Annotated in this window: 60 protein-coding genes (2 of these 60 cut by a window edge); 36 read left to right on the forward strand and 24 right to left on the reverse strand. The window is 69.6% G+C overall.

Annotated features, from left to right (window positions below):
- The 8 genes from LJB74_RS13960 to LJB74_RS13995 form a co-directional block, all read left to right on the forward strand.
- Positions 1-95, forward strand: partial view of an alpha-amylase family glycosyl hydrolase gene (locus LJB74_RS13960; protein WP_259309107.1) — the end only. The gene continues 829 nt to the left of window position 1, outside the view; 95 of the gene's 924 nt are visible here — the last part of the coding sequence; the start codon falls outside the window, past its left edge; it ends in the stop codon at positions 93-95.
- On the forward strand, positions 61-1032 hold the full coding sequence (locus tag LJB74_RS13965; RefSeq protein WP_259309108.1) for an alpha-amylase family glycosyl hydrolase: 972 nt from the start codon (positions 61-63) through the stop codon (positions 1030-1032). The genes LJB74_RS13960 and LJB74_RS13965 overlap by 35 nt, the downstream gene beginning before the upstream one ends.
- Positions 1033-1144: 112 nt before the next feature.
- Complete coding sequence (locus tag LJB74_RS13970) at positions 1145-2785, forward strand: glycoside hydrolase family 13 protein (protein WP_259309109.1); 1641 nt, start codon at positions 1145-1147, stop codon at positions 2783-2785.
- The gene (locus LJB74_RS13975) at positions 2785-4071 is read left to right on the forward strand and encodes an ABC transporter substrate-binding protein (protein ID WP_259309110.1); all 1287 of its coding nucleotides are present in this window, start codon (positions 2785-2787) and stop codon (positions 4069-4071) included. Before LJB74_RS13970 ends, LJB74_RS13975 begins: the two co-directional genes overlap by 1 nt.
- Positions 4071-5018, forward strand: a complete 948-nt coding sequence (locus tag LJB74_RS13980) for a carbohydrate ABC transporter permease (protein ID WP_259309111.1) — start codon at positions 4071-4073, stop codon at positions 5016-5018. Before LJB74_RS13975 ends, LJB74_RS13980 begins: the two co-directional genes overlap by 1 nt.
- Complete coding sequence (locus LJB74_RS13985; protein WP_259309112.1) at positions 5015-5857, forward strand: carbohydrate ABC transporter permease; 843 nt, start codon at positions 5015-5017, stop codon at positions 5855-5857. Before LJB74_RS13980 ends, LJB74_RS13985 begins: the two co-directional genes overlap by 4 nt.
- Before the next feature lie 11 nt (positions 5858-5868).
- A complete protein-coding gene (locus tag LJB74_RS13990; RefSeq protein ID WP_259309113.1) occupies positions 5869-7272 on the forward strand; it encodes a glycoside hydrolase family 13 protein in 1404 nt (467 codons plus the stop codon).
- Positions 7269-8315, forward strand: coding sequence for a LacI family DNA-binding transcriptional regulator (locus LJB74_RS13995; protein ID WP_259309114.1), 1047 nt, complete (start codon positions 7269-7271; stop codon positions 8313-8315). Before LJB74_RS13990 ends, LJB74_RS13995 begins: the two co-directional genes overlap by 4 nt.
- A gap of 90 nt (positions 8316-8405) precedes the next feature.
- Here LJB74_RS13995 and LJB74_RS14000 read toward each other — a convergent pair whose 3' ends face one another.
- Entirely contained in the window at positions 8406-9506 is a 1101-nt protein-coding gene (locus LJB74_RS14000) for an SIS domain-containing protein (protein ID WP_259309115.1), read from the reverse strand.
- Between the two features lie 107 nt (positions 9507-9613).
- On the opposite strand from LJB74_RS14000, the gene LJB74_RS14005 reads away from it, so the two are divergent.
- The 7 genes from LJB74_RS14005 to LJB74_RS14035 are packed head-to-tail and all read left to right on the forward strand — an operon-like array spanning position 9614 to position 16392.
- Positions 9614-10963, forward strand: coding sequence for an ABC transporter substrate-binding protein (locus tag LJB74_RS14005; protein WP_259309116.1), 1350 nt, complete (start codon positions 9614-9616; stop codon positions 10961-10963).
- A gap of 10 nt (positions 10964-10973) precedes the next feature.
- Positions 10974-11915, forward strand: a complete 942-nt coding sequence (locus LJB74_RS14010; protein ID WP_259309117.1) for a carbohydrate ABC transporter permease — start codon at positions 10974-10976, stop codon at positions 11913-11915.
- Complete coding sequence (locus LJB74_RS14015; protein WP_259309118.1) at positions 11912-12781, forward strand: carbohydrate ABC transporter permease; 870 nt, start codon at positions 11912-11914, stop codon at positions 12779-12781. Before LJB74_RS14010 ends, LJB74_RS14015 begins: the two co-directional genes overlap by 4 nt.
- Positions 12781-13662 carry an ROK family protein gene (locus tag LJB74_RS14020; RefSeq protein ID WP_259309119.1) on the forward strand — a complete coding sequence of 294 codons (882 nt, stop codon included), beginning with the start codon at positions 12781-12783 and terminating at the stop codon, positions 13660-13662. The genes LJB74_RS14015 and LJB74_RS14020 overlap by 1 nt, the downstream gene beginning before the upstream one ends.
- On the forward strand, positions 13659-14411 hold the full coding sequence (locus tag LJB74_RS14025) for a GntR family transcriptional regulator (protein WP_259309120.1): 753 nt from the start codon (positions 13659-13661) through the stop codon (positions 14409-14411). Before LJB74_RS14020 ends, LJB74_RS14025 begins: the two co-directional genes overlap by 4 nt.
- Before the next feature lie 20 nt (positions 14412-14431).
- Complete coding sequence (locus tag LJB74_RS14030; protein ID WP_259309121.1) at positions 14432-15205, forward strand: sugar isomerase domain-containing protein; 774 nt, start codon at positions 14432-14434, stop codon at positions 15203-15205.
- Entirely contained in the window at positions 15205-16392 is a 1188-nt protein-coding gene (locus LJB74_RS14035) for an N-acetylglucosamine-6-phosphate deacetylase (RefSeq protein ID WP_259309122.1), read from the forward strand. The genes LJB74_RS14030 and LJB74_RS14035 overlap by 1 nt, the downstream gene beginning before the upstream one ends.
- A 256-nt stretch (positions 16393-16648) precedes the next feature.
- On the opposite strand, the gene LJB74_RS14040 is transcribed toward LJB74_RS14035, so the two are convergent.
- On the reverse strand, positions 16649-17095 hold the full coding sequence (locus LJB74_RS14040; protein ID WP_259309123.1) for an ATP-binding protein: 447 nt from the start codon (positions 17093-17095) through the stop codon (positions 16649-16651).
- 302 nt (positions 17096-17397) lie between these two features.
- On the opposite strand from LJB74_RS14040, the gene LJB74_RS14045 reads away from it, so the two are divergent.
- The gene (locus tag LJB74_RS14045; protein ID WP_259309124.1) at positions 17398-18375 is read left to right on the forward strand and encodes a hypothetical protein; all 978 of its coding nucleotides are present in this window, start codon (positions 17398-17400) and stop codon (positions 18373-18375) included.
- A gap of 194 nt (positions 18376-18569) precedes the next feature.
- Here the strand turns inward: LJB74_RS14045 and LJB74_RS14050 are convergent, their stop codons facing one another.
- A complete protein-coding gene (locus tag LJB74_RS14050; RefSeq protein ID WP_259309125.1) occupies positions 18570-19193 on the reverse strand; it encodes a D-alanyl-D-alanine carboxypeptidase family protein in 624 nt (207 codons plus the stop codon).
- A 207-nt stretch (positions 19194-19400) separates the two neighbouring features.
- Between LJB74_RS14050 and LJB74_RS14055 the strand changes: the two genes are divergently transcribed.
- Genes LJB74_RS14055 through LJB74_RS14065 form a run of 3 tightly spaced genes read left to right on the forward strand, consistent with a single transcriptional unit; the run spans position 19401 to position 21380 of the window.
- Positions 19401-20216 (forward strand): sensor histidine kinase, encoded by an 816-nt coding sequence (locus LJB74_RS14055; protein WP_259309126.1) that lies wholly within the window; start codon positions 19401-19403, stop codon positions 20214-20216.
- On the forward strand, positions 20213-20659 hold the full coding sequence (locus LJB74_RS14060; RefSeq protein WP_259309127.1) for a sensor histidine kinase: 447 nt from the start codon (positions 20213-20215) through the stop codon (positions 20657-20659). The genes LJB74_RS14055 and LJB74_RS14060 overlap by 4 nt, the downstream gene beginning before the upstream one ends.
- A 10-nt stretch (positions 20660-20669) precedes the next feature.
- Positions 20670-21380 carry a response regulator transcription factor gene (locus tag LJB74_RS14065; protein WP_259309128.1) on the forward strand — a complete coding sequence of 237 codons (711 nt, stop codon included), beginning with the start codon at positions 20670-20672 and terminating at the stop codon, positions 21378-21380.
- Between the two features lie 337 nt (positions 21381-21717).
- On the opposite strand, the gene LJB74_RS14070 is transcribed toward LJB74_RS14065, so the two are convergent.
- Positions 21718-22227, reverse strand: coding sequence for a formylglycine-generating enzyme family protein (locus LJB74_RS14070; protein ID WP_259309129.1), 510 nt, complete (start codon positions 22225-22227; stop codon positions 21718-21720).
- Entirely contained in the window at positions 22145-22651 is a 507-nt protein-coding gene (locus LJB74_RS14075; protein WP_259309130.1) for a MarR family winged helix-turn-helix transcriptional regulator, read from the reverse strand. Before LJB74_RS14075 ends, LJB74_RS14070 begins: the two co-directional genes overlap by 83 nt.
- A 135-nt stretch (positions 22652-22786) precedes the next feature.
- Between LJB74_RS14075 and LJB74_RS14080 the strand changes: the two genes are divergently transcribed.
- Positions 22787-23578 (forward strand): SDR family NAD(P)-dependent oxidoreductase, encoded by a 792-nt coding sequence (locus LJB74_RS14080; protein ID WP_259309131.1) that lies wholly within the window; start codon positions 22787-22789, stop codon positions 23576-23578.
- Between the two features lie 134 nt (positions 23579-23712).
- On the opposite strand, the gene LJB74_RS14085 is transcribed toward LJB74_RS14080, so the two are convergent.
- Complete coding sequence (locus tag LJB74_RS14085) at positions 23713-24744, reverse strand: YafY family protein (RefSeq protein ID WP_259309132.1); 1032 nt, start codon at positions 24742-24744, stop codon at positions 23713-23715.
- 62 nt (positions 24745-24806) lie between these two features.
- On the opposite strand from LJB74_RS14085, the gene LJB74_RS14090 reads away from it, so the two are divergent.
- A complete protein-coding gene (locus tag LJB74_RS14090) occupies positions 24807-25238 on the forward strand; it encodes a VOC family protein (protein ID WP_259309133.1) in 432 nt (143 codons plus the stop codon).
- A gap of 93 nt (positions 25239-25331) precedes the next feature.
- On the opposite strand, the gene LJB74_RS14095 is transcribed toward LJB74_RS14090, so the two are convergent.
- The 4 genes from LJB74_RS14095 to LJB74_RS14110 form a co-directional block, all read right to left on the reverse strand.
- On the reverse strand, positions 25332-25622 hold the full coding sequence (locus LJB74_RS14095; RefSeq protein WP_259309134.1) for a hypothetical protein: 291 nt from the start codon (positions 25620-25622) through the stop codon (positions 25332-25334).
- Positions 25619-26251, reverse strand: coding sequence for a DUF2306 domain-containing protein (locus LJB74_RS14100; RefSeq protein WP_259309135.1), 633 nt, complete (start codon positions 26249-26251; stop codon positions 25619-25621). Before LJB74_RS14100 ends, LJB74_RS14095 begins: the two co-directional genes overlap by 4 nt.
- 50 nt (positions 26252-26301) lie before the next feature.
- Entirely contained in the window at positions 26302-26994 is a 693-nt protein-coding gene (locus LJB74_RS14105; RefSeq protein WP_259309136.1) for a hypothetical protein, read from the reverse strand.
- A 128-nt stretch (positions 26995-27122) separates the two neighbouring features.
- Positions 27123-29351, reverse strand: a complete 2229-nt coding sequence (locus LJB74_RS14110; protein WP_259309137.1) for a LuxR C-terminal-related transcriptional regulator — start codon at positions 29349-29351, stop codon at positions 27123-27125.
- A gap of 922 nt (positions 29352-30273) precedes the next feature.
- Between LJB74_RS14110 and LJB74_RS14115 the strand changes: the two genes are divergently transcribed.
- The 3 genes from LJB74_RS14115 to LJB74_RS14125 all read left to right on the forward strand — a co-directional run bounded on the left by LJB74_RS14115 (position 30274) and on the right by LJB74_RS14125 (position 33095).
- Entirely contained in the window at positions 30274-32325 is a 2052-nt protein-coding gene (locus LJB74_RS14115) for a bifunctional diguanylate cyclase/phosphodiesterase (protein WP_259309138.1), read from the forward strand.
- A 2-nt stretch (positions 32326-32327) separates the two neighbouring features.
- Positions 32328-32849 (forward strand): DUF5317 domain-containing protein, encoded by a 522-nt coding sequence (locus LJB74_RS14120; protein WP_259309139.1) that lies wholly within the window; start codon positions 32328-32330, stop codon positions 32847-32849.
- 96 nt (positions 32850-32945) lie between these two features.
- Positions 32946-33095, forward strand: a complete 150-nt coding sequence (locus LJB74_RS14125; protein ID WP_259309140.1) for a hypothetical protein — start codon at positions 32946-32948, stop codon at positions 33093-33095.
- Between the two features lie 105 nt (positions 33096-33200).
- Here the strand turns inward: LJB74_RS14125 and LJB74_RS14130 are convergent, their stop codons facing one another.
- Both LJB74_RS14130 and LJB74_RS14135 read right to left on the reverse strand, forming a co-directional pair.
- A complete protein-coding gene (locus tag LJB74_RS14130; RefSeq protein ID WP_259309141.1) occupies positions 33201-33689 on the reverse strand; it encodes a nuclear transport factor 2 family protein in 489 nt (162 codons plus the stop codon).
- 242 nt (positions 33690-33931) lie between these two features.
- Positions 33932-34342: a VOC family protein gene (locus LJB74_RS14135; protein WP_259309142.1), complete on the reverse strand. Its 411-nt coding sequence runs from the start codon at positions 34340-34342 to the stop codon at positions 33932-33934.
- Positions 34343-34977: 635 nt separating this feature from the next.
- On the opposite strand from LJB74_RS14135, the gene LJB74_RS14140 reads away from it, so the two are divergent.
- The 7 genes from LJB74_RS14140 to rbsD all read left to right on the forward strand — a co-directional run bounded on the left by LJB74_RS14140 (position 34978) and on the right by rbsD (position 41413).
- A complete protein-coding gene (locus LJB74_RS14140; protein ID WP_259309143.1) occupies positions 34978-35304 on the forward strand; it encodes a hypothetical protein in 327 nt (108 codons plus the stop codon).
- Between the two features lie 115 nt (positions 35305-35419).
- A complete protein-coding gene (locus LJB74_RS14145; RefSeq protein WP_259309144.1) occupies positions 35420-36430 on the forward strand; it encodes a LacI family DNA-binding transcriptional regulator in 1011 nt (336 codons plus the stop codon).
- A complete protein-coding gene (locus tag LJB74_RS14150; protein WP_259309145.1) occupies positions 36427-37956 on the forward strand; it encodes a sugar ABC transporter ATP-binding protein in 1530 nt (509 codons plus the stop codon). Before LJB74_RS14145 ends, LJB74_RS14150 begins: the two co-directional genes overlap by 4 nt.
- The gene (locus tag LJB74_RS14155; protein WP_259309146.1) at positions 37946-38935 is read left to right on the forward strand and encodes an ABC transporter permease; all 990 of its coding nucleotides are present in this window, start codon (positions 37946-37948) and stop codon (positions 38933-38935) included. Before LJB74_RS14150 ends, LJB74_RS14155 begins: the two co-directional genes overlap by 11 nt.
- 76 nt (positions 38936-39011) lie before the next feature.
- Positions 39012-39968 (forward strand): substrate-binding domain-containing protein, encoded by a 957-nt coding sequence (locus LJB74_RS14160; RefSeq protein WP_259309147.1) that lies wholly within the window; start codon positions 39012-39014, stop codon positions 39966-39968.
- 96 nt (positions 39969-40064) lie between these two features.
- Positions 40065-41027: a ribokinase gene (locus tag LJB74_RS14165; protein ID WP_259309148.1), complete on the forward strand. Its 963-nt coding sequence runs from the start codon at positions 40065-40067 to the stop codon at positions 41025-41027.
- Complete coding sequence (rbsD, locus tag LJB74_RS14170; RefSeq protein WP_259309149.1) at positions 41024-41413, forward strand: D-ribose pyranase; 390 nt, start codon at positions 41024-41026, stop codon at positions 41411-41413. The genes LJB74_RS14165 and rbsD overlap by 4 nt, the downstream gene beginning before the upstream one ends.
- 156 nt (positions 41414-41569) lie before the next feature.
- On the opposite strand, the gene LJB74_RS14175 is transcribed toward rbsD, so the two are convergent.
- Positions 41570-42757, reverse strand: coding sequence for an endo-1,4-beta-xylanase (locus LJB74_RS14175; RefSeq protein ID WP_259309150.1), 1188 nt, complete (start codon positions 42755-42757; stop codon positions 41570-41572).
- Between the two features lie 236 nt (positions 42758-42993).
- Between LJB74_RS14175 and LJB74_RS14180 the strand changes: the two genes are divergently transcribed.
- Positions 42994-43380 (forward strand): YciI family protein, encoded by a 387-nt coding sequence (locus LJB74_RS14180; protein WP_259309151.1) that lies wholly within the window; start codon positions 42994-42996, stop codon positions 43378-43380.
- Entirely contained in the window at positions 43353-44420 is a 1068-nt protein-coding gene (locus tag LJB74_RS14185; protein ID WP_259309152.1) for an RNA polymerase sigma factor, read from the forward strand. Before LJB74_RS14180 ends, LJB74_RS14185 begins: the two co-directional genes overlap by 28 nt.
- On the opposite strand, the gene LJB74_RS14190 is transcribed toward LJB74_RS14185, so the two are convergent.
- From LJB74_RS14190 to LJB74_RS14205, 4 genes are read right to left on the reverse strand one after another with little or no spacing between them, the layout of a single operon-like run.
- Positions 44413-45177: an ABC transporter permease gene (locus LJB74_RS14190; protein ID WP_259309153.1), complete on the reverse strand. Its 765-nt coding sequence runs from the start codon at positions 45175-45177 to the stop codon at positions 44413-44415. The two genes, LJB74_RS14185 and LJB74_RS14190, sit on opposite strands and share 8 nt — an antisense overlap.
- Positions 45174-45995: an ABC transporter ATP-binding protein gene (locus LJB74_RS14195; protein ID WP_259309154.1), complete on the reverse strand. Its 822-nt coding sequence runs from the start codon at positions 45993-45995 to the stop codon at positions 45174-45176. The genes LJB74_RS14190 and LJB74_RS14195 overlap by 4 nt, the downstream gene beginning before the upstream one ends.
- Positions 45996-46415 carry a DUF1048 domain-containing protein gene (locus LJB74_RS14200; RefSeq protein ID WP_259309155.1) on the reverse strand — a complete coding sequence of 140 codons (420 nt, stop codon included), beginning with the start codon at positions 46413-46415 and terminating at the stop codon, positions 45996-45998.
- A 2-nt stretch (positions 46416-46417) separates the two neighbouring features.
- Positions 46418-46768, reverse strand: a complete 351-nt coding sequence (locus LJB74_RS14205) for a PadR family transcriptional regulator (protein WP_259309156.1) — start codon at positions 46766-46768, stop codon at positions 46418-46420.
- Between the two features lie 174 nt (positions 46769-46942).
- Between LJB74_RS14205 and LJB74_RS14210 the strand changes: the two genes are divergently transcribed.
- Positions 46943-47647, forward strand: a complete 705-nt coding sequence (locus tag LJB74_RS14210) for an alpha/beta fold hydrolase (protein ID WP_259309157.1) — start codon at positions 46943-46945, stop codon at positions 47645-47647.
- A gap of 180 nt (positions 47648-47827) precedes the next feature.
- On the opposite strand, the gene LJB74_RS14215 is transcribed toward LJB74_RS14210, so the two are convergent.
- The 6 genes from LJB74_RS14215 to LJB74_RS14240 form a co-directional block, all read right to left on the reverse strand.
- Positions 47828-48151: a DUF2277 domain-containing protein gene (locus tag LJB74_RS14215; protein ID WP_259309158.1), complete on the reverse strand. Its 324-nt coding sequence runs from the start codon at positions 48149-48151 to the stop codon at positions 47828-47830.
- Positions 48152-48460: 309 nt separating this feature from the next.
- Complete coding sequence (locus LJB74_RS14220) at positions 48461-48856, reverse strand: SRPBCC family protein (RefSeq protein ID WP_259309159.1); 396 nt, start codon at positions 48854-48856, stop codon at positions 48461-48463.
- 121 nt (positions 48857-48977) lie between these two features.
- On the reverse strand, positions 48978-49769 hold the full coding sequence (locus LJB74_RS14225; protein ID WP_259309160.1) for an ABC transporter permease: 792 nt from the start codon (positions 49767-49769) through the stop codon (positions 48978-48980).
- A 1-nt stretch (position 49770) separates the two neighbouring features.
- Complete coding sequence (locus LJB74_RS14230; protein WP_259309161.1) at positions 49771-50619, reverse strand: hypothetical protein; 849 nt, start codon at positions 50617-50619, stop codon at positions 49771-49773.
- Positions 50616-51665 (reverse strand): ATP-binding cassette domain-containing protein, encoded by a 1050-nt coding sequence (locus LJB74_RS14235; protein ID WP_259309162.1) that lies wholly within the window; start codon positions 51663-51665, stop codon positions 50616-50618. The genes LJB74_RS14230 and LJB74_RS14235 overlap by 4 nt, the downstream gene beginning before the upstream one ends.
- Positions 51666-51804: 139 nt before the next feature.
- Entirely contained in the window at positions 51805-52302 is a 498-nt protein-coding gene (locus tag LJB74_RS14240) for a GNAT family N-acetyltransferase (RefSeq protein ID WP_259309163.1), read from the reverse strand.
- Between the two features lie 75 nt (positions 52303-52377).
- On the opposite strand from LJB74_RS14240, the gene LJB74_RS14245 reads away from it, so the two are divergent.
- Positions 52378-53229, forward strand: a complete 852-nt coding sequence (locus tag LJB74_RS14245; protein WP_259309164.1) for an alpha/beta hydrolase — start codon at positions 52378-52380, stop codon at positions 53227-53229.
- Between the two features lie 149 nt (positions 53230-53378).
- On the opposite strand, the gene map is transcribed toward LJB74_RS14245, so the two are convergent.
- Entirely contained in the window at positions 53379-54155 is a 777-nt protein-coding gene (gene map, locus LJB74_RS14250; RefSeq protein ID WP_259309165.1) for a type I methionyl aminopeptidase, read from the reverse strand.
- Positions 54156-54221: 66 nt separating this feature from the next.
- Here map and LJB74_RS14255 point away from each other — a divergent pair, with 66 nt between their 5' ends.
- Positions 54222-54266: the beginning of a helix-turn-helix transcriptional regulator gene (locus tag LJB74_RS14255; protein WP_259309166.1), read on the forward strand. Its footprint extends 258 nt past the window's final position; 45 of the gene's 303 nt are visible here — the first part of the coding sequence; the start codon lies at positions 54222-54224; the stop codon falls past the right edge of the window.

Below are 54266 nucleotides of genomic sequence, written 5' to 3' on the forward strand. Positions count from 1 at the left end.
GGGAAGTGTTCGACGGCAACATCGACTACGTCTCCTCGTACCAGAACTACGAGTGGGGGGGTGCTCGACTTCCCGTACTTCTTCACGGCGCGTGATGCTCTGGCCGGTGACGGGGACCTCAACAACCTGTCCACGCTGTTCTCCCAGGACTACAAGTACGCCAACGCCAACCGCCTGGAAACCTTCCTGGACAACCACGATCGGGCCCGGTTCCTCGCCCGTGCCGGTGACAACTTCCAGAGGCTGCGCGAAGGGCTCACGTTCCTGATGACCAGCCGCGGGGTCCCCGTGATCTACTACGGGACCGAGCAGGCCGACAACGGGAACATGAACGCCAACGAGGTGCCGATCGCGAACAAGGACAACCGGAAGGACCTGTCCAGCTTCAGTGAGTCGGGCACCATCTACGTGCACATCAAGCGGCTCAACGAGATCAAGAAGGCGTACCCGAGCCTTCGCGTCGGAACGCAGCGCGAGATGTGGAAGGACACGAGCGTGTACGCGTTCTCACGTCGTGTGGACACCACCGGAGCCGAGACCATCTCGGCGATCAGCGACAGCTGGAGCGCCCAGACGCGTACCATCCCGCTCCGGGCCGAGTCCACCATCCCTGTGGGGACGGTGCTGACCAACCTCATGAACACCAGTGAGTCCGTCACCGTGCAGTCGGGCGGCGTCACCGGCAAGCAGATCACGGTGACGCTCGGCGAGCACGACGCCAAGGTCTTCGCTCCGGGTGCGCCGGTGAGCGCCTACAGCCCGCCTGCTCGCACGCTGACGACGGTCCGCGTCCACTACAACGTCGGGTACGGCAACACCCTGAGCATCCGGGGCGACACCAACCCGTTCTCCTGGACGCAAGGGATCGCGGCGCGCAACACCTCCACGGACGTGTGGGAGTTCCAGCTCGAGCGGATCCCCGTCGGTCAGTCGTTCCAGTTCAAGCCGCTGATCAACGACACGACCTGGTCGGCCGGCAACAACTACACGGGAACTGGCGGACAGACGGTGGACATCTACCCGACGTTCTGAGAGCAGGCCGCGGGGCGGGGCCCTCGCCCCGCGGCCGCCCTTGGACTGACCTCCGACAGGACCGGGGCGTCCCGGACCGATCAGCGACTGCACAAACGATGGAGCGTGAGCTGTGAGCTGGATCGACAACGCGGTGGTGTACCAGGTCTACCTCCGCTCGTTCGCCGACGGGAACGGGGACGGCGTGGGGGACCTCGCCGGCCTGACCGCCCACCTGGACCACCTCGCGTCCCTCGACATCGACGCGATCTGGCTGAGCCCGTGCTTCAGGTCGCCGCAGGCGGACCACGGGTACGACGTGTCGGACTACACGCAGATCGATCCGCTGTTCGGGACGATCGCCGACCTGGAAGCCTTCGTGGCGGCGGCGCACGGCCGCGGGTTGCGGGTGATGCTCGATCTGGTCCCGAACCACTGCTCGGTCGAGCACGCATGGTTCCGCGAGGCGGTCGCAGCCGGGGCAGGCTCGCCGGCGCGATCGAGGTTCCACTTCGCCGACGGGAGCGGGCCGGACGGGGCTCTCCCGCCGAACAACTGGGGCAGCGTGTTCGGTGGCCCGGCGTGGACGCGGCTGCCTGACGGGCAGTGGTACCTGCACTCGTTCGACGCCACCCAGCCTGACTTCAACTGGGGCAGCGACGAGGTGCTCGAGATGATGGACGACGTCCTGCGGTTCTGGTTCGACAGGGGCGTGGACGGCTTCCGGGTGGACGTGGCCCACGGCCTCGTGAAGCGTGACGGGCTTCCGGACTGGACGGGCGCGCCGGGGTCGAGCAACGAGTTCATGTGGAACCAGCCTGGCGTGCACGACGTCTACCGGCGTTGGCGCAAGCTGGCGGACGAGTACGGCGCGTGCTTCGTCGGCGAGGTGTGGGTGGCGTCCGTCGCGGACCTGCTGGCGTACGCGTCGCCGGACGAGCTGGGGCAGGCGTTCGACTTCCACCTCTTGGTCCAGCCGTGGCACGCACCGTCGATCCGCGATGCCGTCGAGCACGGGCTCCGGCCCGGCACGGCGTGGACGCTGGCCAACCACGACGTGCACCGGCCCGCGACCCGCTACGGGCAGGAGCAGGTGATCCAGGCGCCCGATCCGGCGGACATGCTGCTCTCTGCCAGGCGTCGCGGACCGGTCGACCTCCCGCTCGGTCGCCGGCGTGCGGTGGCCGCCTCCATGCTGATGCTGGCGCTGCCGGGTGCTGCCTACCTGTACCAGGGCGACGAGCTGGCGCTCCCGGAGGTTCTCGACCTGCCGGACCACGTGCGGCAGGACCCGATCTGGGTGCGGTCCGGCGGGTCCGAGCTCGGCCGTGACGGTTGCCGCGTCCCCATGCCGTGGAACGCGGAACCAACGACGTTCGGGTTCACGGACGCGCCGCAGGCCTGGCTGCCGCAGCCCGAGCTGTTCGGCCAGCTCAGCGTCGAGGTCCAGGAGTCGGACGCGGAGTCCGCTCTCGGGGTGATCCGCCACGCACTGCGCGCGCGCAGAGTGATGTTCGGCGGCGAGGACCTGACGTGGCTCGAAGCCGGGGACGACGTCGTCGCCTTCCGAAGCGGCGACGGCATCTGCGTGCTCAACACCTCGGCGCGCGAGCTGGACCTTCCCGACGCCTGGGGCACCGTTCGGGTGTCCAGCGCGCCGATCGACGGCAGGATTCTCCCCACGGATGCCTGCGCATGGTTGTCCGTCGCCGACGGCGACGGCGTCTCACCTTCACCCAGGTCGGCAACCGCCGGCACGACAAAGGAGTCGTGATGCTCCGCAAGACTGCACTGACATCAAGTATCGCCATCGGTCTGCTGACCGTGGCGGCGTGTGCCCCCGGATCCACGACGACGAGTGCCGCAACGACAAGCGAAGCGGCCAAGCCCGTCACCGTGACGGTCTGGCACTACTGGGACGGCGCCAACGCCGACACCTTCCAGGCCATGGCCGACGAGTACTCCACGAGCCATCCTGGTGTGACGGTCAAGGCGGTGAACTTCCCCAGCTCCGACCTGATCACCAAGATCCAGACGTCCGCCACGACCAACACGCTGCCGTCGATGGCGATCATGGACCTGGTCTCGGTTCCGCAGATCGCCCAGACCGGCAAGCTCGTCGATCTCAAGCCTCTGATGGACCCGGCGACGATGAGCGACATCTACCCGGCGCTGCTGGACTTCGGCAAGGACGGCGACAAGCAGTACGCGGTGCCGGTGTCCACGAACAACCTGGGCTACATGTACAACAAGGACCTGTACAAGCAGGCCGGGCTCAATCCGGACAACCCGCCGAAGACCTGGGAGGAGCTGGAGTCTCAGGCGCAGCAGATCAAGGACAAGACCGGCAAGCCTGGCGTCGAGCTGTACACGCAGGCAGGGGACTCGGGGGAGGGTCTGACCTGGAACTTCCAGGTGAGCCTGTGGCAGGCCGGAGGTGAGTTCCTCAGCCCGGACAACAAGAAGGCCGCGTTCAACACGGCGGCAGGCAAGAAGGCGCTGCAGTTCTGGGTCGACCTGCTGAACAAGGGGCTGGCCCCGCGAACCCAGTGGGGGTCGTTCGAGAAGGGCAACGCCGGCGGCGCGCAGGAGGGTTCGTGGATGGTCGGCATCTGGCAGTCCGACCCGCCGTTCGACTTCGGTACGGCAACCGTCCCGTACCCCGCGGACGGCCAGCCTGCGACGAACATGGGCGGCGAGCGTGCCGTGGTCTTCACCACGGACCAGGCCCAGCAGAGGGCCTCGGCGGACTTCCTGGACTGGTTCCTCGCCCCCGCCCAGGTCACCTCGTGGAGCGAGAAGACCGGCATGCTGCCCGTCCGCAAGGCCGTCGGTGACTCGGACGGGTACAAGCAGTGGGTGGCCACGACTCAGCCCCGGCTCCAGCCGTTCGTCGACCAGCTGGCGACCGCCAAGTCGAGGCCCAACACGCCGCTCTACCCGAAGGTGTCGCTCGCCTTCGCCAAGCAGATCGAGAAGGCGCTGGCCGGTCAGGTGTCCGTGGACGACGGTCTGAAGGCCGCCGAGACGGACGTCAACGCGGTCCTCGCGGCGGGCTGATGACCATCGCGTCCACCACCGCACCGACCGTCGGGAGCTCACTCGAGCCCACCCGACGGTCGGTGCGGGACCGCTACAGCAAGCGCGAGCTGCTCACCGCAGTGGGGTTCCTCATCCCGGCGCTGGTCATCCTCGGCGCCTTCGTGATCTACCCGATCGTGTCGGGCGGGTTCCTCAGCCTGACGTCGTGGAACGGCTTCGGCACCGTGCAGACGTTCGTCGGGCTCGAGAACTACCAGCGGATGCTCGCAGACTCCGAGTTCTGGAACTCCCTGGTCGTCACGGTGCTCTACGCCGGCGGCGTCAGCATCCTGTCGGTGGCGTCCGGCCTGGGCATCGCTCTCCTGCTGGACGCACCGCTCCGCGGTCTGTCGATCTACCGCGGCATCTACTTCCTGCCGGTCGTCACGTCCTCGGTAGCGGCAGCGATCGTCTGGCGGTACATGCTCGACCCGGACGGTGTCGTCAACCAGGTTCTCGGCTGGATCGGCGTGCCGACTGTCGACTGGCTCAACCAGCGCTGGACCGCACTCGGCGCCCTGACGTTGCTCACGGTCTGGAAGAACCTCGGGTTCAACGCGATCTTGTACCTGACCGCACTTCAGGCCCTGCCGGTCTCGTTGACCGAGGCAGCGCAGCTGGACGGAGCCAGCCTCTGGCAGCGGATCCGCTGGATGACCGTGCCGCTGCTGCGTCCGATGACGTTCTTCGTGGTCGTGCAGGCACTCATCACCAGCTTCCAGTCCTTCGACCTCGTCTACGTGCTGACCGGAGGCGGACCAACCGGAGGGACCGAGGTGCTGGGGATGCTCATGTACCGCTACGCCTTCAAGCTCGGCGAGTTCGGCTACGGGGCGGCGATCGCCTTCGCGACCCTCGCGTTGATGCTCGGCGTGACCCTGGTGCAGTGGAAGGCCACCGGCTCGGGGGAGTCTGATCTGGCATGAGCACCACCCCGACCACCCGACGTCCCGGGCACTCCCGCCGGGGTACCGCTGCCCGTCATGTGCTGCTCAGCCTTGGTGGCGCGACCGTCGTCGTGCCGTTCGTGTGGATGTTCCTCACCTCCGTGAAGAAGCGGTCGGAGGTGTTCACCCGGATCTGGCCCACCGAGTGGCACTGGGAGAACTACGTCCATGCCTGGCAGGCGGCCCCGTTCAGCCACTACTACCTCAACAGCATCGTCATGACCGTCGGCATCGTCGTCGGGCACCTCGTGCTGGACTCGTTGGCGGCCTACGCCTTCGCCCGCCTGCGTTTCCCGGCGAAGAACCCGATCTTCCTGCTGCTGCTGGCCACGATGATGGTGCCGCAGTTCGTGACGATCATTCCGGCGTTCGCCCTGATCGTGCAGTTCCACTGGACCGACACCTTCTGGGCGTTGATCGTCCCGAGGCTGGCCGACGTGTTCGGCATCGTCCTGCTGCGCCAGTACTTCTCGACCATTCCTCGGGAGATCGAGGAGGCCGCGCGGCTGGACGGCTGCGGACGAGTGCGCACCTTCCTCCAGGTGATCGTCCCGCTGTCCACGGCGTCGCTCGCGACGTTGGCGATCTTCGCGATGCTCTTCGCCTGGAACGACTTCCTGTGGCCCTTGCTCGTCACCAATGGTGACGACATGCGTACGATCCAGATCGGGCTCGCCGCTTTCCAGGGCCGTTACGCCACGTCGTGGAACTATCTGATGGCGGGAACCCTGACGTCCGCCATCCCGACAATCGTCATGTTCTTGATCTTCCAGCGGGCACTGATCCGCGGGGTCGCCGGTACCGGCGTGAAGGGATGAGGCCGCACATCATGACCGACTCGATCGCCGCCGTCGGAACGGCACCCGCATGGGTGAAGGACGCCGTCTTCTATCAGATCTTCCCTGAGAGGTTCGCCAACGCCGACCCCAGCCGCGACCCTCTCGACGTGCACCCCTGGGACTCGGCCCCGGCCCGGGACGGATTCCTCGGTGGTGACCTGGCCGGCATCGTCGAGCATCTGGACCACGTTGTCGACCTCGGCGCGAACGCCCTGTATCTGACCCCGATCTTCGCAGCCGGCACCAACCACCGCTACGACGCGAACGACTACTTCACCATCGATCCGATGCTCGGCGACCTCGGCGCGTTCCGCGAGCTCGTCCAGGAGGCCCACTCGCGGGGGGTGCGCCTCGTGCTCGACGCCGTGCTGAACCACTGCGGCGTCGGGCACTCGGCCTTCCAGGACGTCGTCGCCCACGGTGCCCAGTCCCCGTACGTCAACTGGTTCTACGTCGAGGACCTGCCGGTGGTGCAGCGACCGGTACCCAACTACCGGACCTGCTCCGGGTGCTGGTACCTGCCCAAGTGGAACCTGCACAACCCCGAGGTCCGCGAGCACCACCTGAAGGTGGCCCGGTACTGGCTCGAGCAGGGGATCGACGGCTGGCGCCTCGACGTGCCGTACTTCGTTCCCATGGCCTTCTGGCGCCAGTTCCGCCGCGTCGTCAAGGACATCAACCCTGACGCGTACATCGTCGCGGAGGAGTGGCGTTCACCCACTCAGTGGCTGGCAGGCGACACCGCCGACGGGACCATGAACTACACGTTGCGTGACCTGGTACTTGGCTTCACCGCCGACGGGACGCACGACGCCAGAACCTTCGCCACCGGGATGAACGACCTGCGCGAGCAGATTCCGTTCGAGGCCCGCAACACGATGCTGAACCTTCTCGGCAGCCATGACACCGAGCGGCTCATCACACGGCACGGCGACGACCCCGTGGCGACCCGGCTCGCCCTGGCCCTGCTCATCACGTCACCCGGGGCGCCGATGATCTACTACGGCGACGAGATCGGCATGGCCGGGGACAACGATCCCGGCTGCCGGGCCGGCATGATCTGGGACCAGGAACGCTGGGACCACCAGACCCACCAGTGGCTGACCTCTCTCGTGGCTCTGCGCGCGAAGCTGCCGGCCCTTCGGCATGGGACGGACGAGTACCCGTACGCCGTGGGCGACGTCGTCATCCGTCGTCGCGAGCTGGACCGCGAGACCGTGCTCGTCGCGGTGAACCGCGGACCGATCGACGCGGCCGTGCCGCGGTCGGCTGTCGGCGGCGACATCGCCCTGATCTCGGTCTGGCCCGTTGCGGGCCGCCCGGTGGCGCTCGACGGAACCCTGCAGGTCCCGGCCCACTCGGCTGTCGTCTGGACGACAGGGGAGCGCCCGTGAGCTCTCGCCGAACGACGATCGCCGACGTCGCAGCCCGCGCGAACGTCTCCAAGACCGCGGTCTCGTTCGCCTTCAACAACCCCTCGCGGCTTTCGGAGGCGACGCTGCAGCAGATCCTTGCCGCGGCCGAGGAACTCGGCTACACCCGCGACCCGACCGCCCGGATGCTGCGGACCGGCCGCACCAACTCCCTCGGTGTGCTCCTGCCTCAGCAGATCGACGCCACGCTCGAGAACCCCTACTACGCGCAGTTCTTCCGCGGCATCGGCCAGACGTGCCACCAGGAAGGGCTGTCCATGCTGCTCGTTCCCCCGCTGCGGGGCTCGATGCTCAAGGCCATCCCCTATGCGGCGGTCGACGGCTTCGTCGTCTGCGGCCTGGAGGCCGACCGCGGGGAGGTCCAGGCGCTGCGCCACCGTGGGATCCCCTTCGTCCTCGTCGACAGCGACGAGACCGACGGCGTGTCATGCATCGACGTGGACGAGGAGAACGGGATGCGGGAGGTCGCCGAGTACATACTCGGCCAGGGCCATCGGCGAATCCTCGTCCTTGCGTTCGAGTCCGGCACAACCGGCGGCCCGACGGGGTGGCACGGGCCGCTGTCCCGTCGCAAGCGGGGCGTCGACCAGGCCCTCGAGAGCTTCGGGCTGGCGATCGACGACCCGCACGTGCAGATCCGCGAGATCCCGTGCACCCGCGCGGCCGGAGCCGTCGCCCTGCGGGACGTCTGGCTGCACGGCGAGCGCCCCACCGCGGTCATCACCTTCTCCGACATCATCGCCTTCGGTGTCCTGGACGCCGCACGTGAGCTCGGCATCGACGTGCCCGGCGAGCTGTCGGTCACCGGATTCGACGATCTGCCCGAGTCCGAGTGGGCCCACCCCGGACTGACCACCGCACGCCAACCGATCGAGGCCAAGGGCCGTCTCGCGTCGGAGTACCTCGTCGACGCGATCGCCTCGCAGGACAGCCAGCCTCGTCGTCGGCGCCTCCACACCACTCTCGTGATCCGGGACTCCGTCGCGGCACCGAGCGCCGGCTGACCGAAAGGGTCCGGGTCGAGCTCTCGTGGCTCGAGTCTCGATCGTGCCCAGGCGACTCGGTGCGGACTCACGGTGGTCGGAACGAGGACCTCAGTACGTCTCGGTGATCTTGCGCAAGGCGCGAGGTCGATCAGGGTTCAAGCCTCGCGCTCGTGCGGTCGCGAGCGCCAGGCGCTGGAGCGGGATCACGTCGACGATCGGGGCGAGGTCCTCGGGGAGGTCATGCGTCGTGGTGAGGTGGCGCGTCGAGCCCGACGGCGTCGGGTCTGGGCCGACGGTGGTCACTGACGCCCCGGTGGCCGAGATCAGCTCGACGAGCTCGACCATCGCGGTCCTCGTACGTCCGGCGGGTGCGAGCACGAGCACCGGCGTACCCGGCGCCAGGAGTGCGAACGGCCCGTGCCGCAGGTCCGCTGCGCTGAATGCCAGTGCGGGGAGGTAGCAGGTCTCCATCAGCTTCAGGGCGGCCTCCCGTGCGGTCGGATAGGCGAACCCGCGGCCTGTCACCACGATGCTGCGCGCGCCGACGAGCTCGCGTGCCACCTGGGCGACGGTGTCTCCGGGGTCGTCGAGCGATGCTGCCGCGGCCGCTGGCACGCCGCGTGCGCTGCCGCTGAATCCCTGCATGGCTTCGACGAGGCGAAAGACGGCGAGAAGCTCGGCGGTGTAGGACTTGGTCGCCGCGACTGAGTGTTCGGACCCGGCGCCCACGTCCAACGTGAGCTCGGCCGCCTGAGCGAGATCTGACGTCGGTGCGTTCGTGACGGCGATGGTCGTCGCGCCGGCGATGCGCGCACTGGCGAGTGTGGCGACGAGGTCGGGTGATTCGCCGCTCTGGCTGATGCCGATCACCAGCGTGCGCGCGCCCCACGGGTTCGCCCCGTAGAGCGTGTGTGCCGACGGGGAGCAGAGTCCGACGGGCAGCCCGAGGCGCACCTCGATCAAGTACTTGAGGTACAGCGCGGCGTGGTCGCTCGTCCCTCGCGCGACGAGCAGGACCATCGACGGATCGCGGCGGCGCACGACGTCCGCCACCTCACGAATGTCGGTGTCACCGGCGGCGAGCAGGCGCTCGAGCATGGCCGGCTGCCCGGCGATCTCGGCTTCCATCAGCGCACCGGGGGTACCCGGTGGTGACGAGTCCTCGGCCGCCGCGGACGACGCACGCACCGTGACCGGATCGTTATGCATCAGTTCGCCTCACCTCTTCACAGACGCACGAAGTTGTTACAACATTAGGTCAAAGATCGCGACAGGCGCAACGACGCCCTGACGCGATACCTGACAAGGAGAGACACATGAGACACGTCAGTTCCCGGTGGAAGCGCCCCGTCGCAGCTTTCGCCGTCGGCACGGTCGCTCTGGCTCTGACCGCATGCTCTTCCGGCGGGGGTACCACGCCGAGCGGGACCAGCGGGGCCGCGACTCCGGAAGAGATCACGTTCCTGACGCACTGGGGCCCGGATCAGGTCACCCAGCTCGAGGCCGCCGCCGCGGCGTTCCACAAGACCGAGCCCACCATCACCGTGAAGGTTCAGGCGGTTCCTTTCGCGAACCTGCTCAGCACGCTGCGCACGCAGGGCGGCTCCGGCAGCGGCCCGACGATCGCCAGCATCTACGACCTGTGGCTCCCCGAGCTCGTTCGCGACGGTGTGGCAGCACCCGCGCCCACCGACGTCTCGGCCGAGGTCACCAGCGGATGGTCGGCGAACATCGTCGAGGCAGCAAGCAAGGATGCGAAGGTCTACGGCTTCCCCAACGAGGTCGACCTCTACGCGCTCAACTACAACAAGCGCCTGTTCAAGGACGCCGGGATCACGGCACCGCCTACGACGTTCGCCGAGCTCGAGACGGACGCGAAGGCACTGACCGACAAGGCCGCAGGGCAGCAGGGCTTCGGGGTCATCACCAACTGGGCGTCAGGGGCCGTGCACCCGTTCCTGTCCCTCGCGGCATCCAACGGCGGGCACCTTCTCGACAGCTCCGGCAAGGCCGCTCTGACCGACCCGAAGGTCGTTGCCGTCGCGGACCTCTACAAGAAGATGCTGGCCGACGGCTCGATCGACCCGAACATGAGCGCCGCGAACGCCAACACGACCGGCCCGTTCCTGGACAACTTCGCCAACGGGAAGACCGGGATGATCATCATGGCCAACTGGTGGCAGAGTGCTCTGAAGTCCGCCATGGGTGACAAGTACTCCGATGTGGCCACGGCTCCGATCCCGGTGGGACCGGACGGTACGACCTCCTCGAGCATCTCCTACTCGTGGCTCACGATGGTCAACGCGAACGCCGACAAGGGCAAGCAGGACGCCGCATGGAAGTTCCTGACGTACCTCAACGGCCCCGACTCCGGCAAGGCCGGCTCCTCCGCGATGGGCGACATCCTCATGGGTATGGGCATCCTCCCCAGCCGGACCTCTGACCTCAGCGCGCACGAGGCCGAGCTGTCCGACCCGTTCCTGGCGACCTACGTCGCCGAGCTTCCCCACGCCACACCGTTCCCGACGGTGATCGGCGGGGCCGCGGCCTCCGAGGCCCTGCAGAAGCACATCGAGGCGCTGATCTTCGGCCAGGAATCGCCTCAGGCGGCGATGGACGCAGCCGCGAGCGAGGTCAACTCCGCACTTACCGCAGCAGGTAAGTGACTTGACGACGATGGCCGAAACCCCGGGGCGTGGCACCCGCCACGCCCCGGGGCTCTCCCCAACGGTCCGACGGGGGCCACGGCTCGCTCGGCACCGGGTAGCGACCGTCGGTTTCCTGAGCCCGGCGCTGCTCCTGATACTGGTCTTCGTCGCCGTCCCCATGGCGATGACGCTCTGGATCAGCCTGCACCGCTGGTCGATGCTGACCCCCATCTCGCAGATGAGATGGGTCGGGCTCGAGAACTACCAGGCCGTGCTGACCGACTCCACCCACCTGACCGCGTTCCGCAACACGGTCGTGTACGTCGCCCTCAGCGCGGCCATCACGATCCCGCTCGCCGTGCTGCTGGCCCTCCTGCTGTACTTCCCGAAGCTGCGCGGTCGCGGCCTGGTGCGTGTGATCCTCTTCGCGACGTACGTCGTGCCGACGGTCGCCATCGTGATCGTCTGGAGCAACCTGTACGCCCCGAGCTACGGACCGATCGACGCGGCTCTGTCCTTCGTGGGGATCACCTCACCCGGATGGCTCAGCAACCCCAGCAGCGCGCTGATCTCCCTCGTCATCTTCAACGTCTGGCAGATGCTCGGCTACTACGTCGTGCTCCTGGTCGCCGGGCTCACCCAGATCCCTGAGGACATCTACGAGGCTGCCAGGATCGACGGCGCGGGTCCGATCCGCCAGACGTTCAGCATCACCCTGCCGCTGCTGCGCAACACGCTCGTCTTCGTCCTCCTCATGACCGTCATCAACTCCGTCCAGGTCTTCGACCCCGTGTACCTGCTCACCCAAGGTGGACCGGCGAACTCGACGAACGTCCTGTCCTTCGACATCCAGCGCACGGCCTTCCAGAACGGGCTGGCCGGGCAGGCGAGCGCCATGGCCTTCAGCCTGCTGATCGTGCTGAGCCTGGTGGCCGGCGCGGTCTCCCTCGGTCTCCGGAGGCGGGCATGAGCGCCGCGCGCGTGGTGGAGACCCCGGTGCGACGTCGCACGCGGCGCGTGACCCCCGGTCGCATCGCGCTGTACGGGGTGCTCGGGCTCGCAGCGGCCATCCCGCTGTTTCCGCTGTACTGGCTCGTCATCGCGAGCCTGAAGGGAGCCAAGGAGTTCGGGCGCATCCCCCCGACGTGGTTCCCCACGACGCCGAGCCTCGACGCGTTCTCCAGAGTCTTCGACGTCGTGCCGTTCGGGCAGTCGTTCCTCAACAGCGCCCTCATCACGAGCGTCTGCAGCGTCTCCGTACTCATCACCAGCGTCATGGCCGGCTACGTCTTCGCGAAGTACACGTTCCGGGGCCGGGACGCGATCTTCTGGGCCGTGATCGGCACGATGTTCCTCCCGCCGATCGTCACGCTCGTCCCGCTCTACCACCTTGTCTCGAGCATGGGACTGTCGGACTCCTACGCCGGGGTGATGCTGCCGTGGCTGGTCAACGCATTCGGCATCTTCTTGATGCGCCAGTTCATCGCTGACGTGCCCGACGAGCTCATCGACGCCGCGCGCATCGACGGCGCGGGAGAGCTGCGCATCCTGACACGGATCGTTCTGCCGCTGCTGCGCCCGGCGGTCGTGACACTGCTCGTGTTCACGATCGTGTACTACTGGAACAACTTCTTGTGGCCGCTGTCGATCCTGCAGTCCTCGGACAAGTACCCGATCGTCCTGACCCTCTCGCGTCTGCTCTCGTACTCCACGAGCGTCCAGTACCAGAACATCGTGATGGCCGGCGCCCTGATCGCCAGCCTGCCCACCCTCGTGGTGTTCCTCCTCGCCCAGCGCGTCTTCGTCCAGGGCATCGCCCGTACGGGGGTGAAGTGATGCCAGGCGGCCACGTCACCATCGGGGTCGACGTCGGCGGGACGCGACTGCGAGTCATCGGGCAGGATGCGCAGGCCCGCCGCAGCACCGTGCGCGAGATCGCGGTCCCGCGAACGGTCCCTGAGCTCGTGGAGGCGCTCGGCACCCTCATCGACGATGTCGCACAGGGACGCCGAGTCTCGCAGACCGCGATCGGGCTGCCCGGACAGACGACGTCGGCGGTGCCGCAGTGGGTGCCCAACCTGCGGTTCCTGGACGGCTCACCATTGGCCAGCGTGGTCGCTGCGCGGGTGGGAGGTGACTGCGTGCTCGTCAACGACGCCCAGGCCGCCCTGGTCGCCGAGGCGCACGAAGGCGCCGCAGTGGGCCACTCGTCGGTCGTCCTTGTCGCGGTCGGCACCGGGATCGGTGGCGCGCTCATGCTCGACGGCCACCTGGTCCGCGGTGCCCGCGGCTGCGCCGGCGCGTTCGGTTGGCTGTCCTTCGACGGGGCCACCGCCGACGCCGATCACGGGGCGTGGGAACAGGTCGCGTCCGGTGCAGCCCTCGAACGTCACGCCACCCCGTGGGGCGGTGTCGCCGCGATGATCGCGGCCGCACGAGAAGGAGACGCAGCCGCGGTCGCCGCCATGAGCCGGTTCGGCGCGCTGCTCGGCACGGGCATCGCGGCACTCGCCAGCACGTTCGACCCCGACGTCATCGTGCTGGCGGGTGGTCTGGTCGTCAGCCTCGACCTGATCGAGCACTCGCTCGTGCAGGCCCAACGCGACTTCGCCTCACCTGCGGGGCGCACGGTCCCCGTGGTCGCAGCAGCGCTCGGCACGCGCGCCGGGGTCATCGGCGCGCTGCGCGTCGCACTCGAGATGGAAGTGAACTCATGAGCTCGACACGACCGGCCGTTCCGCGACTCTCACAGTCCTCAGCGGTGCCGTTCTACCTCCAGCTCGAAGAGCTTCTCCTCAGACGTGTCTCGGCGGGGGAGTGGCCCCCCGGCGGGCAGATCCCGACAGAGAGCGAGCTGTGCGAGCAGTACGGCGTCAGTCGAGTCACCGTGCGGCAGGCGCTTGCCCGACTCGTCCAACGAGGACTCCTGACCCGAGGTCGCGGAAAGGGCACCTTCGTGCGCGACAGCCGGGTGACGGCGAGTGCGCGCTCGGTGTCCTCGTTCTCGACCGAGCTGGGCGCCCTCGGCATGAAGCCCGGCGCGGTGCTCCTCGGCATCGACACGGTGCCCGCGTCCGATCTGGTCGCGAATGCCATGCACCGTGAACCGGGCACCGAGCTCTTCCGTCTGCGACGCCTGCGGACCGCCGACGGCCAACCGATCGCCGTGCAGACCAGCCTGCTCGTCGCGGAGATGTTCCCCGGCCTGGACGAGAAGGTGAGTGACAACACCTCGCTCTACGAGCTGCTCGGCTCCGAGTACGGGGTGGGACCCGACGAGGCCATGGAGATCTTCCGGGTCGCGGGCGTTCCCCGCGACCTGGCCCCGCTGCTCGACGTCCCCAGGGGCAGCCACGCGTTCCACGTGGTCCGTGTGTCCTTCACGGGACCCGTGGCGTTCGAGCACACCACCAGTTTCATCCGTGGGGACCGGTACGAGATCCGGCTTCCCCTGCGCAACCCATGAGAAGCACCGAGAGGAAAGTCATGACCACGCGTTCCGAGTACACCACCCGCCTGATCGCCCTGCTGGAGCAGATGTCGACGTCCCAGGACGAGGCCCTGGACCGGGTGGCCCACCAGTGTGCCGACACCCTCGAGCGCAAGGGCCTGGTCCACCTCTTCGGGAGTGGACACTCCGTCATCCCGACGCTCGAGGCCTTCCCGCGCTACGGAAGCTTCGTCGGTCTGAACCCGCTCAACGACCCACGCCTGATGTGGCACAACGTGCTCGGCCCCGGTGGTGTCAGGGAGCTGCTGTGGCTCGAGCGCACGGAGAACTACATCGACAAGTTCCTCGACCACGAGCCGCTCGCGGCAGGTGACGTGATCGTCATCTACTCGCACAGCGGGCTGAACGCCGTCGGCATCGACGCAGCCCTCTACGCCAAGGCGCGCGGCCTGTTCGTCGTTGCCGTCAGCGCGGGCTCGAGCCTGTCGAGGCCCGTGTCGCACTCCAGCGGCAAGCGACTCGCCGACATCGCCGACGTCATGATCGACACGGGCTCCCCGGTCGAGGACGCGATCGTGCCGGTCGAGGGATGGGACCGTCCTCTCGGCGGTTCCTCCACCGTGATCGCCGCCGTCGTCTCGCACGAGATCATCTGCCGGACCGGAGCGGTGCTGGCAGGGCGAGGAATCACCGTCGAGACGTTCGTCTCGCCCACCGTTCCCGGTGCGACGCTCTCGTCGAATGACGAGGTCTTCGCCGAGCACGAGCGCTACCTGCACGCGGCGCGCGGTCGCAAGTTCCAGAACTGATGCTTCCCCCTCTCCCAGGTGTCGCGGACGGGCTCGATGTCCGTCCGCGACGCCTCGGCGTCGCCCAGTGGTTCGACGGCCACACCCTGCGTCCAGGTGACATCGAGATCTCCGGCGACGTCATCACCGCAGTCGGGCTACCGCCCGGACGGGCCGGGATCGCGGCCCCCGGCTTCGTGGACCTCCAGGTCAATGGCTACCGGGGGGTCGACGCCCTGTCCTCGGATGACGACGCCGTCGCCGGGCTTCGGCAGGTCCTTCCCGCGACCGGCGTCACGGCCTTCGCCCTCACGCTCATCAGCGCCCCGGTCGCGGACGTCGACCGGGGACTGGCTCGTATCGCGACCATTCGCCAGACCCAGAGTCGTCCGGACGCCCGAGCCGGAGCCACTCTTCTCGGGGCACACCTCGAGGGCCCCTTCCTCTCCCCGAGGTACCCAGGCGCCCACGCCGTCGAGCACCTGCTCCAGGCGCGACCCGATCTGGTCGAACGTTGGCTGGCCACCGGCGCGCTCGTCGCGGTGACGCTGGCACCCGAGCTAAGCGGCAGCGCAGAGGCGATCATGGCTCTGACCGACGCAGGTGTGATGGTCAGCCTCGGCCACTGCGACGCGACCGGCGCCGAGGCTGCCGCGGCGTTCGACCGTGGAGCGTCCGCGCTCACCCACGCGATGAACGCCCACCGCCCGCTCGTCGCGCGGGACCCCGGACCACTGGGCGTGGCGCTCACCCGGCCCGACGTCGTGCTCATGGTCATCGCCGACGGGATCCACCTCGACCCCGTCGTCCTGACACTGCTCCAGCAGGCGGCACCTGGGCGCATCGGCCTGATCACCGACAGCATCGTCGCGTCGGGACTCGGCGACGGAACCTACCGCTACGGACCCATCGAGGTGACGGTCGCCGGTGGCAAGGCCACGACGGCTGACGGTCGACTCGCCGGCAGCGTCGCGACGATGGACACCGCAGTCCGCACAGCGGCGTTGCGGTGGGGTGCAGACCGCGCACTCGCCGCTGCGACGAGCGTGCCGGCCACGCTCATCTCGCGCCCGGACCTCGGTCGTCTCGCGGTGGGCGCTACAGCTGATGTCGTCGTCCTCGACGACGCACTCGTCGTCCGACGCACGTTCTGCGCGGGACGCCTCGCTCATGAAGCATCCGGGGATCGAACCCTCTCGACCCGTTGACTACCCGATACGCGGCGGCGAGCTCTGCTGGAGTGCGGCCGCCCACGGCTCGTGACGGCTGGGCGCAGCATGGGCGCGCCGATGGGTGACCTCGTGGGTGAGGTGATGAGAACAGATCGTTCCGGTCGCGCACGAGAGTGACTCCCCGCATGAGGTCGGGCTGTCACGGCCGGTGCAGCGTGCGCATCGGCGCCTCACCTGCCCCCCGCAACGACGACGAGCTCTTCTCTCTCGCCCGAGGGCACCACGAACGAGGTCAGGAAGTGGGTGAGGAGCTCGTCGGTGAGGGGGAAGGCGGCGTTGGCGTCGAGGCGCCCTGCCCGTAGGACAGCCGTTCTCGCAGGACGGCTTCGTCCGCCGTGAGGTAGACCAGTCGCCAGCGGCCGCCGGCGTGCTCGACCAGGTGCTTGCACTCGTCACGTCGTGCGCGTTGCCACAGGCTCGAGTCGAGGACGACATCGTGGCCTTGTGCCACGAGTTCGGTCAGGCGTTCGTCGAGGGACCGGGTCGCGTCCGCGCTGTGGGTCTCGTAGGTGGAGGAGTCGTAGTCGATGCCGAACCGGCCGAAGCGTTCCCAGATCTCCTCGTCGACCGAGAGCCGGACGTAGCCCTGCGCCGCGAGCGCCCGGGAGTACGTGGTCTTCCCCGATCCGGCCACCCCGCACAGCAGGACCACCTCCGGGCGACGGTCCTCCTGAGTCATCTCACCAGGATCACCGGCGCCCCGACCGTTGTCACCTTCCGCATCGCAGTGACCACACAACGCCATACCGGTCAGTGCGCGATGGGTCCCGTGTCGTCGCGGAACCCGCTGCTGGCGCGTCATTCCGGGCTCCGCGGACGAGCACGCGCACCGCGTCACTGCAGGCGACGTGGGGTGTCACGACCTCGTCGTGCTGGTTCGAACGGGACGTCGAGTCCCACCTTGCCGTCGCGTCCGACGACTAGTCTGGCCGGGTCGACGGCGCACGCAGCGCGCCGAGGGGGGAATCGGCAAGAAGACCGATGGACGAATTCGTGAACGAGGCACCCGCTCAGGGGCGTGTGCCGGACGGCGCCTTGGGCATCACACAGCCGGTGAGCAGCGGTCGGTCCGCCCCGTCCTGGGCTGAGGTCCTGGTGGGCGCGGTCGCGGCAGTGGTCGGGCTGGCGCCTTGGCTCATCGCCGGCGCGCGCCTGCCCTTGCAGAACCTCTGGGAGGGCGGGATCCCGGTCGATGCGCCCGTCGTGCTGCTCCCCTTCAGCCAGTACAAGGTGACGTCGATCTTCGCGTTGCTCGTCGTGGGCGGGGCGCTCGCGGGCGTCGCGGCGCGCGTGCTGGTCTCTCGCGGCGATGGTCGGGGGTCGGCGCTGCGGGTGGGCAGTGGGCTCCTCGCCGTACAGCTGTTCGCTGCCGTGCAGACCGTCACGGCCGTGGGCACGGGCCTGCGGGGCGGGCGGGACTCGGCGGTGTACCTCGCGGGGATCGGTGGCGGGCTCGCCTGCTGCCTCCTTGTCAGTGTCGGCGCGTTCGCCCTCATCGCGCTGGCTCCGCGTGCCGGAGCGCTGGTCGGCCTGGCGATCGGCGCGATCGCCACCGGGCTGTGGCTGCCGATCGCCTTCATCGACCCGACCGGCTCCACGTCGGCCCCGATGTGGCTCCTCCGCGCGTTCACCTACGCCTTGCCGATCCTCGTCGGGGTGGCGATCGCCTGGGCCGGCGTGCGGACGGTCGGCAGGGCCGTGTCGGCGATGGCGAGTCTCGCGCTGGTCTGGCTGGCTCCGCCCCTCACAGCAGCGGTCGGGAATGCGCTCGGCTCGCGCATCCTCGCGCGTGACCTGGCGGGAATGCTCGACTACGGCGTGGGCATCTTCCGGCAGTACGCCACGGACGCCACGCTGGTACGAGAGCCGCTGGCCCTCGCGGTGGCCGTAGCGGTCGTCGGGCTCGTCGGGCGCGGGGTTCTCGTGCGGCGGTCGGAACTCGCACCGCGCACGTGTTGACGCAGTCCGCCGGCGTCGATCAGGCCTCGCCGGAGGCCCCGTACAGTGCCCGTCCTGCTTCGCCGTGGTGACCGCGACGTGGAAGGTCGTCGTGCGGTGGTCGGCGAGACCGGACCAGGGAACCGGTGGCCGTGCGCGCTGTCCGGGGCGCGGACCTCGGAGGTCGGCAGGTGCATGGTGCGCGTGCGCGGGTCTCACCACCCCCAGGAGGCGTCCGGGTGCAGGTCCGGGCAGTCCGAGGCGCCGTCCGCGAGCTTCTCGAAGTGCCACATCTCGTTCGCGTAGGTGCGGCACAGCCCGAACTCCCGTGCGTGCGTACCGAGCCAGAGCGCTCCTGCGGTCGGGCCCACGTCGATCGCGAGCCCCTTCACGTGCTCGGACGTCTCCGGTGGCAGCGCCCAGCGGTGTGCCTCGGTGACCGATCCGTAGTGGGCGATCGACTGGTCGACCAGGACCTGCTGCTCCGCGGCGGACCGCCACCCCGATGTGAGGGTCAGCTCGACGCCGTCGGCCGCAGCGGCTCGCTGCGCTGCCGCGAACCGGCGCGCGAGCTCCGCGTCGAGCCGGGTGGCGGTCTCCTGCTGGTGCGTCGGGTCCTCGACCGGCGGCTGCGGGCGTGCGGACGGCGGCGCCGCAGCAGAGACGGGCACTCCCGCGGTCGCCAGGCCGTTCACTGCGCCCCGGGCTGCTGCCGTGTCGGGTCCCCACAGGAAGTACCCGACACCCCCGGCCAGCACGGCCAGCAGCGCGAATCCGGCAGCTGAGCGCCGGCGCCGTCGAACCTGTGAGGCGCGTGAGCCGTTGATGTACGTCGTCATACCGACAGCGTCGCGGGAGCGGGGTACCAGCCGCGTCGCCCGGTGGGCCCATCGAGCCTCTGCGGCGGGCCACCTTGTGGACCCCCGCCGGTGATCCGCAGGTGGAGATCGGGGCGCACGGGCCCCACCCTGGGGTGGGCGTGATGCGGGCAGGGACCATGCCGGCGACGGCCGCGGGGGCTGCGGGGCGCGGCGTAGCCTCGCCGTGTGGCGACGTCTGCTGACTCCCGGTCCGTACGGCAGGACGTCGCCGTCGCTGTCGCCGTCGGTGCACTGTGGTTCCTCACCGTGTCGGTGGCCTCCGGCTGGGACTACTGGCACCCGCTGTGGATCACGTCGTACTGGTGGGCCGGGGTCTGGCTCGTGATGACGTTGACATTCCGCAGGCTCGCGCCAGGAGTGGCGTTCTGGGCGACGTCCGTCGTCTACCCGGTCACATACCTCGGGCTCGTGCAGGGCAGCGGCCTGCAGTCCGACTTCCATGTCCTGCCTCTGCTCGTCGCGTCGTTCGCTGTGACGAGGGCTGCCGCAGTCCCCGTCTGGCTGGCCGGCCCGGTCTCGGTGGGGTCGATCGTCGTGCTCGAGGCGGGGCTGGGCGGTTTCTCCGTCCTCCTGCAGGACGGGGATGTGCTCGCCGTCAGCACCCACCCGTCCCACGCGTTGCTGCTCGCCACCCTGGCGAGCGCGGCGACGGTGCTCGGCACCCTGTTCCAGCGGCTCGCGGCGACCAGCGCGTCCCTCGCCCAGCGCAACCTCGAGCTCGAGGCGCTGCAGGACCTGCGGGCGCGGGAGGCCGTGCGCTTCGAGCGCACCCGGATCGCCCGCGAGCTGCATGATGTCGTCGCACACCACGTGAGCGCGATCGTGGTGCGCGCGCAGGCGGCGGACCACGTCGGTGACACCGACCCCGAGGCGTACGCGACGCCGTGCGGTGGATCGCGCCGGCCGGTCGTGAGGCTCTCGACTCGATGCGTTCGGTGGTGCGGGTGCTGCGGGACGATCACGCCGGTGAGGTCGACATGACCCCCGCCGGTCTTGTCCGCCTGCTTGCGGACCAGACGACCCCGATGGCGCCGCAGCCGGGTCTTGCCGACCTGGCGGGTGTCGTCGAGCGGGTGCGCGGAGCGGGGCTGGAGGTCAACGCCGAGCTGCCTGCGGTGATGCCGGACTGCTCGTCGGCCGTCGGGCTGGCGGTGGTGCGTGTCGCGCAGGAGGCGCTGACGAACGTGCTGGTGCACTCGGGTGCCAGCGGCGCCGACCTCCGACTCTCGGCGCTCCCGGGGAGCCTGGTGCTGCAGGTGCGGGACCCCGGGCCGGCGCGGCAGGAGACCGGCGAGGTCCGACAGCGGCACGGTCTGCTGCACATGCGCGAGCGCGCCGCGGCGTGCGGCGGCACGGTCACCGCGGGTCGTGCCGACAACGGGGAGTGGGTCGTGATGATGAAGGTGCCGTACGCCGATGCATGAGGGGACCCCGATGACGGAACTGCCGCCGACCGGTGCGCCCACCGCCGTGCGCGTGCTGATCGCGGACGACCAGCCGATGATCCGACTGGGCCTGCGCATGATCGTCGACCACGAGCCGGACACCGAGACGGTGGGCGAGGTGGGCGACGGTGCCGCAGCGGTGGACCTTGCGCGCCGTGTGCGGCCGGACGTGGTGCTCATGGACATCCGCATGCCAGGGATCGACGGGGTCGAGGCGACCCGACTCATCCGCGCGGATCCAGAGCTCGAAGGGGTGCGGGTCGTCGCCTTGACCACCTTCGACGACGAGGAGTACGTCACAGGTGCGCTGCGCGCGGGAGCGGATGCGTTCCTGCTCAAGGACACCGACCCGGCGACGCTCATCGCCGCCGTGCACCGCGTCCACGCAGGAGGCAGCCTGCTCGACCCGGCAGTCACGGCGCTCGTGCTGGGGCAGTGGCGCAGCTGGGGGCGCGGGCAGCGCGGGAGCGAGCAGGTCCCCGCCGCCGTCGGCACGTTGACCCCGCGCGAGCTCGAGGTGCTGCTCGCCGTGGCACGTGGGGGCGCCAACGTCGACATCGCGACCGAGCTGGGGGTGTCGACCACGACGGTCAAGGCTCACGTGCACACGTTGCTGCGCAAGCTCGGGTGCACGGCGCGCGCGCAGCTGGTGGTGCTCGCCTACGAGTCGGGGCTCGTGGTGCCGCGGGAAGAGGCCTGAGAGACGGTCCGGCCACCCGGCGGAACGTCAGGCTCCGTTCGGACGATCGCGTCGGGCCGGCGCATCGTCCCCACGCGCGGGTGCCCTTGCTCGCACGCCGGCGGCACCGAGGGGTGGCAAGGCACTCGCCCGGGCCTTCTGGCATCGACGACCGCGATCGGGTCGAGGTGGTCGCGCCAGTGCGCGACCTTGTGTTCCGTGACGGTGACGACGGAGACGATGTGGTCTTCTTGTGCGGGTCCCACCAGTTCACCGGCGCCGAGCCAGGTCAGCAGGCCATCGTGGATCGCGTCCGGACGCCCGTTGCACGTGCTGGTCAACAACGCGGCGGTGCTGTTCAGGCCCGAGCCGCGCCTCGACGCCCGCGCGCGTCGTCAACGTGACCTCTGGCGCCGCCCGGTTCGGCGAGATCCGCTGGGCCGACCTCGACTTCGCGACCGGGTACCACCCTGCGGCGGCGTATGCGCAGTCCAAGCGGGCGAACACTCTGTTCACCGTCGAGCTCGACCGCCGCTACGCCGAGGACGGCATCCGGGCCTTCGCCGCACACCCCGGGGTTGCCCCAGCTACTACCGCGGTCGACCCTCCACGAGCCGTCCTGGGGAGGCGTGAAGTCGCCCCTGGCCGAACGTGGAGAGCCGGCGTCGTCCCACCAGTCCTCGCACCAGTGGAAGACGTTCCCCGCCATGTCGAGTGCGCCGTAAGGTGACGCGCCTGTCGGGAAGCTTCCGACCGGTGAGGTGCAGGGGAATGAGCGAGCGTGGTCAGGTCGAGCGTGTGGCGCGCGGGGGTGGTTGCCATCCTTCCTCGTCCCTGATCGCCCGCATGATTCGCCGACTGATCTCACGCAGCTGCCGGGTCTGAGGTTGTGTCAGCGGGTCGAGGACCAACCGGTGCACGGTGCGCTCGTGGCCCGGGGTGGCCTGGTCGACCTTCCGCTGTCCCAGATCGGTGAGGATGGCCAGGGTGTATCGCCCGTCGGTGGGGTCGGGGACGCGTCGCACCCACGCCTTCGACTCGAGTCGCGACGCCGCGCGGGACAGTCGCGACAGTGAGCTGTTGGCGTAGCCGGCCAGGACGCTCATGCGGAGCGTCTGGTCGGGAGCGCTGGCGAGCGCGTACAGGACTCCGTACTCGAAGTGGGTCAGATCGGCGTCGCGCCCCAGCTGGGTGTCGAGGGCTGCGGGTAGCCACTCCAGGACGGTGGCCAGAGCGGCCCAGGTCTGGAGGTCCTCGCCGCTGAGCCCTGCGGAGTCCTCGGGGTCTGACATGGCAGCAGAGTACGTGAACCCGGGGCCCGACGTCACCGAAGTGACTTGACTGGGCAAGTGAAGACACCTACGTTTCACTTGACTGGGCAAGTGATTGCCGCCGAGTGACACCATCTGGAGCAGTGACGGGGAGACATGGATCTGCAACTGTCGGGCAAGACCGCCTTCGTGAGCGGTTCGACGCAGGGAATCGGCTTCGCGATCGCCGAGGCCCTCGTGGGTGAGGGGGTGTCGGTGGTCATCAACGGGCGCGACGAGGGCCGGCTCCGGGCCGCCGTCGACCGCCTGAAGGCCGCAGTCCCAGGGGCCGTCGTGTCGGGCGTCCCCGCCGACTTCGAGGACCCCGAGCAGGTGCGCCACCTCCTGGACTCCATGGGTGAGGTCGACATCCTGGTGAACAACGTCGGTCTGTTCGAGGTCACGCCCTTCGCGCAGATCTCCGACGACGACTGGCAGCGCTACGTCGACGTCAACGTCATGAGCGGCGTCCGACTCTCGCGACACGCGCTGCCTCACATGCTCGCCAAGGGATGGGGGCGGCTCATCTTCATCGGCAGCGAGTCGGGCGTGAACATCCCTGCTGACATGGTCCACTACGGCCTGACCAAGGCCGCGATGCTCGCCCTGAGCAACGGGCTCGCGAAGCTCACCCGCGGTACCGAGGTGACGGTCAACACGATCCTGGGTGGGCCGACCTACTCCGACGGCGTCGCGCGGGCCGTCAGCCAGATCGCGCAGGCGCAGGCGCTGCCGGCGGAGGAGCTGAAGGCGGCCATCATCGCCGGAAACCAGACGTCTCTCCTGCAGCGGTTCATCGAGCCCGCTGAGATCGCCAACCTCGCGCTCTACCTGGCCAGTCCCCTCTCGTCCGCGACCAACGGCGCGGCCCTTCGTGCTGACGGCGGAGTCCTCACAGCAACGATCTGAGGTTCCCCTCGCGGGGGCGACGAGTCGGCCGACAGCTTCGAAGAGCGCGTAGTCGCCGGCTGGCAGGCCAACGCGCGCCCGTCGGCGTGCCCGGGTGTCGGCGACGCGGAGCGCGTGCTCTGGCTCCGTAGGCGTCAGGCGGGGTCGCGATCGGCTTTCCCGGTGTCGGCGGGCAGCTCGCCGGTGTGAATCGTGTCGGTGTCGGTGTCGGCAGCGGAGGCGAGTCGTTCGGCGAGTGACCGAACCAGACCGCGAAGTGCGTCGGGGTGCTCGATGGTGAATGGGAAGCCCAGTCCCGCGAGCACGGCGGGCAGCCAGTCCAATCGCTCGGCGTGCAGCTGCACCCGGACCCAGCCGTCGAGGTGCGCGATCTCGTGCACGGTGGCGAGCCCTGCGGGGAGCTGGGACCGGACCTGCATGGGCGTGGCCTGGACCCGAAGCGAGACCGTGTGTCGGTGAGGCGCCTCGGCGAGCCCGGTCAGCACGCGGTCGGCGGGGTCGAACCCGTCGGGATGGTCGAAGCTGCCGGCCAGCAGCTCGACAGTCACGATGCGGTCCAGGCGGAAGGTGCGCGTCTCGCCGCTCGCGGAGTCTGCGCCCGTGACATACCAGCGTCCGGAGTGGGCGACGATGCCGTACGGGTGCACGGTCCGTTCGCTGCGGCCCTTGTTCGGCGAGGTGTAGCTGATGGCGACCGGCCGTCGGTCACGGACGGCTTCGGCGAGGGCGAGCAGGACGGTCGTCTCCAGCTCGATCACGGGTCGGCCGGGAACGGTGAACTCGGCGGTCGTCAGCAGCGCGTCCAGACGACGTCCGAGCGTCACGGGCAGCACGCGGCGCACCTTGGCCGCGGCGCTCTCGACCGCGGCGACGGGTGTCGTCACCACGCCCGCCCGGCGTCCGGCGGCCAGCGCCCAGAGCACGGCGAGAGCCTCGTCATCGGTGAGCATGAGGGGAGGCATCCGGTACCCGGGCGCCAGCCGGTATCCGCCGTAGCGACCTCGCACCGATTCCACCGGGACATCGAGGTCGGCCAGGTGGACGACGTAGCGACGGACGGTGCGCTCGTCGACGCCGAGCTGTGCGGCGAGGTCACCGACGGTGCGGGTGCCGCCGGCCTGCAGGATCTCGAGCAGGGCGAGCACTCGGGCCGTGGGTCTCGTCATCGCAGAAGTATCTCTCAGATACCGGGCGGAGACTGTCCGGTATCTGTCCTACCGTCCTTGCCATGACGACTCCCATCTCTTCATCTCGACGTCAGCACAGCCTGGTGTCGGTCCGTCTCATCACCGACGACGTCGCTCGCCTGGTCGACTTCTACGAGAGGGTCAGCGGCATGCCCGTCCGCTGGTCCACGCCCGACTTCGCCGAGCTGGAGACGCCGGCGGGCAGGTTGGCCATCGGCAGCACGTGCACGGTCGCGCTGTTCGGGCACGACGCCGCACGGGCCGCGGACAACCACAGCGCGATCATCGAGTTCCTGGTCGACGACGTCGACGCCGAGTACGAGCGGATCAGGCAGACGACGACCGAGGTCGTGATCACCCCGACGACGATGCCGTGGGGCAACCGGTCACTGGTGCTCCGTGACCCCGACGGCAACCTCGTCAACTTCTTCACCCCGGTGACACCCGAGGCCAGAGCGAAGTTCGGACGGTGAACGCCCCGGATCTGCCCGTGCGGGCTGTGGGTGCCGGTCAGGGGCTGTCGAACCTTGGCCGTCCTGCTCGGAGGGCACCGAACCCGTGACGGTTCAGTCCTCGTCGACGACCGCGTCGGTGTCGAGCGGGCCGGGCCGATGGTCGATGCCGTGGGGAGGGCCGATGACGGCCACGGAGATCAGGGCCACGCCCAGGTCTCGGATCTTGGTGAGCAGCCCGTGAAGCTGGGCCTGGTCCGAGATGACGCCGGTCAGCTCCGTCGTCCCGTCGTCGTGACGGGTCAGTCGAAGGTCTCCGAACCAGGCCGACCAGTGCTGGTCGAGGTGCCCGGCGACCCGAATCCGGTAGACGGTCGGCGCCTGTCGTCGGGGAGCCTGGGTCATGAGGTCCCGACCTTCGAGGTCACTCTGGGGGTTCGTCCGTTGTGGCGCCGACGGATGACGTACTCGGCGACCGCGAGGTTGACGGCCCAGCCCACCCCCAGGGACAGGTCGGTGGTCAGTGCACCGGTGCCGAAGGCCGCGTGCCCGACACCCAGGCTGAACGTCTGGGTGCCGGCGCCCAGGGCGAGCGCGTAGGCGCGGGTCATCCACGCCTGGTGGCGGGCGACGTCACCACGGCGGATCGCGGCGAAGCCGAGAGTGATGCTGGCGGCCATGCCTGACCCGAACGCGAGCCGGAACAGGAAGGCCAGCTCGCCGGTACCGGGTTGGCGGGCGTAGAACAGCGTCATCCACAGCGCCGAGAGCGCGACTGCCATGCCCAGAACCAGCACGACGCGCCCGGCGGCGCGGTGCCAGACAGGATGGCGGCGTCGGAGAGAGGCGGAGAGCTGGAGGGCGCCGAGAACGGCGTAGGCGATCGCGCTGGTGATATGGGCGACCACGGGCGCGGGCGAGGCGGTCATGCGCGGGTTCGCCGGCAGCAGGAGCGGGCCGCCGGCCAGCTCGACCAGGCGCAGAGAGCCGGCGATGGCGGGGATCAGCACGAGGCCGACCAGCGCGACGGGCACCCACCCGGTCGACCTGGTCGACCGGGTGAGGCGAGCCGCCGGGTGGACGGTCACGCGGCGCCGGCCGTGTCGAGCTGGGCGGTCACCACGTCGGGCACCGGCCGCGCCGTCGGGGCGCGCCGCTCGCTCCACAGCGAGGAGCCGAGACCGACGAGTGCGACGCCGGTCGGGATGGCGAACAACCTGAAGTTGACGTGTGGCAGCAGGGGGATCGCGAGGGTGGCGACGGCGGCGATCGCCAGGAGGGCTGCGGCCCATCGGGCGAGGACGCCGGCACGGAACAGGGCGATGCCGAAGACGAGGCCACCGGCCAGGTAGGTGACGCCGCCGAGCGCGCTGAGCTGCCCGAAGAGGCCGATGTCGCCGGTCGCGTGGCCGCCGGGAACGGCCACGGCGAGGACGTCGGTGACGTATCCGGGCGAGGTGCGGGCGATGGAGGGGAGGACGACCACGCCGATGGCCTCGGTGGCGAACATGAGGACGAAGCCGGTGGCGAGGACGAGGTAGCCGATCAGGCCGAGGACTCCGCTCCGCTTCACCTGGTGCAGGTACATGCCGGTGATGCCGGCGAGCGACAGGGCCGCGAACAGCAGCTTCAGTGCCTGGCGGACCTTCCACTCGGTCGTGGAGATGAAGGTGAGGTCCAGGTGGGGGTGGTTGATCTGGACCCCGATGTACAGCAGACCCCCGACGACGGCGGCGATGCCGGCCGCGCGGGTCAGGGTGGTGTTCGTGATGCTCATGTCCGGCTCCGTGGTCCGTGAGTGTCCGCAGCAGGCGCCGCGGGATGACTCGAAAGCTACGGACGGACGTGGTGGCCGGGCATCACCACATGATGTGAGTGACCTGGTGAGAGTCGCTTCCCGACCGGCTACAGCAAGCCGCGTTCGCGTGCGAGGCGCACGGCCGCGCGACGGTTCGTGACGTCGAGCTTGGTGAAGATCCGCTTGGTGTGGCTGCGCAGCGTGTTGAGCGTGACGAACAGCTCGCGGGCGATCTGCGGACCGGTCAGCTCACTCTCGAGCAGTCGGAGCACCTGCCGTTCCCGCTCGCTCAGCGGCTCGGTCACCGATGACGCCGGGCGACCAGGGCCAGGGGTGCCGACGTCGCCCGACACCTCGAGGCCGAGCAGGCGACGCGCGTGGTCCCGCGCGGGGCCCCGCCTGGCGGCGTCACGGAGCAGCGCCGTCATGGGGTCGCCCTCGTCCAGGAAGAGCCGCGCCCAGGCGTCGGGCTCGGGCATCTGCGCCCAGGTGTCGCCGAGCGACCGCAGGGCCTGCTGCCGCTGTCCCCGAGCGTCCTGTGCCAGTGCGGTGAGCATCGTGATCTCGGCGAGACTCCCGGCACGACCGGACGTCTCGGCTGCCTCACGTAGCCTCGTCAACAGGTGCTCCGCCTGACGGAGCGCGTCGGGGTCGGGCTGTTCGCGGTGCTGCGCGAGGAGCAGCCGGACCAGGGTGAGGTGATCGAACTCGCGCAGGTAGCCCACCTCGTCCGTGGCGGCCACGCCGCGGTCACGCGCCCAGTCGGCGGCCCGCGTCAGCTCGCCCTGCGTGATCAGGACCCGGGCCCTCATCGCTGCGATGGGCCGCACATCAGGGAAGAAGCCGTGGAGGTAGACACGCTCCGCCTGGTCCAGGAAGTCCAGTGCCTGCTCCGGGTCGCCCTCTGCCCCGGCCACCCGTCCCATCGCCACGAACCATCGGTAGCGGCTCTCGGTCAGGGACGCGTGCTCGTCGAACGCTGCGGCGGTCTCGAGGCGCCGCCTGGCGCCCTCGAGGTCGCCGGCTTCGTAGTCCAGCTCGCTGAGCCCCACGTGCAGGTCAGGGATCGCCCGCAGGACGGGCGCGCCTGGCGTCTGTGCCACGTGAAGTGCGCGTTCGTAGAGTCGCCGTGCCGTGCCCGGGCGACCCGCCGTGAGCCACATGTCGGCGAGCACCACGGTGCTGGTGAGCTCGTCGACGAGGTTGCCTCCCGCGTGCAGGCTCGCCACCGCCTGAGCGAACGTCTCCAGCGCGCTCGACACGTCCCCCCTCGCCCACGCGGCGAGACCGAGGAACCCGGCCGCGCCGCCGCGCGCGAGATGGTCGTCGGGGCCGGCCAGTGCGAGCGCGCGCCGAGCGTGCTCCGCCGTGCCCGCTGTGTCACCCCGTGCCTGCGCGAGCGAGGCGCGGTAGATGGCGATGGTCGCCGGCAACGTGCGCAGCTCTTCGGTCCTCGCCCAGGGCGGAGCCGACCCTTCCGCCACCGTGGCCATCGCGCGTTCCGCTGCGTCGAAGAATGGCTCGGCCGCCTCGGAGTTCCCGGAGACCATGAGCATGTAGCCGTAGAAGACGCTGAGCACCGGGCTGCGCCGCACGGCGTCGTCGGGCAGCTGCTTCAGCCACCCGAGCATCACCTGGTCCTGCCGGTCACGCCGGATCGTCGGCGCGGCGAGCTCCATGAGGTGCACCGCACGGTCGACGTCCCGGGCGGCCAGTGCGTGCCGCACCGCGTCCTGGACGCGATCGTGGCTCTCGAACCACCGGCTGGCGCGATCGTGCAGCAGCGGGACCAGGTCCGGTTGCTCGGCGAGCATCCGCGCCCGCAGGACGTCGGCGAACAGGTGGTGGTAGCGGAACCACTCCCGCCGATCGTCCAGGGGCACGAGGAAGAGGTTGGCCCGCTCGAGGCCCAGGAGCACGTCTCGGCCGTCGTCGCGACCGACGACGGCGTCACAGAGCGGACCCGTGAATCGGTCGAGAACCGAGGAGCGGAGCAGGAACTCGCGCACAGGCTCGCTCTGGTGCGCGAGGACCTCCTCCACGAGGTAGTCGACGATGTACCGGTCCGTCCCGGCGAACCGGGCGATGAAGCTGCTGACGTCCTCACGTCCCCGGATGGACAGGGCTGCAAGCTGGAGCGCGGCGATCCACCCCTCGGTGCGCTCCTCGAGGGTCTCCACATCCGCGGCGGTGAGGCGCAGCCCGGTCGCGTCGTTGAGGTACGCAGCGGCCTCCGCGGACGTGAACCGCAGGTCGGCCGCACGGATCTCGACCACCTCCCCACGGACCCGCCATCGAGACAGTGGCAGGTCCGGGTCGGCGCGGGTGCTGAGCACGACGTGCACGTTCGGGGGAGATGCTCCACCAGGAAGGCCATCGCTCGGCCGACCTCGTGGCTGTCCACCAGGTGGTAGTCGTCGAGGACGAGCCACACCTCTCTCGGTGCCGCGGCAAGGTCGTTGAGCAGCTCGGTGAGTGCGGGTTCGGTCACCGCGGGGGACGAGCCGATGAGCTCCAGCGCACCCGATCCGATGCCGGGCAGAGCGCCCTGGAGCGCGGCAACGACGTACGTCCAGAAGGTCGCGGGTGCGCTGTCCGCAGCGTCGAGGGAGAGCCACGCCACGCAGCGGTCCACGCCCGGTGCCTCGTGCAGCCAGTCGGCCAAGAGGGTCGTCTTGCCGAATCCGGCTGGGGCCGACAGCAGTGTCAGTCTGGAGTCGGCACTTCGACGGACACTCTCCAGGAGCCGTGGGCGTTCCACCAGACCCCGTCGCAGCGTCGGGACGTACAGCTTCGTCGCAATCAGGGGACCAGCCACATCATCCCCGTTCCAGGGTGTACAACCGCGTCCGAGGAGCGTGCCGCGGCCCACGCTACCGGGTGGCCGGGTGGCCAGACCTCGAGCCCGTCGCGTCCAACCCCACTGCCAGGACACGCCGGGACCGGTCGTGAGACACGCGGCACGAGAGCCAGCGCCGGTACGGCAGTGCGCGAGGATGGCTCAAGGCTGCACCCTGCCAGCCGACATAACGATGGACGAAGCGCGTACCCCTGGGGTCCCGGTCGATCCGGGTCGTCCGCGGTGCGGTAGGGACGGCTCGGGCCGTAAGCATCGTCCCCTCCTGAAAGGACCGGTCCGATGGACAAGTGGAGCATCCTCAAGAACAGCACGGCTGTCCGCATCACGGCCAGCGCGGGCACGCTCATTGCCGTGGCCGCGCTCGTCGGCGCCGGCTTTAAGTGGTAGCAGCCGCACCCGTGGCTGACGGAGGCGCCAGGAAGCCGTTCCTGGCGCCTCCGTCGCCCCTTGCTGTCTACGTCACGACGATCACCAGCCTGGGCGCGGCCGGCATCGCCATCGTCATCTTCGCCGGTCCGTGGTCGGTCTCATTCACTCGGATCCTCATCGGACCCACCGTCTTCCTCGTGCTTGCGGCCCTCGTGGGCGAGGTGAAGCCCCTGCGACTGCTTCAAGGAGACACACCGGCGGGGACTCTCTCGGCATCGGCGCCGTTCATCCTTGCCCTCGTTGCCGGGGCAGGCGTCGGGGTGGCAGTGCTCGCCCAGGGCGTCGCGAGCCTGATGGACGACATCTTCCACCGCCGTGAGGCGAGGAAGTCCGTGTTCAACATCGCGCAGTACACCCTGAGCGTGCTCGGCGCCCGCGCGGTGTACTGCTGGCTGACCCACACCCCGTTCCTCGGCGGACCGGCATCCGTCCACGTTCGTGACCTCGGGCCGCTCCTGGTGGCAGGTATGGCGATGATCACGATCAACCTCACGCTCGTCGCAGGAGTGGTCGCACTCGCCACGGGCCAGTCCGTGTTGTCCCTCCTGCGTGACGACGCCCGCCACTACGCCGTCACGAATCTCGTGCTGATCTGCATCGGCTGCATCGCGGCCTACGTCGCGGCGGACGGAGTCAGCGTTCTTGCGCTGCTCGCGGCGCCCGTCGTCGCCGCGTACCTGATGACCGCTTCGGCGACACGTCACGCGCACCTCGCCTCCCACGACTCGCTCACCGGCCTGGGCAACCGGGACCGGCTCCTGCGCGTGCTCGACCGGGCCTTTGCCGCTGCCCAGAAGACGACGTCGCAGGGCCCCGGCCTCGTGCTGCTGGACCTCGATCACTTCAAGGACATCAACGACACTCTCGGGCACCCCTTCGGCGACAAGCTGCTCCGGCACGTGGCCGACCGGTTCGTCTCCGCCCTGCCCGACGACACGTTGGTGCACCGGCTCGGCGGAGACGAGTTCGCAGTCGTCGTCCCAGGCGGCCTGGGCGACTGCCAGCAGGTCGCGCGCGAGCTCCTCACCGCGCTGGACGCACCGATCCGGATCGAGAACCTCGAGCTGCTGGTACGGGCCAGTGCCGGCGTCGCCGTCGCACCGTGGCACGGTGCGGACGCCGAGGCCCTGATGAAGCGGGTCGACATCGCGCTGTATCACGCCAAGCTCGAACGCGATCGCATCAGCACGTACGCACCCGAGTTCGACATCAACACCCTGGAGCGACTCCAGCTGCTCGCTGACCTGCGCGTGGCCCTGGACACGAGTGAGCTGTACGTGGACTACCAGCCGCAGGTCGACCTGTCCGACTCCCGCACCGTCGGGGTGGAGGCCCTTGTCCGGTGGACGCACCCTGTGCACGGTTCGGTTCGCCCCGACGACTTCATCCCTCTGGCCGAGAGCTCCGGCCTCATCTCACCGCTGACCGCATTCGTTCTCGACACGGCTCTCGGAGACCTCGCCCGGTGGCGCACCTCGGGTCACGACATCCGCATGGCGGTGAACCTGTCAGCGCGCCATCTCTCGGATCTCGCCCTGCCACGCCAGATCGCCGAGGCACTGGCGAAGCACCACATCCCCGCTGCCGCGCTGGTTCTCGAGGTCACAGAGACCGGCATCCTCTCGGACCCCACTCGTGCGGACTCGGTCATCGGTGCCCTGCGCGAGCTCGGGGTCGGGATCGCGGTCGACGACTACGGCACCGGGAACGCCTCCCTGAGCTACCTCAAGCGTCTCCGGATCGACGAGCTGAAGGTGGACAGGTCCTTCGTCAGCGACATGGCCACCGACCGCCACGATCTCATCATCGTGCGCTCGACCATCGCTCTCGCACTTGCTCTCGGTCTGCGTGTGGTCGCCGAAGGGATCGAGGACGAGCCGACGACCGCCGCTCTGCGCGAGCTCGGACACGTCATCGGCCAGGGCTACCACCTCGGCCGCCCGACGACGCCTGACCAGACGCTGCGGAGACTCGACGCTGAGCGACACTCCGGCGCGGCCCCGTCGATCGCGAGCCTCTGACCATGCTGCTGCTCGCCGTCTGCTCTCTCGCAGTTGTCTCTCCTCTCCTCGCGCTGCGGTGGCCTGCCGCCTTGCTGCTGCGTCGCTGGCGCTGGCCTCTGTTGATCTGGGCCGCCCTTGCGGTCCAGGTGGTGATCATCGAGATCCCGCTTCCGCACGGTCTCGCGCCGATCGTGCACGTCGCGACCTACGTGATCGCGCTCGGGTTCCTGTGGATGAACCGGCACGTCCCGGGAGCGCTGCTCGTCGGGGCCGGGGCCGCGTCGAACGGAATCACGATCGCCCTCAACTCCGGCGTCCTCCCGGCTTCCAGGGCAGCGACGGCCGCCGCCGGGATCGACCCTCACCTGGCATTCGCCAACACCGCGGTCGTCACCCACCCGGTCCTTCCATGGCTCGGTGACATCTTCGCCTGGCCCGCACCGCTACCACTCGCCAACACCTTCAGCATCGGCGACATCCTCATCGTCCTTGGTGTCGTCATCGCGACGTGGACCGGAACACGCCGCATACGAACGGGCTAGGTGGGGCACGGCCGACAGTGCCCCGCACCGCCGCGCCCGAGTCGTCAGCAGATCGGTGCCAGGACAGGGGTCTCCCCTGCGTTCACGGCGGTGACGGTGAGCATCGCCGGCACGATTCGTCGATATCGGGACGACCGGCCGACCGTCATCGTCGCTGCCGTCGAGGATGTCAGTGACGGCGACCAGAGCACGACGCTGCACGTGGTCGAGACCGCGGAGACGGCGTGGATGCCGCGAGATCGATGAACCCTCTCGTGCCCTGAAGGATCGCGAACGGGTTCGGCGAGCGGCCACGACCGGTGATCACGTCGCCCTCGAGAGCGATGTGACGCTCGGCCGTGCCGGTGGTTCCTATCCGGCGACGCTCCGTCGATAGGCGTCGAGCGCCTCGGGGTCGTCGATGCTGCCGTGGTGGTGGTACTGGCGCCACCGGCCGTCGTGATAGCGGAAGTAGCGGCTGGTCCGGATCTCGAGGGGCGTGACCGTGCCGTCTGGGCGCGTGTAGGTGCCGGTCTCACGGCCGGCGAAGACGGCGTGCTCGGGGCCGAGGTACTCGACGATGTCGCCGAGGGTCACCTGCACCACCACTGGGCCGGTGAAGATGCGGTCGTAGAGCTCGGCGACCGCGTCGCCGCCACGAAGGATGCCGCCCAGCGGGTTGTTCAGCTGGGCCAGCGGGTCCATGGCCCATACCTCCCGCAGCGCGTCTCTGTCGCGCTGGTTGAGCGCGTAGTAGAAGGACTCCAGGGCGGCGCGCGCTCCGTCGGCCGTGGCTGCGGCGGTCTCGTCGAGCCGGTTGCGGGCCTGCGGGCCATAGCGCGTGTTCACGAGCTGGATCATCCGTCCACCTCCACCGAGAACGTCGGGTGTCGTTCGAACACCCACGACTGTACGACGGCGATCGACGCGGACAGGCTCCGCGATGACCGTCTCGTCGGCCGACGAGAGCTCGGTGACGGCCCAGGACGTGGGTCGCGTCGTGCCGTCGTCGAGGGCGCCGACGCGAAGAACATCGAGGCTGTCGACGCGAGCCTCGAGCCTCGCACGCTCCTGGTGGAGCAACCCGGCTTGCCGTCCGCGCGTTACGTGTCCGTCGTGTCGACCCGGGCCGCTGTGTCCGACGTGAGAAGGACGACGTTGCCGTCCGGGTCGTCGACCATGGCCGCGTAGGGGCCCACGGTCTGCGTGGGTGGCATGCGGCCGTGGTACCCGGCGGCCACGAGGTCGGCCCATCGCTGGTCGACGACGGCGTCATCGCCCACATAGAACTCGAGCAGCTGCTGGTAGCCACCGGCCGGGCGGGTCCATGCCGGGTCGTAGGTGGCCGCGAACGACGTGGTCAGCAGCAGACTGACGCCGCTGCCCATCCGGTGGATCACGACGGGTCGACCGGGCTCCGGGTCGGGTAGGTCGAGGCCCAGGACGCGGTAGAACGCGATCGACGCCGCAAGATCGCGGACCTCGAGGATCATCATGCTGAGCTGGATCTCCACCCGAACACCTTCCGACCGGTCACGGCCGGCCGCAAGCGGCGGCACACGTGGACGGACGAGGCCTTGACAGATTCGCGCCCGGGTTCTTGGCCGCGACGGTCGTGGAGCAACCCCGTCCTCCGCGACGGCGGTGACCTGATCAGTCGGGCCATCGCCGGGTCTGCACCTGGCACCGCGCCCGAGGTGAGACGCGGCACGACCAGGGGGTGCGTCCCGAACGTCGGGACACACCCCGGGAACGTGGCCGTCGATCAGGCGCGACGTGGCGCCTTGGTGGTCCAGAGCACCTGCCGCAGGTCCTGGTACTGCGGCTTCGGGTTGAGGTTGTCGTCGAACAGCAGGGCGGCTCCTTCCTCCTCGCTCGCGGCTGGACGGCCGCTGACGCACGCCGCGATCGCCGACGAGACGGCCGATGTCAGCGACGACGAGTCCTCGAGATCCTTCGCTCACTCGCTGCCGCGCGGGTGGACGGGGTGGACGCGGTTCTCGACGAGGGCGGCTGTTGCCATGCTCGACGAGCTGGGCGCTGATGGGCGCGACAGCGACGCCGGGTGCGGCGGTGCTCTGTGAACGAGCATTCGTCGGTACGACGAAACGGGACAGGTCGCTCACAGCGGAATGCTAGGTTCACGCCCATGTTCCGCAGGGCAGGCGGACGACGGCTCCGCATGGTCGCACTCTCGCTGGCTGTGGCCGCGAGTGTTGCGTCCTGCAGCCAACCGGACCCGCACCTGTACGACAACGCGAACGCAGTCGCGCAGCAGCGTGACCTGAAGAACGCCGGGCACGTTCTGCACACCGGGACGTACGGCACCGGTGGGTTCTCCAGCGACAAGCCCACGCTGGTCTACGTGTTCGACAGCGGCGGACGGTCGAACGTGAGGCGGAGCCCCGGCAAGATCGCCGCGACCAACGACAGCGAGAGTCGCAGCACCTCTGGGGCCGTCGTCGCGCGTCGTTGACTCCTTGACGGATCCACTGCCCTGAAGTAATCTCGTGCAATCGATTACATGTAATCGATTTCATGACGGGTTCGCCCGTGATGCGGCGCAACGTGGCGCGAAGGGAAGGAAGTCGATGGCGACGATCAAGGAAGTGGCACGGGCGGCGAACGTGTCGACCGCCTCTGTCTCGCGAGTCCTCAGCGGACACCCCAGTGCATCCGAGGACCTGCGCAGGCGCGTGCTCGCCGCCGCAGCCGAGCTCAACTTCCGGCCCAACGCCGTGGCGCGCTCGCTGCGCACCACCGGTACGCGGACCGTCGGCCTCGTGGTCTCCGACCTGCTCAACCCGTTCTTCACCGAGCTCGCCCGAGCGGTCGAGGACACGGCACGGGCCGCCGGCTTCTCCGTGATCGTCGGGAACGCCGACGAGGACCCGACCCAGCAGGACCACTACGTCCGGATCCTGCTCGAGCGTCAGGTGGACGGGCTCATCGTCGTCCCGACCGTCGAGACGTCACCGCTCCTGCGCGAGGCGGCCGAGCAGGGGCACCCGCTCGTGCTCGTCGACCGACCGGCGGCCGACGTCCATGCGCCGATCGTGATGGCAGACGGCTCGGCCGCCATCCATGAGCTGGTCGACCACCTCGTCGGGACGGGCCGCCGCCGCCTGGCTGTCATCAGCGGTCCCGACCACGCGGGCACGTCCCGCGAGCGCCTGGTCGCGTACCGTGCGGCCCTCGCGAGCCACGGTCTGGACCTCCCGGACGCCTTCGTCGTGCACGGAGACTTCCGGGCCGGATCCGGGCACGACGCCCTGGCCTCGCTGCTCGCGTTGCCGGAGGCGCCCGACGCCGTGTTCGTCGCCAACGGGCCGATGGCGCTCGGAGCCCTGCAGCTGATCGGCGAGCACGAGGGGACCTCGACGGTGAGGATCCCGGAGGACCTCGCGCTCGCCGTCTTCGACGACATGCCGTGGTTCACGCTGCTCCGCCCCACCCTCACCGCCATCGCCCAGCCGACGTCACTGCTCGGCGAGCGCGCGATGCAGATGCTCCTCGACCGGATCGGCGGCACGGACGTCGCGGACGAGCACCTCGGCTGCCGGCTGGAGCTGCGGGAGTCCACCCAGAGGAGGAACTCATGACCGAGAGCCCGACCGCCCCGTCCGCCGGACCGGAGCTCCTGCGGGTCGAGGGCCTGGTCAAGAAGTTCCCGGGCGTCGTCGCGCTGGGCGGGGTCTCGTTCGACCTGCACGCGGGGGAGGTGCACGTGCTCCTCGGCGAGAACGGGGCCGGCAAGTCCACCCTGATCAAGTGCCTGGCCGGGGTGTACCAGCCGGACGGCGGACAGGTCGTCGTCGACGGTCGACCGGTGAGCATCGCGACGAGCGCACGCGCCGAGGCTCTCGGCATCGCCACGATCCACCAGGAGTTCAACCTCGTCCCTCAGCTCAGCATCGCCGAGAACGTGCTGCTGGGACGTCAGCCCCGCCGGTTCGGGCTCGTGGACAAGCGGCGCATGAATGCCGAGGCCCGCGTCGTGATGGCCCGGGTCGGCCTCGACCTCGACCCCCGCACCCCTGTCGCCGGCCTGGGAGTCGCGCGCCAACAGCTCGTCGAGATCGCCAAGGCGCTGAGCCTGGACGCCCGCGTCCTGATCCTCGACGAGCCGACCGCCGCACTGACCGATGCCGAGGTGGACCGGCTGCTCGAGCTGATGACCGAGCTCCGGGCGCACGGGGTCGGCCTGATCTTCATCTCGCACCACCTCGACGAGATCCGGCGCATCGGCGATCGGGTCACGGTGCTGCGCGACGGGAACTCGGTCGGGACGGTCCCCGCCAGCACCTCCACCGACGAGCTCGTCCGGATGATGGTGGGGCGGTCGATCGAGCAGCAGTACCCGCGCGAGCGTGGCGATGCCGGCGACGAGCTGCTGCGTGTCGAGCACCTGACGGCCCACGGTCGGTTCGACGACATCTCGCTCAGCGTCCGCGCCGGTGAGGTCGTCGGCATCGCCGGTCTGGTGGGAGCGGGACGGACCGAGGTGCTCCGCGCAGTCTTCGGGGCCGACACCTACGACGCGGGCAGTGTCACGGTGCGCGGGAAGGCGCTGCCGCGCCACGACGTCCATGCCGCCATCGGCGCGGGTCTCGGGCTCGTCCCCGAGGACCGCAAGGCCCAGGGCCTCGTCCTCAGCGCATCGGTCGGCGAGAACCTTGGCCTGGTCGCGCTCGGACGCGCCACCAGACGGGGCATCGTCAACCGGCGGTGGTTGCGCAAGCTGGCCGCCGACACCGTCGACGACCTGAAGATCCGGACGCCGAACACGCAGGCGATGGTCAAGAACCTCTCCGGAGGCAACCAGCAGAAGGTCGTCATGGGCAAGTGGCTCTCGGCCGACCCCGCGGTCCTGCTGCTCGACGAGCCGACCCGCGGCGTCGACGTCGGCGCGCGGGTCGAGATCTACCAGCTCGTCAACAAGCTCACGAGCTCGGGCCGAGGCGTCCTGATGGTCTCCTCGGACCTGCCCGAGGTCCTGGGGATGTGCGACCGCATCGTCGTCATGGCCCGGGGCCGCATCGTCGGCGAGCTCACCCACCAGGAAGCTACCCAGGACGCCGTCATGGCACTGGTCGTCACAGATGAGGAGTCCACCCGTGTCAACTGAGACTGCTGCCCCTCGCCCGAGGTCCGCGCGGACTCGACTCGTCCTCACGCGCGTGCAGACCATCGCCGGTCAGAACGGCGCCTTGATGGCGCTGATCCTGCTCTGGGTCGTGATGTCCCTCCTCAGCCCGGTGTTCTTCACGGCGCAGAACATGCTCAACGTCGGGATCCAGGCCGCCGTGGTGGCCATCCTGGCCTTCGGGCAGACGTTCGTGATCGTCTCGGCCGGCATCGATCTGTCCGTCGGCTCGGTCGCCGCCCTCGCGGCCGTCGTGACCGGCTACGGCGCCACCACGATGGGTCTGAGCCCCGTGATCGCGATCCTGCTCGGGATGATCACCGGCGTCCTGGCCGGCCTGGTCTCCGGGGTGCTCGTCGCCTTCGGCCGGCTCCCGGCGTTCATCGCCACGATGGCGATGCTGTCGATCGCCCGAGGTCTCACCCTCGTGGTGTCCCAGGGCATGCCGCTCCCGCAGCCCTCCATGGTCGCCTGGTTCGGCAAGACCATCGACGGCTGGCTGCCGATGCCCGTCGTGATCATGGTCGTCCTCGGGGCGCTCGCCTCGTTCATCCTCGGCCGCACGTACACCGGGCGCGCCATGTACGCGATCGGCGGCAACGAGGAGGCCGCGCGGCTGTCAGGCATCAACGTGCAGCGCCAGAAGCTGATCATCTATGCGCTCTCCGGGCTGTTCGCGGCCGTCGCAGGACTTGTGCTGGCCGGTCGCCTGGTCTCGGCGCAGCCCCAGGCGGCCTCGGGCTACGAGCTCGATGCGATCGCCGCCGTGGTGATCGGCGGAGCGAGTCTCTCCGGCGGGACCGGGCGGGCGTTCGGCACGTTCGTCGGTGCGCTCGTGCTGGCCGTGATCCGGAACGGTCTGAACCTTCTCAACGTCTCGTCGTTCTGGCAGCAGGTCGTCATCGGTGCGGTCATCGCCCTCGCGGTGCTCACCGACACCCTGCGCCGCCGCCGGACCTGACCACCACAGAACCCCCACCACTCACAGGCATGACACCGGGAACCGCTCCCGGACCAACCAGGAAGGAAAGGTTTCGATGAAGAAGCCCACAATGAAGTTCCTGACCCTCGCGGCTGCGGGAGCGATCCTGCTCTCTGCGTGCAGCTCGGGCTCGACCACAGCAGCCTCCACTGCGAGTGGTTCCGCGTCCGCCGGTGCCCAGTCGTCGAAGATCAGCATCGGTCTGGCGCTGTCCACGCTCAACAACCCGTTCTTCGTGTCGCTGCGTGACGGCGCCCAGAAGGCTGCCGATGCCGCGGGCGTGACCCTCGTCGTCACGGACGGCGGCAACGACGCCACCACGCAGGCCAACCAGATCCAGAACTTCCAGGCGCAGAAGCTCAACGGCGTCATCATCAACGCGGTCGACTCCGACGCGGCCGGCCCCATCGTCGCACCGCTGATCGCGGCGAAGACTCCTGTGGTCGCGGTGGACCGCGCAGTCAACGGCGCGACCGTCAACTCGTTCATCGCCTCGGACAACGTCGCCGGTGGCGCTCTGGCCGCTGATGCGCTGGCCAAGGCGATCGGGGAGAAGGGCAAGATCATCGTGCTCCAGGGCACCGCGGGCACGTCGGCCGCGCGCGACCGTGGCCAGGGCTTCACCGACGCCATCAAGAAGTACCCGAACATCCAGATCGTCGCGACGCAGCCCGCCGACTTCGACCGCACCAAGGGCCTCGACGTCGCCACGAACCTCATGCAGGCCCACCCCGATGCCGTGGGCATCTTCGCCGAGAACGACGAGATGGCCCTCGGTGCGATCCAGGCCCTCGGTGACCGTGCCGGCAAGAGCGTCTTCGTCGTCGGGTTCGACGGCACGGCCGACGGTGTCGCCGCGATCAAGGCGGGAACGATGGCTGCCTCGATCGCGCAGCAGCCGGAAGATCTCGGCAAGTCGGCAGTCGACACCCTCCTGGCACTGATCGACGGGAAGACCGTCGAGAAGACCATCGGTGTCCCGGTCGTCGTGCTGGACAAGGCCAACGCCTGAGTCAACCCGGGCCGGCCTCGGCCGGTCGACTCGGTGGTTCACCGCGGAGCGCCGTGGTGCTCCGCGGTGAACCACCCGATCGCAAGGAGAACACGTATGACTGCGCACCAGGTCGTCGTCGTCGGGTCCGCCAACGCTGACCTCGTGCTCGACATCGACCACCGGCCCGCTGCCGGCGAGACCATCCTCGGCTCGGACCTCGTGACGACGCCCGGCGGCAAGGGCGCCAACCAGGCCGTTGCGGCTGGGCGCCTCGGGACCGACGTCGCGTTCGTGGGCTGCATCGGCGCCGACGCCCACGGCGAGCTCCTCCGGGCCTCGTTGACAGGCGCCGGCGTCGACCTGCAGGGCCTGCGCGTCGTGGACGCGCCGACCGGCAGCGCCATCATCTTGGTCACGCCGGACGGTGAGAACTCGATCATCGTCTCGCCGTCGGCGAACCGGCACCTCACCCCGGCCCTCGTGGACGAGCTGAGACCGGTGTGGGCGGGCGCGACCGTGCTCGTCGCTCAGCTCGAGATACCGCTGGAGACCGTCGCCTCGATGCTCCCCGAGGCGCACGCGTCCGGCACCCGCGTCGTGCTCAACGCGGCGCCCGCCGCGATCCTGCCCGACGAGGTCCTGAGCGTCGCCGATCCTCTTGTGGTCAACGAGTCCGAGGCGGCCTTCCTCCTGGCGCACGCCGGCACCGCGACACCCCACGACGGGTGGGCGGAACCCGGTGAGGTCGCGACGGCTCTCCTGTCACTCGGGCCCCGTTCCGTCGTGCTCACGTTGGGCGCCGCCGGTGCGGTGCTCGTCGAGCGAGGGATCGTCCTCGGGGACGATGGCGCGCGCTCCGCGACATCACCGGACGTCGTCCGCATCCCGGGCCACACCGTCGCCGTCGTCGACACCACAGGCGCGGGCGACGCCTTCGTCGGCGCCCTGGCCGCACACCTGTCCGAGGGTGTGGACCTGCCGGAGGCCGTTCGTCGGGCGAACGACGTCGCGGCAGTCGCCGTCACGCGACGAGGCGCGCAGGAGTCCTACCCCACCCGTGAGGAGCTGAACCGATGAAGAAGAGCGGCATCCTGAACAGCGCACTGTCAGGCGCGCTGGCCGAGCTCGGTCACACCCATCGCGTCGTCGTCGCCGACTGCGGGATGCCCCGTCCCCACGGCGTGCCGGTCGTCGATCTCGCGCTGACCTTCGGGATCCCGAGCTTCGAGCAGGTCATCGCCGTCCTCGCGCAGGAGCTCGTCGTCGAACACGTGACGGCCGCCCGCGAGGCGACGACGACCAACCCCGCGGTGCTGGCTCTCCTGACCGACCACTTCGGCGTGCCGCGGCTCATGTCGCACGAGGAGCTCAAGGCGGAGTCGGCGACGGCGCAGCTGTTTGTCCGCACCGGGGAGGCAACCGCCCACGCCAATGCGATCCTGCACTGCGGCGTGCCGTTCTGACGCATCCGAGCCGGCGCGCCGGCGCCACCTGGTAGCCACCGGCCGGGCGGGCTCATGCCGGGTCTGCACCTGGGGCCGCGCCCGAGCTGATGCGGCATGACCAGGGGGGTGCGTCCCGAGCGTCGGGACGCACCCCCCCTCGAGCATGGCCGTCGATCAGGCGCGACGTGGTGCCTTGGTGGTCCAGAGAACCTGCCGCAGGTCCTGGTACTGCGGCTTCGGGTTGAGGTTGTCGTCGAACAGCAGGGCCGCGCCCTCGCCCGTGAAGACGCCCGGGATCCAGGAGTTGGAGTCGGCGACGCCCCAGACGGTGTAGGAGATGCACTGCGGCACGTCGAGGCAGGCCTGCAGCGTCTGCTTCCAGTACGACTCCTGCGTGGCCTGCAGCTCCGGGGTCAGCGGCGTGTCGGTGTACGTGCCCGGGTTGGCCGGGTCGGGCTGGACGAAGGTGCGGACGTCCACCTCGGTGAGCGCCACCTTGAGGCCCAGGTCGGCGAATCGCTGCAGGTTGTTCTGGAGGTCAGGGAACCCGTACTGGGTGTCGAGGTGGCCCTGGAAGCCGACTCCGTCGATCGGGACGTGCTGCGCCTGGAGCTGCTTGACGAAGTCGTAGACCGCGTTGCTCTTCGCCCCGGTGAACTCGAGGTTGTAGTCGTTGTAGAAGAGCAGGGCGTGCGGGTCGGCCTGGTGCGCCCAGCGGAAGGCGTCGGCGACGTAGTCGAGCCCGTTGAGCCCGAGCGCCTCGTAGGCCTTGTAGAAGACGGACTGGCGCGGCGTGCCGTCGTCGTTGAACGCCTCGTTGACGACGTCCCACTGCCAGATCTTCCCGCGGAAGTGCGAGACCTCGTCGACCACGTGCTTGTGGAGCAGGTCGCGAACCTGCTGCGGGGTGAACGACGTGGTGGTGCCGTCGGTCGAGAACCAGCTGGGGAGCTGGTTGTGCCAGACGAGCGTGTGCCCGCGCACGAGCTGGTGGTTGGCGCGCGCTCCGGCGACGAGGCGGTCGGCGGCCGCCCAGTCGTAGGTGCCCTGGGTCGGCTCGACGAGCTGCCACTTCATGACGTTCTCGGGCGTGACGGTGTTGAACTGCTGGTCGACGATGCGGGTGTAGGCCGCGTCGGAGCCGTAGAGGTCCATGTTGACGGCGGTTCCGACCTTGAGTCCCGAGCGCATCGAGAGGGTGCGCAGGCTCGGCCGGGTGGCCCAGGAGTGGTCCCCGTGCTGGGCGTGCTGGCCCTCGTGGGGTTCGGTGACGTGGTCCGGCGAGGCCATTGCTGCCCCCGGCGTGGCGATCAGTGCGGTGACCGCCAGGGCGGACACCAGGAAGGAATGACGAATGCGCACGTGATGCTCCTTTGCATCGGGGCGACGCCCCTGCGTTCGATAACGTTATCCATCCGGACGGTCCGACAATAAACCCGGTCTGGCGAGTGGGCAATCGGAGAGGCCAGGTTCTCCTGCGGCGTCGATGACGACGGACACCGGAGCGCGACGGTGCGTGCGCGGGCCCCGTCGATCTGACCCTCGTTCGATCGTCATGTCGGTGAGAGAGTTGATTCCCGATCCGAGAGGACGACACCGTGCGATACACGTTGCTGCTCTACTACCCGGAGCCCACCGCCGAGGAGCTCGGCCCTGAGGCGATCGCCGACGGGATGCGCGCCTTCCAGGCGTACGCGAAGGCGCTCGAGGACGCGGGCGTGCTCGTCAGCGCCGAGGTCCTCCAGCCGTCGAACGTCACCACGACCGTCTCGCTGACCGGCGGCGAGCTGGTCGTGCACGAGGGTCCGTTCGCCGACAGCACGGAGCAGCTCGGCGGGACGTTCGTGATCGAGGTCGCCGACCTGGACGGCGCGCTCGGGTGGGCGCGCCAGGCACCGTCGGCGTCGTGGGGCCACGTCGAGATCCGTCCGACCGCGACCCGCTGGGTGGACGGCTCATGGCTGGGTACCCCACCGGTCGGGTGACGACGCGGGAGGCCGCCGTCTCCGCGGAGCGCGCCGCGCGTGCCTCGTACGGGCGACTTCTGGCGCTGCTGGCGGCCTCGACCCGCGACCTCGCGCTGGCAGAGGACGTGCTCGCCGACGCCTTCGAGAGGGCGCTGCGCACGTGGCCGACGAGAGGTGTCCCGGACAATCCCGACGGCTGGTTGATCGCCGTCGCCCGCAACCGCATCCGTGACGTGCGCGCGTCCGCCGCGGTGCGGACCTCTGCGCCGCTCGACGACCGGGTCGCCGTCCTGCTCGCCGGGGACGAGCCCGATCCTGAGGCGATCCCCGACAAGCGGCTGGAGCTGCTGTTCGCCTGCGCGCACCCCGCGATCGATCCGGCGGTGCGCACGCCGCTCATGCTCCAGGTCGTCCTCGGCTTCGACGCGGCCCGCATCGCCGGTGTGTTCGCGGTGGCGCCCGCCGCGATGGCTCAGCGCCTGGTCCGGGCGAAGCGTCGCATCCGCGATGCGGGGATCCCGTTCCGTACCCCGACCGTCGCGGACATGCCGGCGCGGCTGCCCGCGGTTCTGCAGGCCATCTACGGGGCGTACGCGATCGACTGGCTCGACCAGCACGAACGGATCCACGAGTCGATCGCGGACGAGGCGCGCTGGCTCGCCGTGCTCACGGCCCGCCTGCTGGAGACCGAGCCCGAGGCGTGGGGACTTGCCGCGTTGCTGACCTTCGCCCAGTCACGCGCCCCTGCACGGGTCGAGACCCCGTGGCCACCGCTCGACCAGCAGGACACCACGCTCTGGGACCGTCGCCTCATCGCGGAGGGCGAGGCGCTGCTGAGGCGGGCGCACGCCCTCGGACGACCGCTCGGACGGTTCCAGCTCGAGGCCGCGATCCAGTCGGCGCACTGCGACCGCGCCCGGACCGGCACCGTGGATCGCGCCACGCTCGTCACGCTCTACCGCGGGCTCGTCGCGATCGCCCCCACCGCCGGAGCGGTGCGCGCGCTTGCCGCGCTCACGTCCACCCGTGCTGCGGGAACGAGCGCCCGGCCTAGCTGATCTTCTTGCGGTAGGTCGCGATCGCGATCGCATAGGCCACGACGAGGATGCCGACGAGCCACGCGAGGGCGATCCAGATCGAGGAGCCGACCGGTTCCTGGGCGAAGAGAGCGCGGATGGTGTTCACGATCGAGGTCACGGGCTGGTTCGCGGCGAACGCGGCCACCGGGCCGGGCATCGAGCTGGTGGGCACGAACGCCGAGCTGATGAACGGCAGGAAGATCAGCGGATAGCTGAACGCGCTCGCGCCGTCGACGGACGTGGCCGACAGTCCCGCGATCACGGCGAGCCAGGTCAGCGCCAGGGTGAAGAGGATCAGGGTGCCGGCGACGGCGAGCCAGGCGGCCAGAGACGCTCCGGTGCGGAACCCCATGAGCAGGGCGACGACCGTGACGATCGCGACGGAGACGAGGTTCGCGGCCAGAGACGTGAGCACGTGTGCCCAGAGCACGCTGGACCGTGCGATCGGCATCGACTGGAACCGGTCGAAGATGCCGCCCTGCATGTCGAGGAACAGCCGGTAGGCGGTGTAGGCGATGCCGGAGGCGATGGTGATGAGCAGGATGCCGGGGAGCATGTAGGTGACGTACGGCTCGCTGGATCCGGTGTGGATCGCGCCGCCCAGCACGTACACGAACAGCAGCATCAGTGCGATCGGGGTGACCGCGGTGGTGATGATCGTGTCGGCGCTGCGCAGGATGTGACGCAGCGACCGGCCCGTGAGGAGGCCGGTGTCGCGAAGGACGTGGGTGGTCATCGGGGATCCCTTCCTGCGGGCGCTGTGCGGTTGCTGTCGTCGACCGTCTCGGTGGTGTCGCCGACGAGGACGAGGAACACGTCCTCGAGGGACGGCTGCTTCTCGACGTACTCGACCGTGGCGGACGGGAGGAGCTGCTTCAGCTCGGCGAGGGTGCCGTTCTGGATGATGGTGCCCTGGTGCAGGATCGCGATGCGGTCGGCGAGCTGCTCGGCCTCGTCGAGGTACTGCGTGGTCAGCAGCACGGTCGTGCCGCCCTGGGCGAGCCCCTTGACCGTCTGCCACACCTCGATCCGGGCCTGCGGGTCGAGGCCGGTGGTGGGCTCGTCCAGGACGATGACCGGCGGGTTGCCGATCAGGCTCATCGCGATGTCGAGCCGACGCCGCATGCCGCCCGAGTAGGTCGCGGTCCTGCGGTTCCCCGCATCGGTGAGCGAGAAGCGGGCGAGCATGCTGTCGGCGATCGCGCCCGCGTCCTTCAGGTGGCGGAGCTTCGCCACGAGCACGAGGTTCTCGCGCCCGGTGAGCACCTCGTCGACCGCGGCGAACTGGCCGGTGAGGCTGATCGAACCGCGCACCTCGTGCGGTGACGAGGTCACGTCGAAGCCGTGGACCGTCGCGCTCCCCGCGTCAGGCTTCAGCAGTGTCGACAGGATGCGCACCAGCGTGGTCTTTCCCGCGCCGTTGGAGCCGAGGAGGGCGAAGATGCTCCCCGCTGCCACGTCGAGATCGACGCCGCGCAGCACGTGGACCTCACCGAAGGACTTCGTGATCCCCTTCACCCGGATGGCGGGTGCGGGGGCCTCGGTGGTGCTCATTCAGTCCACCCCCGTCCCGCTGCTGGGCGCGGGGTTGTCGGGTGCCGGGCTGCCGGGTGCCGCGCTGTCGGGTACGGCGTCGATCGCGCTTCTCAGGCGCGCGCGCTCCTTGTCGATCCATTCCTTGCCGGAGTACGCCCGGACGAAGGCCTCGGCGAACTCCACCGGGTCGTCGCCCACGACGGCGCGTACGGGGGTGCCGTCGAGCGCGGCTCGTTCCCAGAGGTCCGCGTGATCGCCGATCATCGTGACGATCGTGTCGCCGTCGACGAGCCCGCCGGCGTACAGGAAGTACCGGTGGAGCGCCGTCGCGGCGTCGGCGTACGGCCCGGGAAGCGCCTTGATGCGGGCCATCGCCTGCTTGTACTGCTTCTTCTGCTCGAGCGACCCGGTGAGGGCCTCGACCCACTTCGCTGCCATGACTACTCTCCTGCGTCTTGTCGGTTGTCGATGTCCTGGTAGAGCTTGTCGATCCGTGCCGAGAGGAAGGCCCAGGTCCGCCCGAACTCGTCGAGCTGCTCTCGGCCCCGCGAGTTGAGGGAGTACACCTTCCGCGGCGGCCCCTTCTCGGACGGCACCTTGGTCACGTCCACGAAGCCCCGCTGCTCGATGCGGACGAGCAGGGCGTAGACGGTCCCCTCGACGAGGTCCGAGAAGCCCTGCTCCCGCAGCCGTGCGGTGATCTCGTAGCCGTACGCCGGCCGCACGGCCAGGATCGCGAGGACGATGCCCTCCAGAGTGCCCTTGAGCATCTCCGTCATCTGGTTGCCCATCAGGTCGCCTCCGCTGTCTAGTCTGTGTTGCTGACTACCGGTAGACGGTAACACCGAGTACCGGTACATAGCAACAGCGAGTACCGGAGGTTCTCAGCTGCGCAAGGAGACGTCGGAGACGGGGGCGTGGCGCGGGTTCGCGGGGATGTCGGTGGTCGCGGCAAGGATCGTCAGATGCAGACGATCCTGATCCCGCCCTTGTTGTGCTCGGCACTGGTGTACCAGCCCATCCTTGACGTGGTGTGGGGGCGCGGTTCGGTGACGGTCGCGGACACCTGTCACGACGACACCGTCGCGGGTATGGCGGCGCGTCTGCTGCGAGAGGCACCCGAGGAGTTCGTGCTCCTGGGGACGAGCATGGGCGGGTACGTCGCACTCGAGGTCGTCCGGCAGGCGCCGCAGCGGGTGCGCGCGCTCGTGCTGGTCAGCACCTCGGCCCGGAGCGACACGCCCGAGCAGCTGGCCTCGCGGGAGCGTCAGTCGCGACTGGTCGAGGCCGGCGAGTTCGACCGGCTCGTGGATCTGGCGTTCCCCGGTGTCGTCGCAGAGCAGCACGAGGCGGACCCGGCGCTGCTCGCCGTCTGGCGTGAGATGACGCGCACGGTCGGTGCGGAGGTGTTCCTTCGCCAGCAGCGCGCCGTCATGGGCCGGGCGGACTCGAGCGGGCTCCTTGAGACGATCGGTTGCCCGACGACGGTGGTCCACGGGGCGGACGATCGGCTCATTCCGGTCGAGATGGGTGCGGAGATCGCCGGGGCGATCCCGGGCGCCGAGCTCACCGTCATCGAGGACGCGGGGCACTTCGTCTTCTTCGAGCAGCCCGAGGTCATGGTGTCGGTCGTGGCGGACGTCCTCGACCAGCTCGACTCGGCCCGATGAGCCGTACGTGCCGGTCGAGGACGTCCCAGGTCAGGGCACCTGATGGTGAAGGGGCGTCCTGACGTGCCGACGGATGTCCGTCGCCACGTCGCGACGCCACCTCTCGCCAACGGCCGGACTCGAGGAACGTCGTGAGCCAGGAGACCGCCTTCGGCCAGCCATGCCGCTCCGCACGCCCGATCAGTGGCTGTGCGTCACGCCCTGCTCGTGCAGACGTTCGTGCTCGTCGCGCGCGGCCTGGCGGGCCGCGACGCGTGCGGCGACGGCATCGCGGCGCAGCGGCGGCACCGTCGCCGGTGGGCTGCGGCGCTCGGGCAGGTCGGCGAGCACCCGTGCGGTCGCGGCCGCGACGGTGGCGACCGCGGTGTCGAAGGCCTCCCGGGTCACGTCGCTGACCTGGGTGAGGCCCGTGACCTTGTGGACGTACTGGACTGCGGCGGCCTCGATCTCGTCAGGTGTGGCGGGTGGCTCGAGCCCGCGCAAGGTGGTGATGTTGCGGCACATGCTTCGACGCTACGCGTGCCGGGTGGCCGGGTATCCCGTCGGCGGCCGACGGGATCTCATCGGTCGACGCCTCGACCGATCGGCAGCGATGCCGCACCGGAGGAGCAACGTGACCCCGATCAGCGCGTGCTCGGCCGGTCCGCGTCGCCTGGCCGAGCGTCTCCGTGGCGTCGCCCACCGAGTCGACGGCGACGACGCGGCCGTGCTCGTGCGATACCGTGCCTCGGGGGCTCTCAGACCAGTCAGGGCCTCCGCCGCGGCACCGGTCACCGGTGCGCAGACGCGGTGGCCGAGGGGGAGCGGGAGTGATCAGGGGCGGGTCTCCAGGAGCTCCTTCAGCCGTTCGAGGTCCCGCTCGACCGCTGCGGTGTCGCGATCGAACTCGTCGACGGTGAGGTCGAGCTGGCGGATCGTGAAGACGATCTCGGCCCCCTCCGGGTGGGCGAGCACCCGGAGGGGGTTCGTCACGGTGGTCCCGGACGGCAGCGTCACGTCGTGGTCGATCACGCCGTACTCGTTCGGCGGCGCGAAGCGCACCGTGACCGTGCCCATCGGTGAGTCGACCACCAGCACGTCACCGTCCCGGACGACGTCCGCCGTCGTCAGGCCCGCAGCCCACCGCGGCAGGTTGTCAGGGTTGGACGCGAACGCGTAGACGGCCTCCGGCGAGGCCGCGATGACGCGGCTGACATGACGGCTCCTCATCCGATCAGGATGCCATCGCCCACGGGCCGAGCCGGGGTCTTTCGCCAGGTCCCCGCGCCCGACGGGGCCACCGGGGAAGAAGAAGCCGTGGTGGTCGTCTCGTGGGACACCCGTCGCAGGTTCAGGTGCCGGCGCTCTCGTAGCGGAGCATCCCGCGGCGGAACGCCCAGCGGCCGAGGAGCAGGCACCAGACCGCGGCGACCGGGGTGAGCAGGCCGAGCCAGGACGTGCTGCCGACGGACAGCACCGCCGTGGCCGGGAAGTAGCTCATGAAGGCGTAGGGCAGCACGACGGACAGGATCAGTCGCACGACGACGCCGTAGATGCTGATGGGGTACCGCGCCAGCTCCCCGAGGGTGTGGAAGGCGAACGGGAACATGGACCACGGCGTCTTCAACCAGAACGCGGAGCAGTTGGTCAGGATGTTCAGGCCGATCTTCACCAGCGGGGCGAACGCGAACACGAACGCCGCGGTGGCGATCCGCCCGGGTGACCAGGCCACGCCGACGTGCAGGAGCGCGGCGACGAACATCGAACCACCGAGGGCGAGGTTCCCCAGGCCGTTCATGCCGATCTGCGAGCTGAGCACCTGGAGCAGCGGGGAGTACGGGCGCACCAGGATCGTGTCGAGTCCGCCGAGGTTCACGGTGACTGCCATCGACCATGCCCCCTGGGCCAGCAGCACGGCGATGCCCTCGGTGAGGGCGACGAGCGAGTAGATGAGGACGACGTCCCAGAACCGCCAGCCGTTGATCTGCGGGATCGCCCGGAAGATCGCCCACAGGAAGACGATCCCCATGCCCTGGGTGAGGAGGGCGGCGACCGACATGATCCAGAAGTCGCCCTCGTACTCGAGAGTGGCGCGCAGCTGGGCGCCGAGGCATCGGCGGTACAGCCAGATGTTGCGTCGCATCTCAGCCTCCGTGCACGGTCAGCTGCCGGCTGGCACCGCGCCACATCGCACGCCCGAGCCACCACAGCCCCACCGTCCATGCCGCCTGGATCCCCACGGCACGCCACGCGTCGGCGCCGGCCAACCGGCCGATGTAGAGCAGCGCCGGCGTCGATGCCATCCCGGCGAACGGCAGCGCCGCGGCGAGCCCCTGCAACCACCCGGGGAAGAACGAGAGGGGGACCAGGCTTCCGGAGAACAGCGTGATCAGGGCGATCCGCGCCGACTGCACGCCGACGTAGTTGCGGGTCCAGAACACGACGAGCGCGGAGATGTAGACGATGCCGAACCGGAGCGGCAGCACCAGGAGGGCGGACACCGCGAATGCCGCGAGGCTCTGGCGGGCGGGTGCCAGGACGCCGCCGAACACGGCCGCTGCGGCGGCGGCCACCACCAGGCCGGTGCCCAGCTCGTAACCGCCGAAGCCGAGCGCCTCGGCGAACCGCGACCGCTGGTAGTCCACGGGCCGCACGAGGTCCATCGCGACGTCGCCCTGCTGGATCCGTCCTGCCATGCGGTAGTCGACATAGCTCGAGACCAGCGAGCCTGCGACGAAGGCGACGAGGAGGTACGCCTTCATCGCCGGCCAGTCGAATCCGTTGATCGTGCCTGCCGCCAGGACCGACCGCCACAGGTACAGCATCGCCACCGCGGCCAACGTCGTGGCCAGCAGCCCGAACAGGAAGCTCGTCTGGTACGCGACGAGGCTACGGAACGCCGCTCGTCCCATCGCGCGGTAGGCGCGGACGGCCCGCCGCACGGTGGACGTCCGCCGGGAAGGCGCCGACGGCAGCGCGACGGCGGCCGTCATCGCACGGGGCTGTCGTCGGGGCTGTCGTCGGAGCCTCTGTCGGGACCCGTGATGAGCTGGCCGGCGTACACCCGGCGCACGACGTCCTCGATCGCCGGCTCCTTGATGCGGATGTCGACCACCTGCAGCTCGGACTGGATCGCCGTCAGCACGTCGCCCGCCGTGTGGGCGAGGGGGTCGAACGTCACCGCCACGCCCAGACCATCGCGCTCCTCGGTGACGGTCGCACCGGCGAGCCGGGTCACGATCCCGGCGAGCGAGGCCGGCCGGGTCGCCAGGTCGACGTGCATCACCCGCTCCCGGGCGTAGGTCTCGATCACCTCGCGCAGGCCGCCGTCGTGGACGATGCGTCCGTGGTCGATGATGACGAGCCGAGAGCACACGTCCTCGATCTCGCCGAGGTCGTGCGTCGTCAGGACGAGCGTGGTGCCCTCGGCGACTATCTGCCGGAGGAACGCGCGCAGGCGATCCTTCACCTCGATGTCGAGCCCGATCGTCGGTTCGTCGAGATACACGATCGGCGGGTTGTGCAGGAGCGCCGCAGCCAGGTCGGCGCGCATCCGCTGACCGAGAGACAACCGGCGTGCGGTCGAGGAGAGGAAGTCCCCGATGCCCAGCATCTCGACGAGGCGATCGAGGTTCGCCCGGTACTCCGCCGCGCTCAGCCCGTGCATGTCGCGCAACAGCTCGAGCGAGTCCCGGACGGCCAGGTCCCACCACAGACTGGTCCGCTGACCGAAGACGACGCCGATCCCGCGCGCGTTCTCGACCCGATTGCGGTGCGGCACGATGCCGTTGACCCGCACCTCACCCGACGTGGGCACCAGGATGCCGGTCAGCAGCTTGATCGTGGTCGACTTCCCGGCCCCGTTGGGCCCGACGTAGGCGACCGCCTCGCCCTCCTCGACGCGCAGGCTGATGCCGTCGACCGCGATCTTCTCGGTGTACGTGCGCTCGACGAGATGCCGCAGCGACCCCGCCAACCCGGGTCGCTTGTCCGGGGACCGGAAGACCTTGCGGAGGTCATCCGCCTCGATGCGCGCCACCGGCACATGCTAGGGGACGGTCTCGCGGCCGGCAGGCGTTTGGCGTCCCCACCGTCCGGCGCCGACTCGATCGACGCCGTCAGGCTCCGCCTCCGCGGGCACCCGCTCGCCGTGCTCGTCGTCGGGCGGGCTCTGCCGCTCAACGCGGCGCGAGGTAGATGCGGATCGGCGGTCGATCGCCCTCGGGTGTGGTCCAGTCCGCGAGCCGACGGTCGACGAGCTGCCACCCGGACCGTTCGTAGAGCGCCACGGCCGGCCCGCCGTCGTCGACGACGTCGAGCATCAGCCGGAGACCCCGGGCCGATGCATACGCGGACCCGGCAGCGAGGAGCGCCGCTCCGATCCCTCGCCCTCGTGCGTCCGGAGCGACGAACAGACGTGAGACCGTGCTCAGCCGGTCGGGGCCCGCGCCGGTCAGTGCGGTCACCAGCGGGTCCTCGACACCGCGCACCACGCACATGTGCCCGACGACGGCTCCGTCGAGCTCGGCGATCCACGCGGCGGTCGATCCGGCGGGGCTCAGCCATCCGGCCGGGTCCGCCGGCCAGCGCACGGGGTAGGCGTTGGCGGTGTGCACTGCCTCGAGGGTGCGCACACAGCCCGGCAGGTCCTCCGCAGCACGTTCGCGCACGATCACGTCCGTAATGTAGCGGCCGTCGGTCGTCGATGCTGGCGGCTCTCGATCACGCGTGAGGGCTCGTAGGCTGGATCGGTGATCGAGAGGGATGTCTCCGCCCCCGACGGCCGGGTCCTGCACGTCTACGACAGCGGCTACGCGACGCCCGAGGGCACCGTCTACTGGCAGCACGGTGCGGGTATGTGCGGCCTTCCACCCGCGCCCCTGGTTGACCGGGCGGACGAGCTCGGCCTGCGCGTGCTCGGTCACGACCGCCCGGGGTACGGGGGATCATCCGCACGGCCGGGGCGCAGTGTCGCCGACGGTGCGAGCGACCTGGTGACGGTGCTGGATCAGCTGGGGGTGGAGTCCGCGACCACGATCGGACTCTCGGCCGGCGCGATGCACGCTCTCGGGGCCGTCGCGCGGCATCCGTCGCGGTTCACGGCGGCAGCGGTCCTCGGGGGCCCGGCTCCATTCGGTGCTGCGGGGTTGGACTGGTTCGCGGGCATGGCCGAGCCGAACCGTGCCGAGTTCGAGGCAGCGCTGCTCGGACGCGACGCCCTCGCTGCGCATCTGGCGTCGGACGCCGCTGTCGACCTGAGCATGTTCGCCCCGGAGGATCTCCAGGCGATGCACGGCCCGTACTGGGACTGGCAGCTCGATGCTGCCGGCACCGCGTCACCGGAGGGGTCGATCGAGGACGAGCTGGCGTGCCTGGCTGACTGGGGGTTCAGCCTGAACGACATCGCGGTGCCGGTGCTGGTGCTCCATGGTGCGGGGGACACGTTCGTGCCGGCCGGTCACGCGGCGTGGGTCGCCGAGGCGATTCCCGCGGCGGTTCTCCGTCTCGAGCATGGCGGGCACATCAGCACGATCCCGCGCGTCGAGGACGCCCTTGTCTGGCTGCGTGCGCAGGGCGACTCGGGCCGCGTGCGGGTGCGATGACCTGAAGCTGGTCACCCGATCGGGTCCGGAGGTCAACCGGTCGGGGTGTGCTGGCGAGCGGAGGTGCCGAGTTGACGGCGGTTCGATGGTCATGGCAGTCACCATGTGCGACGCGCGTGACGAGGACGGCTCCTGCGGAGCTGGCAGTCCTACGCGCGCGTCGGCAGGGTGAGGATGTCGGCCCCGTCGTCGGTGATGGCAATGGTGTGCTCGCTGTGGGCTGTGCGGCAGCCGGTCGCGCTCCGCAGGGTCCACCCGTCGGCATCGGTGACCAGCTCGGCGGTGTCCGCCATGACCCACGGCTCGAGCGCGAGCAGCAGCCCGGGGCGCAGCCGGTAACCGCGGCCGGGCCGGCCGGTGTTGGAGACGTGCGGGTCCTGGTGCATCGTCGATCCGATGCCGTGACCGCCGAACTGGGTGTTGATCGGGTACCCGGCGTCGCGGAGGACCGTGCCGATGGCGTGGGAGATGTCGCCGATGCGTGCTCCGGGCCCGGCGGCGGCGATCCCGGCGCTCAGTGCGCGCTCGGTCGCGCTGATCATCGCGACGCTCTCCGGTGGCCGTGAGCTGCCCACGACGAAGCTGATCGCGGAGTCGGCGGCGATTCCGCCCAGAGAGACGGCGAGGTCGAGGGACAGCAGGTCGCCGTCGGCGAGCCGGTAGTCGTGCGGGAGTCCGTGGAGCACGGCGTCGTTGACGGACGTGCAGAGGTAGTGGCCGAACGGCCCGCGTCCGAACGATGGCGCGTAGTCGACGTAGCAGGACGTCGCACCGGCCTCGAGGATCATGGACCGGGTCCATCGGTCGAGGTCCAGCAGGCTCGTACCGACCGTGCTCCGGCTCCGCAGCGTCTGCAGGATGTCGGCGACCAGGGCGCCGGTGACCCGCGCTCGTGTCACCTCGGCGGCGGTCAGGATCTCGATCACTCGGCGCCCTTCCTGTGGTTCCGATAACTATACCGGCCATAGTATCCCGGTATTAGTATCGGAGCCATGGTCAGGTTGCCCCTCACTCCCGCAGAGCTCGAGCGCGGGCAG

Origin of the sequence: Cellulomonas sp. P24, assembly GCF_024704385.1 — a bacterium.
Lineage (GTDB): Bacteria > Actinomycetota > Actinomycetes > Actinomycetales > Cellulomonadaceae > JAJDFX01.

Excerpts from the sequence above, each read along its gene's own strand:
- LJB74_RS14005 (WP_259309116.1), top strand. The coding sequence starts at position 9,614 with ATGAGACACGTCAGTTCCCGGTGGAAGCGCCCCGTCGCAGCTTTCGCC.
- LJB74_RS14085 (WP_259309132.1), bottom strand. The coding sequence starts at position 24,744 with ATGACGAGACCCACGGCCCGAGTGCTCGCCCTGCTCGAGATCCTGCAG.
- LJB74_RS13980 (WP_259309111.1), top strand. The coding sequence starts at position 4,071 with ATGACCATCGCGTCCACCACCGCACCGACCGTCGGGAGCTCACTCGAG.
- LJB74_RS14205 (WP_259309156.1), bottom strand. The coding sequence starts at position 46,768 with ATGGGCAACCAGATGACGGAGATGCTCAAGGGCACTCTGGAGGGCATC.
- LJB74_RS14105 (WP_259309136.1), bottom strand. The coding sequence starts at position 26,994 with ATGAGCATCACGAACACCACCCTGACCCGCGCGGCCGGCATCGCCGCC.
- LJB74_RS14140 (WP_259309143.1), top strand. The coding sequence starts at position 34,978 with ATGTTCCGCAGGGCAGGCGGACGACGGCTCCGCATGGTCGCACTCTCG.
- LJB74_RS14020 (WP_259309119.1), top strand. The coding sequence starts at position 12,781 with ATGCCAGGCGGCCACGTCACCATCGGGGTCGACGTCGGCGGGACGCGA.
- LJB74_RS14145 (WP_259309144.1), top strand. The coding sequence starts at position 35,420 with ATGGCGACGATCAAGGAAGTGGCACGGGCGGCGAACGTGTCGACCGCC.
- LJB74_RS14060 (WP_259309127.1), top strand. The coding sequence starts at position 20,213 with ATGACCCCCGCCGGTCTTGTCCGCCTGCTTGCGGACCAGACGACCCCG.
- LJB74_RS13990 (WP_259309113.1), top strand. The coding sequence starts at position 5,869 with ATGACCGACTCGATCGCCGCCGTCGGAACGGCACCCGCATGGGTGAAG.
- LJB74_RS14215 (WP_259309158.1), bottom strand. The coding sequence starts at position 48,151 with ATGTGCCGCAACATCACCACCTTGCGCGGGCTCGAGCCACCCGCCACA.
- LJB74_RS14090 (WP_259309133.1), top strand. The coding sequence starts at position 24,807 with ATGACGACTCCCATCTCTTCATCTCGACGTCAGCACAGCCTGGTGTCG.
- LJB74_RS14185 (WP_259309152.1), top strand. The coding sequence starts at position 43,353 with ATGGCTGGGTACCCCACCGGTCGGGTGACGACGCGGGAGGCCGCCGTC.
- LJB74_RS14160 (WP_259309147.1), top strand. The coding sequence starts at position 39,012 with ATGAAGAAGCCCACAATGAAGTTCCTGACCCTCGCGGCTGCGGGAGCG.
- LJB74_RS14030 (WP_259309121.1), top strand. The coding sequence starts at position 14,432 with ATGACCACGCGTTCCGAGTACACCACCCGCCTGATCGCCCTGCTGGAG.
- LJB74_RS13985 (WP_259309112.1), top strand. The coding sequence starts at position 5,015 with ATGAGCACCACCCCGACCACCCGACGTCCCGGGCACTCCCGCCGGGGT.
- LJB74_RS14130 (WP_259309141.1), bottom strand. The coding sequence starts at position 33,689 with ATGATCCAGCTCGTGAACACGCGCTATGGCCCGCAGGCCCGCAACCGG.
- LJB74_RS14075 (WP_259309130.1), bottom strand. The coding sequence starts at position 22,651 with ATGTCAGACCCCGAGGACTCCGCAGGGCTCAGCGGCGAGGACCTCCAG.
- rbsD (WP_259309149.1), top strand. The coding sequence starts at position 41,024 with ATGAAGAAGAGCGGCATCCTGAACAGCGCACTGTCAGGCGCGCTGGCC.
- LJB74_RS14190 (WP_259309153.1), bottom strand. The coding sequence starts at position 45,177 with ATGACCACCCACGTCCTTCGCGACACCGGCCTCCTCACGGGCCGGTCG.
- LJB74_RS14035 (WP_259309122.1), top strand. The coding sequence starts at position 15,205 with ATGCTTCCCCCTCTCCCAGGTGTCGCGGACGGGCTCGATGTCCGTCCG.
- LJB74_RS14210 (WP_259309157.1), top strand. The coding sequence starts at position 46,943 with ATGCAGACGATCCTGATCCCGCCCTTGTTGTGCTCGGCACTGGTGTAC.
- LJB74_RS14000 (WP_259309115.1), bottom strand. The coding sequence starts at position 9,506 with ATGCATAACGATCCGGTCACGGTGCGTGCGTCGTCCGCGGCGGCCGAG.
- LJB74_RS14080 (WP_259309131.1), top strand. The coding sequence starts at position 22,787 with ATGGATCTGCAACTGTCGGGCAAGACCGCCTTCGTGAGCGGTTCGACG.
- LJB74_RS14050 (WP_259309125.1), bottom strand. The coding sequence starts at position 19,193 with ATGACGACGTACATCAACGGCTCACGCGCCTCACAGGTTCGACGGCGC.
- LJB74_RS14065 (WP_259309128.1), top strand. The coding sequence starts at position 20,670 with ATGACGGAACTGCCGCCGACCGGTGCGCCCACCGCCGTGCGCGTGCTG.
- LJB74_RS14220 (WP_259309159.1), bottom strand. The coding sequence starts at position 48,856 with ATGAGGAGCCGTCATGTCAGCCGCGTCATCGCGGCCTCGCCGGAGGCC.
- LJB74_RS13975 (WP_259309110.1), top strand. The coding sequence starts at position 2,785 with ATGCTCCGCAAGACTGCACTGACATCAAGTATCGCCATCGGTCTGCTG.
- LJB74_RS14200 (WP_259309155.1), bottom strand. The coding sequence starts at position 46,415 with ATGGCAGCGAAGTGGGTCGAGGCCCTCACCGGGTCGCTCGAGCAGAAG.
- LJB74_RS14025 (WP_259309120.1), top strand. The coding sequence starts at position 13,659 with ATGAGCTCGACACGACCGGCCGTTCCGCGACTCTCACAGTCCTCAGCG.
- LJB74_RS14165 (WP_259309148.1), top strand. The coding sequence starts at position 40,065 with ATGACTGCGCACCAGGTCGTCGTCGTCGGGTCCGCCAACGCTGACCTC.
- LJB74_RS14010 (WP_259309117.1), top strand. The coding sequence starts at position 10,974 with ATGGCCGAAACCCCGGGGCGTGGCACCCGCCACGCCCCGGGGCTCTCC.
- LJB74_RS14225 (WP_259309160.1), bottom strand. The coding sequence starts at position 49,769 with ATGCGACGCAACATCTGGCTGTACCGCCGATGCCTCGGCGCCCAGCTG.
- LJB74_RS14150 (WP_259309145.1), top strand. The coding sequence starts at position 36,427 with ATGACCGAGAGCCCGACCGCCCCGTCCGCCGGACCGGAGCTCCTGCGG.
- LJB74_RS14040 (WP_259309123.1), bottom strand. The coding sequence starts at position 17,095 with ATGACTCAGGAGGACCGTCGCCCGGAGGTGGTCCTGCTGTGCGGGGTG.
- LJB74_RS14195 (WP_259309154.1), bottom strand. The coding sequence starts at position 45,995 with ATGAGCACCACCGAGGCCCCCGCACCCGCCATCCGGGTGAAGGGGATC.
- LJB74_RS14095 (WP_259309134.1), bottom strand. The coding sequence starts at position 25,622 with ATGACCCAGGCTCCCCGACGACAGGCGCCGACCGTCTACCGGATTCGG.
- LJB74_RS14045 (WP_259309124.1), top strand. The coding sequence starts at position 17,398 with ATGGACGAATTCGTGAACGAGGCACCCGCTCAGGGGCGTGTGCCGGAC.
- LJB74_RS14230 (WP_259309161.1), bottom strand. The coding sequence starts at position 50,619 with ATGACGGCCGCCGTCGCGCTGCCGTCGGCGCCTTCCCGGCGGACGTCC.
- LJB74_RS14120 (WP_259309139.1), top strand. The coding sequence starts at position 32,328 with ATGCTGCTGCTCGCCGTCTGCTCTCTCGCAGTTGTCTCTCCTCTCCTC.
- LJB74_RS14015 (WP_259309118.1), top strand. The coding sequence starts at position 11,912 with ATGAGCGCCGCGCGCGTGGTGGAGACCCCGGTGCGACGTCGCACGCGG.